59 protein-coding genes (2 of these 59 cut by a window edge) are annotated in these 55,657 nt (G+C 59.7%); 36 read left to right on the top strand and 23 right to left on the bottom strand.

What is annotated here, in order from left to right; genetic code table 11:
* Positions 1-403 carry the final stretch of a DUF7844 domain-containing protein gene (locus ACA069_RS00550; protein ID WP_497615848.1) on the top strand. 1,559 nt of this gene lie to the left of the window's left edge, so only the last 403 of its 1,962 coding nucleotides appear in the window; its start codon lies beyond the left edge, outside the window; its stop codon occupies positions 401-403.
* Between the two features lie 171 nt (positions 404-574).
* Here the strand turns inward: ACA069_RS00550 and ACA069_RS00545 are convergent, their stop codons facing one another.
* The 3 genes from ACA069_RS00545 to trpB all read right to left on the bottom strand — a co-directional run bounded on the left by ACA069_RS00545 (position 575) and on the right by trpB (position 3,197).
* Positions 575-1,030, bottom strand: coding sequence for an anti-virulence regulator CigR family protein (locus ACA069_RS00545; RefSeq protein WP_497615846.1), 456 nt, complete (start codon positions 1,028-1,030; stop codon positions 575-577).
* Between the two features lie 122 nt (positions 1,031-1,152).
* The gene (gene trpA / locus ACA069_RS00540; RefSeq protein ID WP_187680752.1) at positions 1,153-1,965 is read right to left on the bottom strand and encodes a tryptophan synthase subunit alpha; all 813 of its coding nucleotides are present in this window, start codon (positions 1,963-1,965) and stop codon (positions 1,153-1,155) included.
* Positions 1,965-3,197: a tryptophan synthase subunit beta gene (trpB, locus tag ACA069_RS00535; RefSeq protein WP_497615844.1), complete on the bottom strand. Its 1,233-nt coding sequence runs from the start codon at positions 3,195-3,197 to the stop codon at positions 1,965-1,967. Before trpB ends, trpA begins: the two co-directional genes overlap by 1 nt.
* A gap of 113 nt (positions 3,198-3,310) precedes the next feature.
* On the opposite strand from trpB, the gene ACA069_RS00530 reads away from it, so the two are divergent.
* Positions 3,311-4,228 carry a LysR family transcriptional regulator gene (locus tag ACA069_RS00530; protein WP_497615842.1) on the top strand — a complete coding sequence of 306 codons (918 nt, stop codon included), beginning with the start codon at positions 3,311-3,313 and terminating at the stop codon, positions 4,226-4,228.
* Here ACA069_RS00530 and ACA069_RS00525 read toward each other — a convergent pair.
* On the bottom strand, positions 4,201-4,527 hold the full coding sequence (locus tag ACA069_RS00525; protein WP_042556998.1) for an ElaB/YgaM/YqjD family protein: 327 nt from the start codon (positions 4,525-4,527) through the stop codon (positions 4,201-4,203). The two genes, ACA069_RS00530 and ACA069_RS00525, sit on opposite strands and share 28 nt — an antisense overlap.
* Positions 4,528-4,683: 156 nt before the next feature.
* On the opposite strand from ACA069_RS00525, the gene ACA069_RS00520 reads away from it, so the two are divergent.
* Entirely contained in the window at positions 4,684-4,899 is a 216-nt protein-coding gene (locus tag ACA069_RS00520; protein ID WP_003187305.1) for a dodecin, read from the top strand.
* Positions 4,900-5,027: 128 nt separating this feature from the next.
* On the top strand, positions 5,028-5,252 hold the full coding sequence (locus tag ACA069_RS00515; protein WP_401270763.1) for a DUF1161 domain-containing protein: 225 nt from the start codon (positions 5,028-5,030) through the stop codon (positions 5,250-5,252).
* A 78-nt stretch (positions 5,253-5,330) separates the two neighbouring features.
* On the opposite strand, the gene ACA069_RS00510 is transcribed toward ACA069_RS00515, so the two are convergent.
* The gene (locus tag ACA069_RS00510) at positions 5,331-6,332 is read right to left on the bottom strand and encodes an LLM class flavin-dependent oxidoreductase (protein ID WP_497615839.1); all 1,002 of its coding nucleotides are present in this window, start codon (positions 6,330-6,332) and stop codon (positions 5,331-5,333) included.
* A gap of 241 nt (positions 6,333-6,573) precedes the next feature.
* On the opposite strand from ACA069_RS00510, the gene ACA069_RS00505 reads away from it, so the two are divergent.
* Both ACA069_RS00505 and ACA069_RS00500 read left to right on the top strand, forming a co-directional pair.
* Positions 6,574-7,005: an OsmC family protein gene (locus ACA069_RS00505; RefSeq protein ID WP_401270766.1), complete on the top strand. Its 432-nt coding sequence runs from the start codon at positions 6,574-6,576 to the stop codon at positions 7,003-7,005.
* A 260-nt stretch (positions 7,006-7,265) separates the two neighbouring features.
* Complete coding sequence (locus tag ACA069_RS00500) at positions 7,266-7,523, top strand: DUF1161 domain-containing protein (protein ID WP_489881407.1); 258 nt, start codon at positions 7,266-7,268, stop codon at positions 7,521-7,523.
* Positions 7,524-7,529: 6 nt separating this feature from the next.
* Here the strand turns inward: ACA069_RS00500 and ACA069_RS00495 are convergent, their stop codons facing one another.
* A complete protein-coding gene (locus ACA069_RS00495) occupies positions 7,530-7,949 on the bottom strand; it encodes a PA0061/PA0062 family lipoprotein (protein WP_489881408.1) in 420 nt (139 codons plus the stop codon).
* Positions 7,950-7,989: 40 nt separating this feature from the next.
* Entirely contained in the window at positions 7,990-8,412 is a 423-nt protein-coding gene (locus ACA069_RS00490) for a PA0061/PA0062 family lipoprotein (RefSeq protein ID WP_497615836.1), read from the bottom strand.
* A gap of 58 nt (positions 8,413-8,470) precedes the next feature.
* On the opposite strand from ACA069_RS00490, the gene ACA069_RS00485 reads away from it, so the two are divergent.
* Positions 8,471-9,547, top strand: a complete 1,077-nt coding sequence (locus ACA069_RS00485; protein WP_497615834.1) for an aminopeptidase — start codon at positions 8,471-8,473, stop codon at positions 9,545-9,547.
* 55 nt (positions 9,548-9,602) lie between these two features.
* Here the strand turns inward: ACA069_RS00485 and ACA069_RS00480 are convergent, their stop codons facing one another.
* Both ACA069_RS00480 and ACA069_RS00475 read right to left on the bottom strand, forming a co-directional pair.
* Positions 9,603-10,253 (bottom strand): HAD family hydrolase, encoded by a 651-nt coding sequence (locus ACA069_RS00480; RefSeq protein ID WP_497615832.1) that lies wholly within the window; start codon positions 10,251-10,253, stop codon positions 9,603-9,605.
* Between the two features lie 28 nt (positions 10,254-10,281).
* On the bottom strand, positions 10,282-10,827 hold the full coding sequence (locus tag ACA069_RS00475) for a gamma carbonic anhydrase family protein (RefSeq protein WP_187680741.1): 546 nt from the start codon (positions 10,825-10,827) through the stop codon (positions 10,282-10,284).
* Between the two features lie 89 nt (positions 10,828-10,916).
* Here ACA069_RS00475 and prlC point away from each other — a divergent pair, with 89 nt between their 5' ends.
* The 3 genes from prlC to ACA069_RS00460 all read left to right on the top strand — a co-directional run bounded on the left by prlC (position 10,917) and on the right by ACA069_RS00460 (position 15,397).
* The gene (prlC, locus tag ACA069_RS00470) at positions 10,917-12,968 is read left to right on the top strand and encodes an oligopeptidase A (protein WP_497615829.1); all 2,052 of its coding nucleotides are present in this window, start codon (positions 10,917-10,919) and stop codon (positions 12,966-12,968) included.
* A complete protein-coding gene (locus ACA069_RS00465) occupies positions 12,965-13,255 on the top strand; it encodes a YheV family putative zinc ribbon protein (RefSeq protein WP_489881412.1) in 291 nt (96 codons plus the stop codon). Before prlC ends, ACA069_RS00465 begins: the two co-directional genes overlap by 4 nt.
* A 111-nt stretch (positions 13,256-13,366) precedes the next feature.
* The gene (locus ACA069_RS00460) at positions 13,367-15,397 is read left to right on the top strand and encodes a M3 family metallopeptidase (RefSeq protein ID WP_497615827.1); all 2,031 of its coding nucleotides are present in this window, start codon (positions 13,367-13,369) and stop codon (positions 15,395-15,397) included.
* A gap of 9 nt (positions 15,398-15,406) precedes the next feature.
* Here ACA069_RS00460 and ACA069_RS00455 read toward each other — a convergent pair whose 3' ends face one another.
* A complete protein-coding gene (locus ACA069_RS00455; RefSeq protein WP_497615825.1) occupies positions 15,407-16,051 on the bottom strand; it encodes a dual specificity protein phosphatase family protein in 645 nt (214 codons plus the stop codon).
* 303 nt (positions 16,052-16,354) lie between these two features.
* Between ACA069_RS00455 and ACA069_RS00450 the strand changes: the two genes are divergently transcribed.
* From ACA069_RS00450 to ACA069_RS00440, 3 genes are read left to right on the top strand one after another with little or no spacing between them, the layout of a single operon-like run.
* Positions 16,355-17,101 carry a gluconate 2-dehydrogenase subunit 3 family protein gene (locus ACA069_RS00450; RefSeq protein WP_187680736.1) on the top strand — a complete coding sequence of 249 codons (747 nt, stop codon included), beginning with the start codon at positions 16,355-16,357 and terminating at the stop codon, positions 17,099-17,101.
* A gap of 3 nt (positions 17,102-17,104) precedes the next feature.
* A complete protein-coding gene (locus ACA069_RS00445) occupies positions 17,105-18,889 on the top strand; it encodes a GMC family oxidoreductase (RefSeq protein WP_497615822.1) in 1,785 nt (594 codons plus the stop codon).
* A 12-nt stretch (positions 18,890-18,901) separates the two neighbouring features.
* Positions 18,902-20,203, top strand: coding sequence for a c-type cytochrome (locus tag ACA069_RS00440; RefSeq protein WP_401270792.1), 1,302 nt, complete (start codon positions 18,902-18,904; stop codon positions 20,201-20,203).
* 53 nt (positions 20,204-20,256) lie between these two features.
* On the opposite strand, the gene ACA069_RS00435 is transcribed toward ACA069_RS00440, so the two are convergent.
* On the bottom strand, positions 20,257-20,532 hold the full coding sequence (locus ACA069_RS00435) for a hypothetical protein (RefSeq protein ID WP_489881416.1): 276 nt from the start codon (positions 20,530-20,532) through the stop codon (positions 20,257-20,259).
* A 252-nt stretch (positions 20,533-20,784) separates the two neighbouring features.
* Between ACA069_RS00435 and ACA069_RS00430 the strand changes: the two genes are divergently transcribed.
* From ACA069_RS00430 to ACA069_RS00415, 4 genes are all read left to right on the top strand, one after another.
* Entirely contained in the window at positions 20,785-21,330 is a 546-nt protein-coding gene (locus ACA069_RS00430) for a hypothetical protein (RefSeq protein ID WP_497615819.1), read from the top strand.
* 101 nt (positions 21,331-21,431) lie between these two features.
* Positions 21,432-22,484, top strand: coding sequence for a PA0069 family radical SAM protein (locus tag ACA069_RS00425; protein ID WP_401270799.1), 1,053 nt, complete (start codon positions 21,432-21,434; stop codon positions 22,482-22,484).
* A gap of 237 nt (positions 22,485-22,721) precedes the next feature.
* Positions 22,722-23,450, top strand: coding sequence for a carbonic anhydrase (locus tag ACA069_RS00420; RefSeq protein ID WP_187680730.1), 729 nt, complete (start codon positions 22,722-22,724; stop codon positions 23,448-23,450).
* A 90-nt stretch (positions 23,451-23,540) separates the two neighbouring features.
* Positions 23,541-25,067: a SulP family inorganic anion transporter gene (locus ACA069_RS00415; RefSeq protein WP_401270802.1), complete on the top strand. Its 1,527-nt coding sequence runs from the start codon at positions 23,541-23,543 to the stop codon at positions 25,065-25,067.
* 72 nt (positions 25,068-25,139) lie between these two features.
* Here ACA069_RS00415 and ACA069_RS00410 read toward each other — a convergent pair whose 3' ends face one another.
* Positions 25,140-25,790: a hypothetical protein gene (locus ACA069_RS00410; RefSeq protein ID WP_401270804.1), complete on the bottom strand. Its 651-nt coding sequence runs from the start codon at positions 25,788-25,790 to the stop codon at positions 25,140-25,142.
* A 369-nt stretch (positions 25,791-26,159) separates the two neighbouring features.
* Between ACA069_RS00410 and coxB the strand changes: the two genes are divergently transcribed.
* From coxB to ACA069_RS00390, 4 genes are all read left to right on the top strand, one after another.
* Positions 26,160-27,287: a cytochrome c oxidase subunit II gene (coxB, locus tag ACA069_RS00405; protein WP_489881419.1), complete on the top strand. Its 1,128-nt coding sequence runs from the start codon at positions 26,160-26,162 to the stop codon at positions 27,285-27,287.
* Between the two features lie 82 nt (positions 27,288-27,369).
* Complete coding sequence (ctaD, locus tag ACA069_RS00400; protein WP_042556974.1) at positions 27,370-28,956, top strand: cytochrome c oxidase subunit I; 1,587 nt, start codon at positions 27,370-27,372, stop codon at positions 28,954-28,956.
* A 45-nt stretch (positions 28,957-29,001) separates the two neighbouring features.
* Positions 29,002-29,553 carry a cytochrome c oxidase assembly protein gene (locus ACA069_RS00395; RefSeq protein WP_095190261.1) on the top strand — a complete coding sequence of 184 codons (552 nt, stop codon included), beginning with the start codon at positions 29,002-29,004 and terminating at the stop codon, positions 29,551-29,553.
* A 25-nt stretch (positions 29,554-29,578) separates the two neighbouring features.
* Entirely contained in the window at positions 29,579-30,466 is an 888-nt protein-coding gene (locus ACA069_RS00390; protein WP_187680726.1) for a cytochrome c oxidase subunit 3, read from the top strand.
* A gap of 7 nt (positions 30,467-30,473) precedes the next feature.
* Here ACA069_RS00390 and ACA069_RS00385 read toward each other — a convergent pair whose 3' ends face one another.
* Positions 30,474-30,677, bottom strand: coding sequence for a twin transmembrane helix small protein (locus ACA069_RS00385; protein ID WP_003220344.1), 204 nt, complete (start codon positions 30,675-30,677; stop codon positions 30,474-30,476).
* A gap of 70 nt (positions 30,678-30,747) precedes the next feature.
* Between ACA069_RS00385 and ACA069_RS00380 the strand changes: the two genes are divergently transcribed.
* From ACA069_RS00380 to ACA069_RS00360, 5 genes are read left to right on the top strand one after another with little or no spacing between them, the layout of a single operon-like run.
* Positions 30,748-31,488 (top strand): SURF1 family protein, encoded by a 741-nt coding sequence (locus tag ACA069_RS00380; protein WP_497615815.1) that lies wholly within the window; start codon positions 30,748-30,750, stop codon positions 31,486-31,488.
* Positions 31,454-32,047, top strand: a complete 594-nt coding sequence (locus tag ACA069_RS00375) for a PA_0111/PP_0108 family redox-active disulfide protein (protein WP_401268309.1) — start codon at positions 31,454-31,456, stop codon at positions 32,045-32,047. The genes ACA069_RS00380 and ACA069_RS00375 overlap by 35 nt, the downstream gene beginning before the upstream one ends.
* 10 nt (positions 32,048-32,057) lie before the next feature.
* Positions 32,058-33,137 carry a COX15/CtaA family protein gene (locus ACA069_RS00370; protein ID WP_401268306.1) on the top strand — a complete coding sequence of 360 codons (1,080 nt, stop codon included), beginning with the start codon at positions 32,058-32,060 and terminating at the stop codon, positions 33,135-33,137.
* On the top strand, positions 33,125-34,024 hold the full coding sequence (cyoE, locus tag ACA069_RS00365; protein WP_497615812.1) for a heme o synthase: 900 nt from the start codon (positions 33,125-33,127) through the stop codon (positions 34,022-34,024). Before ACA069_RS00370 ends, cyoE begins: the two co-directional genes overlap by 13 nt.
* A complete protein-coding gene (locus ACA069_RS00360) occupies positions 34,021-34,656 on the top strand; it encodes an SCO family protein (RefSeq protein ID WP_497615810.1) in 636 nt (211 codons plus the stop codon). The genes cyoE and ACA069_RS00360 overlap by 4 nt, the downstream gene beginning before the upstream one ends.
* Positions 34,657-34,898: 242 nt before the next feature.
* Here ACA069_RS00360 and ACA069_RS00355 read toward each other — a convergent pair whose 3' ends face one another.
* The 3 genes from ACA069_RS00355 to ACA069_RS00345 all read right to left on the bottom strand — a co-directional run bounded on the left by ACA069_RS00355 (position 34,899) and on the right by ACA069_RS00345 (position 37,427).
* Positions 34,899-35,669 (bottom strand): MetQ/NlpA family ABC transporter substrate-binding protein, encoded by a 771-nt coding sequence (locus ACA069_RS00355; protein WP_489880131.1) that lies wholly within the window; start codon positions 35,667-35,669, stop codon positions 34,899-34,901.
* A 76-nt stretch (positions 35,670-35,745) separates the two neighbouring features.
* A complete protein-coding gene (locus tag ACA069_RS00350) occupies positions 35,746-36,420 on the bottom strand; it encodes a methionine ABC transporter permease (protein ID WP_187677300.1) in 675 nt (224 codons plus the stop codon).
* Entirely contained in the window at positions 36,420-37,427 is a 1,008-nt protein-coding gene (locus ACA069_RS00345; protein WP_497615808.1) for a methionine ABC transporter ATP-binding protein, read from the bottom strand. Before ACA069_RS00345 ends, ACA069_RS00350 begins: the two co-directional genes overlap by 1 nt.
* A gap of 259 nt (positions 37,428-37,686) precedes the next feature.
* Here ACA069_RS00345 and katE point away from each other — a divergent pair, with 259 nt between their 5' ends.
* Positions 37,687-39,828 carry a catalase HPII gene (gene katE / locus ACA069_RS00340; RefSeq protein WP_489880132.1) on the top strand — a complete coding sequence of 714 codons (2,142 nt, stop codon included), beginning with the start codon at positions 37,687-37,689 and terminating at the stop codon, positions 39,826-39,828.
* A gap of 75 nt (positions 39,829-39,903) precedes the next feature.
* On the opposite strand, the gene ACA069_RS00335 is transcribed toward katE, so the two are convergent.
* From ACA069_RS00335 to ACA069_RS00320, 4 genes are read right to left on the bottom strand one after another with little or no spacing between them, the layout of a single operon-like run.
* A complete protein-coding gene (locus ACA069_RS00335) occupies positions 39,904-40,617 on the bottom strand; it encodes a PA5502 family lipoprotein (protein ID WP_187677297.1) in 714 nt (237 codons plus the stop codon).
* A gap of 37 nt (positions 40,618-40,654) precedes the next feature.
* Positions 40,655-41,443, bottom strand: a complete 789-nt coding sequence (gene znuB / locus ACA069_RS00330) for a zinc ABC transporter permease subunit ZnuB (RefSeq protein ID WP_041073699.1) — start codon at positions 41,441-41,443, stop codon at positions 40,655-40,657.
* Entirely contained in the window at positions 41,436-42,221 is a 786-nt protein-coding gene (gene znuC, locus ACA069_RS00325) for a zinc ABC transporter ATP-binding protein ZnuC (RefSeq protein ID WP_187677296.1), read from the bottom strand. Before znuC ends, znuB begins: the two co-directional genes overlap by 8 nt.
* Positions 42,221-42,703: a Fur family transcriptional regulator gene (locus ACA069_RS00320; protein WP_007911760.1), complete on the bottom strand. Its 483-nt coding sequence runs from the start codon at positions 42,701-42,703 to the stop codon at positions 42,221-42,223. Before ACA069_RS00320 ends, znuC begins: the two co-directional genes overlap by 1 nt.
* Before the next feature lie 66 nt (positions 42,704-42,769).
* Here ACA069_RS00320 and ACA069_RS00315 point away from each other — a divergent pair, with 66 nt between their 5' ends.
* Positions 42,770-43,690, top strand: a complete 921-nt coding sequence (locus ACA069_RS00315; protein ID WP_187677295.1) for a zinc ABC transporter substrate-binding protein — start codon at positions 42,770-42,772, stop codon at positions 43,688-43,690.
* A gap of 90 nt (positions 43,691-43,780) precedes the next feature.
* Here ACA069_RS00315 and ACA069_RS00310 read toward each other — a convergent pair whose 3' ends face one another.
* Together ACA069_RS00310 and ACA069_RS00305 are read right to left on the bottom strand one after the other, a co-directional pair.
* Positions 43,781-44,734: a homoserine kinase gene (locus tag ACA069_RS00310; RefSeq protein ID WP_497615804.1), complete on the bottom strand. Its 954-nt coding sequence runs from the start codon at positions 44,732-44,734 to the stop codon at positions 43,781-43,783.
* Between the two features lie 60 nt (positions 44,735-44,794).
* On the bottom strand, positions 44,795-45,085 hold the full coding sequence (locus ACA069_RS00305; protein WP_187677293.1) for a DUF2782 domain-containing protein: 291 nt from the start codon (positions 45,083-45,085) through the stop codon (positions 44,795-44,797).
* Between the two features lie 74 nt (positions 45,086-45,159).
* Here ACA069_RS00305 and polA point away from each other — a divergent pair, with 74 nt between their 5' ends.
* Positions 45,160-47,964, top strand: coding sequence for a DNA polymerase I (polA, locus tag ACA069_RS00300; protein WP_497615801.1), 2,805 nt, complete (start codon positions 45,160-45,162; stop codon positions 47,962-47,964).
* A 283-nt stretch (positions 47,965-48,247) separates the two neighbouring features.
* On the opposite strand, the gene yihA is transcribed toward polA, so the two are convergent.
* Positions 48,248-48,904, bottom strand: a complete 657-nt coding sequence (gene yihA, locus ACA069_RS00295) for a ribosome biogenesis GTP-binding protein YihA/YsxC (protein WP_401268283.1) — start codon at positions 48,902-48,904, stop codon at positions 48,248-48,250.
* A gap of 217 nt (positions 48,905-49,121) precedes the next feature.
* On the opposite strand from yihA, the gene ACA069_RS00290 reads away from it, so the two are divergent.
* The 7 genes from ACA069_RS00290 to ACA069_RS00260 all read left to right on the top strand — a co-directional run.
* Positions 49,122-49,394: a c-type cytochrome gene (locus ACA069_RS00290; RefSeq protein ID WP_187677290.1), complete on the top strand. Its 273-nt coding sequence runs from the start codon at positions 49,122-49,124 to the stop codon at positions 49,392-49,394.
* Between the two features lie 32 nt (positions 49,395-49,426).
* Entirely contained in the window at positions 49,427-50,038 is a 612-nt protein-coding gene (locus ACA069_RS00285) for a c-type cytochrome (RefSeq protein ID WP_497615798.1), read from the top strand.
* A gap of 200 nt (positions 50,039-50,238) precedes the next feature.
* Positions 50,239-50,880, top strand: a complete 642-nt coding sequence (locus tag ACA069_RS00280) for a thiol:disulfide interchange protein DsbA/DsbL (RefSeq protein ID WP_401268280.1) — start codon at positions 50,239-50,241, stop codon at positions 50,878-50,880.
* 14 nt (positions 50,881-50,894) lie between these two features.
* Positions 50,895-51,773 carry an endonuclease/exonuclease/phosphatase family protein gene (locus ACA069_RS00275; protein WP_497615796.1) on the top strand — a complete coding sequence of 293 codons (879 nt, stop codon included), beginning with the start codon at positions 50,895-50,897 and terminating at the stop codon, positions 51,771-51,773.
* A complete protein-coding gene (locus tag ACA069_RS00270) occupies positions 51,770-53,842 on the top strand; it encodes a GGDEF domain-containing protein (RefSeq protein ID WP_497615794.1) in 2,073 nt (690 codons plus the stop codon). The genes ACA069_RS00275 and ACA069_RS00270 overlap by 4 nt, the downstream gene beginning before the upstream one ends.
* A 101-nt stretch (positions 53,843-53,943) precedes the next feature.
* Positions 53,944-54,726 carry an N-acetylmuramoyl-L-alanine amidase gene (locus ACA069_RS00265; RefSeq protein WP_187677285.1) on the top strand — a complete coding sequence of 261 codons (783 nt, stop codon included), beginning with the start codon at positions 53,944-53,946 and terminating at the stop codon, positions 54,724-54,726.
* Between the two features lie 73 nt (positions 54,727-54,799).
* Positions 54,800-55,657, top strand: partial view of an EAL domain-containing protein gene (locus ACA069_RS00260; RefSeq protein WP_187677284.1) — the 5' portion only. It continues 759 nt past the right edge of the window; only the first 858 of its 1,617 coding nucleotides appear in the window; its start codon is at positions 54,800-54,802; its stop codon lies beyond the right edge, outside the window.

The raw sequence follows: 55,657 nt of genomic DNA, 5'->3' as shown, positions 1-55,657 counted from the left end.
GCTCGAGCAAGCGAGTTATCGCCGACAGTTGCTGCTGGCACAGGATGAGGTCAAGCAGCGTTACCTCGGTGCGCGCGAGCTGGAAAACGGCGGGATGGACAAGGCCAACGCGACCTTGCAGGAAATCCTCGCCAACAGCGGCTTCCTCAGTCGTCCAGCTGAACTGCTTGATTCCAAGGGTTACGGTCTGCCGCAACCGAGCGAATTCAGCCGACTGGAAGCGGAAAGCAGCCAACGGCAGAAAAAGCTGTTGGCACTATCCGGCGATCTGGACACGGAGGTGCGCAAGCTGCTGGAGCCCAAGCGCGCTGCCGAGATTGCCGCCAGTGAGACCAACGTGAAACAGATTGGCGAGCATTTGCGCAAACTGCACAAAGCCTCCGGTGGACTGGAACTGCCCTGATACAAGGGTGGGCCCCAAATCCTTGTGGTGAGGGGATTTATCCCCGACCGGCTGCGCAGCAGTCGCTATCCCGGCGAGCGGGTTATGTCTGAATAACCGCGCTTGCAGGGTTTGGGACTGCTACGCAGCCCATCGGGGATAAATCCCCTCGCCACAGGTGATCTCTTCAGATCAGTACAAAACCCCATCCAGGATTTCATAAACGATCCCGGTGCCCACCGCGATCAGCACGATATCACCGCCAGCCCGGCGCCATTCATAGCCCGGATAGACCGGCAAACGACCTAACGCACGACCATCCAGACGCTCGCCGTAATAGCCGTGCGGCAACGGCCGGCCACGCTCCAGATGGATGCCCGGCGGTGGCGGTGCTCCGCGCACGAAGTAGCCGTGATTGTCGCGGATGGTCTGGCGCACCGGGCCGAAGTCGCGCGGTGGCGGACCACCACGGTGGTCGCTCTGCGGGCCACGGTGACCGTCCCCGCGATTGTCCCCGCGGTTATCGTAGTGACCCTGTTGTGAGCCGCCGCGGTCATGATCATCGCGCTGATCGGCAGTGGCCAGCAGCGGAGTCGCGCTGATCATCAGCACCCCCAATCCGGCAACCAGACGTTTCGGCATTTTCATTCGGTCTTTCCTCACTGCACTGACAGCAAAAAGGGCTTCAGAACGTAGTCCTGAAGCCCTCGATCTTGCTCATTTAGTCTGTGCCGCGAGGTGCTAATTCCTCTGTATCAGGAACTTTACCTTCAGCTGACGCGGGCCTTACGCACGCCTTCGGACAAGGCCGAGCAAAGGCTCAACACACCGTCGATGGCCTGATCCGGCGTGGTCGCGTTGGCGATGTGATCGATCAGAGCCGAACCCACCACCACACCGTCGGCCAAGCGTGCGATGGACGCCGCTTGCTCCGGTGTGCGGATACCAAAACCGATGCTGATCGGCAGATCGGTATGACGGCGCAGGCGAGTAACCGCTTCTTCGACGTGCTCCAGGGTCGCAGCACCTGCACCGGTCACACCGGCCACTGATACGTAGTAAACAAAACCGGAACTGCCGTTGAGCACCTTCGGCAGACGTGCGTCGTCGGTGGTCGGCGTGGTCAGGCGAATGAAATCCAGACCGGCAGCCTGGGCCGGGTCGCACAGTTCTTCGTTGTGCTCTGGCGGCATGTCGACCACGATCAGGCCATCAACGCCGGCCTCTTTCGCGTCGGCAATAAAGCTCGGCACGCCATACATGTGGATCGGGTTGAAGTAGCCCATCAGCACCAGCGGGGTATCGCTGTTGTCTTCACGGAATTCGCGAACCATTTGCAGGGTTTTCGCCAGGTTCTGCTTGGCGCCCAGCGCACGGATGTTCGCCAGTTGAATCGCCGGGCCGTCGGCCATCGGGTCGGTGAACGGCATGCCCAACTCGATCACGTCGGCACCGGCTTTCGGCAAGCCCTTGAGGATCGCCAGCGAAGTGTCGTAGTCCGGATCACCGGCAGTGACGAAGGTCACCAGCGCGGCACGATTCTGCTCTTTGAGTTCGGCAAAACGGGTTTGCAGGCGGCTCATCAGTGTTTCTCCTGCTTCGACTGTTCCATGTGGTGCATCACGGTCTGCATGTCTTTGTCGCCACGGCCGGAGAGGTTGACCACCATCAGGTGATCCTTCGGCAGTTTCGGTGCGCGTTTGAAAACCTCAGCCAGGGCGTGGGCGCTTTCCAGTGCCGGAATGATCCCTTCCAGGCGGCAGCATTTGTGGAACGCTTCGAGGGCTTCGTCGTCAGTTACTGAGGTGTACTGGACGCGGCCGATGTCATGCAACCAGGCGTGTTCAGGGCCGATGCCCGGGTAGTCAAGACCAGCGGAAATCGAGTGGGCGTCGATGATCTGGCCATCGTCGTCCTGCAAGAGGAAGGTGCGGTTGCCGTGCAACACACCCGGCACACCGCCGTTGAGGCTGGCCGCGTGCTTACCGGTTTCGATACCGTAACCGGCGGCTTCAACGCCGATGATTTCAACGCTCTTGTCGTCGAGGAACGGGTGGAACAGGCCCATGGCGTTGGAACCACCGCCGATGCACGCCACCAGGCTGTCCGGCAGACGACCTTCCTGAGCTTGCAACTGGTCACGGGTTTCCTTGCCGATCACGGCCTGGAAGTCGCGAACCATTGCCGGATACGGGTGCGGGCCAGCTACGGTGCCGATCAGGTAGAAAGTGCTGTCGACGTTGGTTACCCAGTCACGCAGCGCTTCGTTCATCGCATCTTTCAGGGTGCCGGTGCCGGCAACCACCGGGATCACTTCGGCGCCCAGCAACTTCATGCGGAACACGTTGGCTTGCTGACGCTCGATGTCGGTGGTGCCCATGTAGATCACGCAATCGAGACCGAAACGCGCAGCCACGGTGGCGGTCGCCACGCCGTGCATGCCGGCGCCGGTTTCAGCGATGATGCGTTTTTTGCCCATGCGCCGTGCCAGCAGAATCTGACCGATGCAGTTGTTGATCTTGTGCGCGCCGGTATGGTTCAGCTCTTCGCGCTTGAGGTAGATCTTGGCGCCACCGCAGAATTCGGTCAGGCGCTCGGCGAAGTACAGCGGGCTCGGACGTCCGACATAGTCACGCTGGAAGTAGGCCAATTCTTCTTTGAATGCCAGATCTTCCTGGGCCGTTTCGTATTCGCGGGCCAGATCGAGGATCAACGGCATCAGGGTTTCAGCCACGTAGCGGCCACCGAACGAACCGAACAGGCCGTTGGCGTCAGGGCCGTTACGCAGATCGGAGTTGTGCGAAGTCTGGGTCATGATTTGCTCCAGGTGAATTCGGTCAAAAGACAATGACGCCTACTCTACCCCTGACCTTCTAGACTGAAAACCGATAAGATCGCCGCAACCTGTCAGGAAAACTCACAGATACCATGAGCCACGACCTTCCCCCGTTGAACGCTTTGCGCGCCTTTGAAGCCACCGCGCGGCTGAACAGCGTCAGTCAGGCTGCCGAGCAGCTGCACGTTACCCACGGTGCAGTAAGTCGCCAGCTCAAAGTGCTGGAAGAACACCTTGGCGTCAGCCTGTTCATCAAGGATGGGCGCGGCTTGAAACTCACAGATGCCGGTGTGCGCTTACGCGATGCCAGCGGCGAAGCGTTCGACCGGTTGCGCAGTGTTTGTGCGGAGCTGACGCAAACCACCGCCAATGCGCCGTTCGTGCTCGGCTGCTCTGGAAGCTTGCTGGCGCGCTGGTTTATTCCGCGATTGGGGCGTTTGAATGCCGATCTGCCGGACTTGCGCCTGCACCTCTCGGCCGGTGAAGGCGATCTCGATCCGAGGCGTCCGGGGCTGGATGCGCTGCTGCTGTTCGCTGAACCGCCATGGCCGGCGGATATGCAGGTGTATGAACTGGCTGCCGAACGCATTGGCCCAGTGCTGAGCCCGCTGTTCAGCGGCTATCAACGCCTGCAAACGGCATCTGCCGAGGCCTTGCTTGATGAGCCGCTGCTGCACACGACATCCCGTCCGCAAGCCTGGCCAAGCTGGGCACAGCAAAACCACCTCGACGCAAAAGCGTTGAAGCTCGGGCAAGGTTTTGAGCATTTGTATTATCTGTTGGAGGCAGCAGTTGCGGGACTTGGCGTGGCAATCGCGCCGGAGCCGCTGGTTACCGAGGATTTGAAGGCGGGTCGCCTGGTTGCGCCGTGGGGCTTCTGTGAAACCCCGGCGCAACTGGCGTTGTGGCTACCCAAGCGCGCCGCAGATGGGCGCGCCCGGCAACTGGCGCAATGGCTCAAGAATGAGCTGCGCCAGAGCGATCACTCGCCGCGCTTGAACAGCAAGTAAGCCGCGAGCAGACCCAGTGCACCGACCGCCACACCGGCAGTCGTCCATGGATGTTCCTGAGCGTAATCGCGGGTGGCGATCCCGGTCTCACGGGTTTTCACTTTGACTTCTTCATAGGCATCGCTGAGCAGGTGACGCGAATGTTTCAGCGCACTTTCAGCATTGCTTTTCAGCGCCTTGAGGGTTTTGCGCGACTCGTCGGAAGCATCGTCTTTGAGGCCTTCCAACGACTTGAGCAGACTCTCGATCTCCGCTTCCATGCTTTGCAATGAGGCTTTACGTAAAGAGGTGTTGGCCATGGTGGCTCTCCTGCATTGGTGATGAGTGGCGTGTGTTGATTGGGACTTCAGCGGTTTGAGAAAGTGCAGAAAATCTGAACTTCGCCTGCGCGGCAGCGCCGAAATCAACAGAGCAATTCACCGCTAGTCTCAATTCCACACGCCAAGGAGATCGCCATGAGTGACCATCACACGTACAAGAAAGTCGAACTGGTCGGTTCGTCCGCCACCAGCATCGAAGACGCCATCAACAACGCGTTGGCTGAAGCCAACAAGAGCATCAAGCACCTTGAATGGTTTGAAGTGACCGAGACCCGTGGCCACATCAAGGACGGCAAGGCAGCGCACTTTCAAGTGACTTTGAAAGTCGGGTTCCGCATCGCCAGTAGCTGAGTTTGGTCTACGCTTCTGAACTTGCGCGCTGGCCGAGTGCCATAGGAATGGCAAAGCGCTACAGGGTGGGCGCATCGGGTGGATGACCCGATGCCCGCCTCCTTTAATCCGACCAGGGAGTGCAACCGATGAAGAAGTTCATATTGGCAGTAGGTTTGTTGAGCCTTGCGGGTGGTGCGTTTGCTGCCGGCAAGCCTTGTGAAGAGTTGAAAAGCGAGATTGCGGCGAAGCTGGATGCCAAGAGCGTTTCCGGGTATTCGCTGGAGATTGTTGATAAAGGCGCAGCGGCTGGCGACAAGGTTGTTGGCACCTGCGAGGGCGGCACCAAGGAAATCGTCTACAAGCGCGGTTGATAGTGCCTGAAATGCAAAAGCCGACGTGAATGCGTCGGCTTTTTTGTGGCTGATGATTTTTCCAATTCAGGGGTTGAGTCAGCCCTTCATCACCTGCGCCAGCAACTCGTAGGAATGCACGCGATCAGCGTGTTCATACAAATCGCTGGTGAATATCAGCTCATCCGCCTGAGTCTGTTCAACCAGCACCTCCAGCTTGGCGCGGATCTTCTGCGGACTGCCGACCATCGCCAGACCGAGGAAGTCACCTACCGCCTCACGCTCATGGGGCAGCCACAGGCCGTCCATGGTTTTCACGGGCGGACGTTGCACCAGGCTTTGCCCACGCATCAACGCGAGAATGCGCTGGTACACCGAGGTCGCCAGGTAATCCGCTTGTTCATCGGTATCGGCCGCCACCAGCGGCACACCGAGCATCACATACGGCTTGTCCAACACCGCCGACGGCTTGAAGTGATTGCGATAGACACGGATTGCCTCGTGCATGAAGCGCGGTGCGAAGTGTGAGGCGAAGGCGTAAGGCAAACCGCGTTCACCGGCCAGTTGGGCACTGAACAGGCTGGAACCGAGCAGCCAGATCGGCACATTGGTGCCGGTGCCGGGCATCGCGATTACCCGCTGATCCGGGGTGCGCGGGCCGAGAAAGCGCGCCAGCTCGGCAACGTCCTCGGGGAAATCATCGGCACTGCCGGAACGCTCACGGCGCAGGGCGCGGGCGGTCACCTGATCGGAACCCGGCGCGCGGCCCAGACCGAGGTCGATCCGCCCCGGATACAGGCTTTCAAGGGTGCCGAACTGCTCGGCGATCACCAGCGGCGCGTGGTTGGGCAGCATGACTCCGCCGGAGCCGACACGAATCGTCGACGTACCACCGGCCAGATAACCCAGCAGCACCGAAGTCGCGGAACTGGCGATGCCATCCATGTTGTGATGCTCAGCTACCCAGAACCGCGTGTAGCCGAATTTCTCGACATGCTGCGCCAGGTCCAGCGAGTTGCGCAGTGACTGCGCCGGGCTGCCGTTTTCGCGCACTGGCACCAGATCGAGGGTGGAAAATTTTACGTCTGAGAGTTGCTTCATAAACCTGCTTCTCCGAGTGAGGAGGCAGGTTTTTCTTGCGAACGAAAACCTGCCGAATCCATAAGCGTGTTTTGTGCAATGTGGGCATATACCCGAATTTCAATAGCACAGGCGAAATTTCCTACTAAAAAAGTCAACCATTCAGATGAGCTGAACTTTGTTCCGGCGTCTATCCTCAGAAGCCTTGTAAGCAAAAACCACGACGGCGCGGCGTTCCGCACCAGATCTTGAGGAGGCAGACATGGCTATTGTTAAGAAAGCATCCGCACATTGGGCAGGTGATCTGAAAACCGGCATCGGCTCGATCTCCACTGAAACCGGCGTCCTCAGAGAAGCTCCCTACGGCTTCAAGGCCCGCTTCGAGGGCGGCAAAGGCACCAACCCCGAAGAACTGATCGGCGCTGCGCATGCCGGCTGTTTCTCCATGGCGTTTTCGATGATTCTCGGCGATGCAGGCCTGACAGCCGACAGCATCGACACCAACGCCGAAGTCACGCTTGATCAGGTTGACGGTGGTTTCGCCATCACGGCGGTGAAACTCATCCTCAAGGCAAAAATCCCGGGGGCGACTCAGGCGCAGTTTGAAGAACTGAGCAACAAGGCCAAGGAAGGGTGCCCGGTGTCCAAGGTTTTGAATGCCAAGATCACCCTTGAGGCTTCGCTGGTCGGCTGAGTCATCGCTGACCGGGTCTGACGCTATCGCGAGCAGGCTCACTCCTACATTTGATCTCCAGCGGGCACATTGATTGTGAACAACCGAGATTCCCTGTAGGAGTGAGCCTGCTCGCAATAGCCATCTAAGCGTCACCAAAAATCTGAAACCGAAAACACGAGTTGTGAGCGAAGTCAGAACCCGCTCTGGCAAAGCGTGGTCGAATAAGTGACAGCAGCTTCAGCGCACGCCCGTGCGCGCTGCCTCAAGGAGCTACATTGATGAAACGTATTGGCTTGGCGATCCTCTGCAGTGCACTGGCCACATCGGTTCTTGCCGCGCCCGACGCGCCGGGCGCCATCAAACACTGCGAAGAACTCAAGAACGAAATCGAAGTCAAGATTCAAGCGAATGCCGTACCCTCCTACACCTTGGAAATAGTTTCCAAAGTAGAAGCGGACAAGCACGACGTAGCTATGGTCGTGGGTACCTGCGACAACGGCACAAAAGCGATCATCTATCAGAAAAACGATCGCTGATATCGCTCAGGGCACGCAGTTGACCTGCCGTTCCTCGGCAACGATCTGCCCCTGGCGGTTTAGCAACCGGGCGCTTGGCGTAAAGGCCAATGACCGGGCTTCGAGCCGATAACGTTGCCCTGCCTGGAAATGATCGTAGCGCAGGGTCATGTAGCAAAGGCGCTCCTGCGGATCAGTGTCCATGCCCTGACCACCGCCGAATATCTCGAAATCAAAACGCACCGTCAGCTCATGACTACCCGGCGCGACTTGAAAGAAGCGGCCATCCTGCAAGCGCACATTGTCCAGCCGTTCGGCCATCAGCACCTTGCCGCCCGGCGTGGGCATGGCGAAGTCGACCCAGGCTTTGCCGGGGTCCGCCGCCGGCATCGGGCTCTGGCAACCGGCAACCACACTTGCAGCGAGCAACAGCGTCAACCTGCGCATGATCAATGTCCTTTGGATTGGGCAACCAGCATAACGCCGATCAGGTCTTCTGACAGCCTGCCGGCGTGCCCTGCCCCACGACCTTGCGCTGCTCGTCATACAGCTTGGCCCATGGGCGGAATCCGATACTGCCGGCCTGCAACTGATAACGCTGGCCAGCGTTGAAATCCTTGAATTTGACGCTCAACTGGCAATCGCGCCATAGCGGCTCGGCATCGGGGCCGATATTGGTCGCGTCAACCGGAAACTGATAACGCACCTTCAGTTCATGGCTGCCCGGCTGCACCTCGAAGTAACGTTTGTCGACGGCAGCCTTGCTGTCGACCTGCAGCGCTTGCAGCGCCGTGTCCTGTTGCCTGGCATTCAGATCGATCCAGGCTTGCGAAGGGTCTGGATCGGGCATTCCGAATCCGGCACAACCGGCCAGCGTCAGCAGGCCTCCTGTCAGCATCAACATGCGCATAGCGAAGCTCCAATGGGCGGGATAGTCTTGCGGGCAGACTTTCCAGGGGTTTCTTATTTTGATCAGGCCGCTTCCAAGCCATCGGTTACTTGATCGCGTTTTTCGGATTTTGTTTCCGGGTGTGATGCTTTTGTTGCTCAACGGTTGTTCCAGCGTCAGCTATTACAGCCAGTTGGCCGGTGGTCAGTTGCAATTACTGGGGGCGCGGGAACCGGTGGCAGAGGTGATTGCCGACCCGAATCGCGATGCGAAACTGCGCACGCGTCTGGCCCAGTCGCAAAAGGCCCGGGCCTTCGCCAGCGAGCACCTGCATCTACCGGATAACCAGAGCTATCGCTTGTACGCGGACATTGGCCGGCCGTTTGTGGTGTGGAACGTATTCGCCACCCAGGAATTTTCCCTGACCCCGCAAAACCATTGCTTCCCGATTGCCGGGTGCGTGGCTTATCGCGGCTACTACAGCCAAAGCGCGGCGCGGGGCGAAGCGGCGATTCAGCGCCTGCAAGGCATGGACGTGTCGATGGGTGGCGTCGAGGCCTATTCGACGCTGGGCTGGTTCAACGATCCGATCCTCAACTCGATGATGGGCTGGGGCGACGAACGCCTGGCCACGCTGATCTTTCATGAATTGGCCCATCAACGCGTCTATGTGAAGGACGACACTGAGTTCAACGAGTCCTTCGCCACGTTTGTCGAGCAGGAAGGCACGCGGCAGTGGCGCGCGTTTCGTGGGTTGCCTCCGGATACCGATTCCAAGCTCAAGCAGCGTGATCAGTTCATCGAGTTGGTGCTGAATACGCGTTCACGCCTGGAAAAACTCTATGCCCAGCCGCTGCCCGTCGAGCAGATGCGTGAGCGCAAAGCGGCAGAGTTCGAGCAGTTTCGCCGGGATTATCGGCTGATGCGAGACGGCCAGTGGGCCGGGGACAAACGTTATGACGCTTGGGTCAATGCGCCGCTGAACAATGCGCGGCTGTTGCCGTTTGGGCTGTATGACCAATGGGTGCCGGCGTTTGCTGCTTTGTTCAGGCAGGTTGGGGGGGATTGGCTGAGGTTTTATGCTGAGGTCGAGCGGTTAGGGGGGCTCCCTGTCGCGGAGCGCAAAGCGGCATTGAAAGCGCTCGCAGAGCGCTAAGTCCGTCAGTGACCGAACTGGCCTCATCGCTGGCTTGCCAGCGATGGCGTACTGATTAGCGCCGCATAAATGCCTGATGCAACTCGGCCAGCGTTTCAAAGTGGAAGGTAGGCGCTTCGGCATTCAACTCTTCAAAACTGCCAAACCCATACCCCACCGCCGCTGCATCCAGCCCGTTGCTGCGCGCGCCGATCAGGTCATGCTTGCGATCGCCAATCATCAGCGTATTCGCCGGATCCAGCCCTTCCTCGGCCACCAGATGAGCAATCAGTTCAACCTTGTTGGTCCGTGTGCCATCCAGCTCACTGCCGTAAATCATCTTGAAGTGCCGCGCAAAGTCGAAGTGCCGGGCAATCTCACGGGCAAACACCCACGGCTTGGACGTCGCGATATACAACTGCCGCCCCTGCCCGCTGAGGGTTTCCAGCAACGGCGTAACACCCTCGAACACTTGGTTCTCATACAGACCGGTGACCCTGAAGCGCTCACGATAGAAATTCACCGCCTCCCACGCCTTGGCCTCGTCAAACCCATAAAACTGCATGAACGCCTGCAACAGCGGTGGGCCGATGAAATGTTCCAGTTTGGTCAGATCCGGCTCGTCGATGCCGAGTTTGCCCAAGGCGAACTGGATGGAACGGGTGATGCCCTCACGCGGGTCAGTCAGGGTGCCATCGAGGTCGAACAGTACGGTCTGGTAATGCATGAGAAATCCTGAGCAGGTGTAAGTCGATTCAGAGCTGGTCGTAGCCTTCGGCCAGGTGCAGGTCCTTGAGCTTCACGTAGTTCGCCGCGCTGTAGGTGAAGAAGGCGTTTTCCTTTTCGGTCAGCGCACGGACCTGTTTCACCGGGCTGCCCACGTACAGAAAACCGCTTTCCAGGCGTTTGCCCGGCGGCACCAGGCTGCCGGCGCCGATGATCACATCGTCCTCGACCACCGCGCCGTCCATGACGATGCTGCCCATGCCGATCAGCACGCGACTGCCAACCGTGCAGCCATGGAGCATGACTTTATGGGCGATGGTCACGTCGTCGCCGATCAACAGCGGGAAGCCGTCCGGGTTGAACGGGCCGGCGTGGGTGATGTGCAACACGCAGCCGTCCTGCACGCTGGTACGCGCACCGATGCGGATGCGGTGCATGTCGCCACGAATGACTGTCAGCGGCCAGACGGAGCTGTCTTCGCCGATTTCGACGTCGCCGATCACCACCGCCGAAGCGTCGACAAACGCGCCTTTGCGCAACTGCGGGGTGTGATTCTGGTACTTGCGAAGGGGCACGATTAGTTCTCTCTCTGTCGCCGATAGCTGCGGTGAGTGTCGATTGTAATTAAGATGGGCGCATGTTTCTTCCAGCCAAGGTGCCAACCGTGAGCGTGAACAACCCTCTTCTGCAGTCCTACGACCTGCCGCCGTTCTCCACGATCCGTGCCGAGCACGTGCTGCCAGCGATCGAAACCATCCTCGCCGACAACCGCGCCGCCATCGCCGATATCCTCAAAACCCAACGCCAGAACCCTACCTGGGCCGGCCTGGTGCTGGCGATGGACGAACTCAATGACCGTCTCGGTGCCGCATGGAGCCCAGTCAGCCACCTCAACGCCGTGTGCAACAGTGCCGAACTGCGTGAAGCCTACGAGTCGTGCCTGCCGGCCCTGAGCGCCTACTCCACCGAGATGGGCCAGAACCGCGAACTGTTCCAGGCTTATGAAGCACTGGCCAACAGTCCGGAAGCCGCCGGTTTCGATGTGGCGCAAAAAACCATTCTGGAACACGCCCTGCGCGATTTCCGTCTGTCGGGTATCGACCTGCCGGAAGCCGAACAGAAACGCTACGCCGAAGTGCAAAGCAAGCTGTCCGAACTGGGCAGCCGTTTCTCTAACCAACTGCTCGACGCTACCCAGGCCTGGACCAAGCACGTCACCGACGAAGCCGCCCTCGCCGGCCTGACCGATTCGGCCAAGGCGCAAATGGCCGCCGCTGCACAGGCCAAAGGCCTTGATGGTTGGCTGATCAGCCTGGAATTCCCGAGCTACTACGCGGTGATGACCTACGCTCAAGACCGTGCGCTGCGCGAAGAAGTCTACGCCGCCTACTGCACCCGCGCCTCGGATCAAGGCCCGAATGCCGGTCAGAACGACAACAGCCCGGTGATGGAAGAGATCCTCGACCTGCGTCAGGAACTGGCCAAGCTGTTGGGCTTCACCAGTTTCTCCGAGCTGAGCCTGGCGACCAAAATGGCCGAGTCCAGCGATCAGGTGCTGAGTTTCCTGCGTGATCTGGCCAAGCGCAGCAAACCGTTCGCCGCGCAGGACCTGCAACAGCTGCGCGCTTACGCCGCCGAACAGGGCTGCGCCGATCTGCAAAGCTGGGACAGCGGTTTCTACGGTGAAAAACTCCGCGAACAACGCTACAGCGTCGCCCAGGAAACCCTGCGCGCCTACTTCCCGATCGACAAAGTGCTGGGCGGTTTGTTCGCCATCGTCCAGCGTCTGTACGGCATCGAAATCGCCGAGCAGAAAGGCTTCGACACCTGGCACCCGGATGTCCGCCTGTTCGAAATCAAGGAAAACGGCCAGCACGTCGGCCGCTTCTTCTTCGACCTGTATGCCCGCGCCAACAAGCGTGGCGGTGCGTGGATGGACGGCGCCCGCGACCGCCGCCGCACTGCCGAAGGCGTGCTGCAAAGTCCGGTGGCCAATCTGGTGTGCAACTTCACCCCGGCCGACAGTGGCAAGCCTGCGCTGCTGACCCACGACGAAGTCACCACCCTGTTCCACGAATTCGGTCACGGCCTGCATCACCTGCTGACCCGCGTTGATCACGTCGGTGTTTCGGGCATCAACGGCGTGGCGTGGGACGCGGTCGAGCTGCCGAGCCAGTTCATGGAAAACTGGTGCTGGGAGCCGGAAGGTCTGGCGTTGATTTCCGGCCACTACGAAACCGGCGAGCCGCTGCCCCAGGATCTGCTGGAAAAAATGCTCGCGGCGAAGAACTTCCAGTCCGGCCTGATGATGGTGCGTCAGCTGGAATTCTCGCTGTTCGACTTCGAACTGCACGCCACACACGGCGATGGCCGCAGCGTGTTGCAGGTGCTCGAAGGCGTGCGAGACGAGGTTTCGGTGATGCGTCCACCCGCCTACAACCGCTTCCCGAACAGCTTCGCGCACATCTTTGCCGGCGGTTACGCAGCGGGTTACTACAGCTACAAGTGGGCGGAAGTGCTGTCGGCCGATGCGTTTTCGAAGTTCGAAGAGGACGGCGTGCTCAACGCTGAAACCGGTCGCGCGTTCCGCGAAGCGATTCTGGCTCGCGGCGGTTCGCAGGCGCCGATGGTGTTGTTCGTCGACTTCCGTGGTCGCGAGCCGTCGATTGACGCACTCTTGCGCCACAGCGGCCTCAGTGAGGACGCGGCAGCATGAGCGAGGGGCCTGTGATTACCAAAAGACGCTTTATCGCCGGGGCGGTCTGCCCGGCGTGCAGCGAGCCGGACAAGCTGATGATGTGGAACGAGGACACCGTGCCGCACCGCGAATGCGTGGCCTGCGGTTACTCCGACACGCTGAACGAGCAAGGGCTGTCGGTTCCAAAAGAGCTGGGCACGCGGGTCAACACCAGCGCGCTCAAGCCACCGCCGGACAAGAAGGTTCAGGCGGTGCAGTTCTTCCCCAACCCCAAGCTTGCGAAAAAGCCTGACCCGCAACAATGAGTCACTGCCACCTTCCGTCGCTAAGCGGTTGAAGGTGGTAACTATCTACCGCCCATCTCCCGCTCTTCCTCTTTAGGCTGGCCCATTCAGCCACGCCTCAAGGAAGACGCCATGCCTGACACCAATCCGCTGTTACAAAACTGGACTCTGCCCCCGTGGTCGGCGATTCGCGCCGAGCATCTGCTCCCGGCCATCAACGTGATCGTTGCCGAAAACCGCCAGATCATTGCGCAGGTGATCGCCAGCCAGACCGAACATCCTGGCTGGGACGATCTGGTGGTTGCCATTGATGAGGCCGATGCTCGTCTGGATGAAGCCATAGGCGTCATTGAAACCCTCTCGACCGTAAAACCCGACGATATCGACTGGCTCAGGGACAGCGCGTTGTGCAGCCTTGTCGCGGCCCAGTACACGGCCGACAAGGCCGCTAACCTGGCGCTCTACCGTGTTTATCAACGTCTGGCGAAGAGTTCGGTGGCGGCGAGTTTCGATGGTCAGCGCAAAGCCTCGTTGGCGAAGGTTCTGCGCAAATTCCGCTTGTCCGGTATCGAACTACCGCCTGCACAGCAGCAGAAACTCACCCGCCTGAACCGCGACATCAAAAGTATGGAGCAACTGTTTAAAAGCAATCTGGAGCTGGCAAACGCCGCATGGAGCAAGCGCATCGACGACGTCACGCAGCTTGAAGGCTTGTCTGCCGCGGCAAAGGCGCGTCTGGCCCTCAATGCCAAACAGGCAGGACACGACGGCTGGCTGCTCACGCTGGATCAAAACACCTACCGGCAAATCCTGACCCATGCACAGGACCGGGCGCTGCGGGAGGCGTATTTCACTGCCTGGCTTTCCCGGGCGTCCGACCAGGGCCCCCGGGCGGACAAACTCGATAACGATCCGGTGCTGACCGTACTGGTCGCCTTGCGTCACGAGAAAGCCCGGGTATTGGGTTTCGAGAATTACGTCCAGTTACGCCTCGAAAATCGCATGGCATCGTCTCCTGAGCAGGTCGCTGCCTTTTTGCGTCAGCAAGTGGCTTTGAATAAACCGGCATTGCTGCGCGATACCCAGGCCCTGAAAGCGTTCGCACACACGCTGGGGATTGCGCACGTACAGGCGTGGGATGAAGACTTTCTTGCCGAGCAACTGCGCGTTCAGCAATTGAACGGTGCGCTGAAAGGCTTGCGGCAATACTTCCCGCTTGATGGCACCTTGCGTCGGCTCTGTCAGTTCAGCGAGCGCCTGTTCGGGATCCGCATCGTCGAACAGACGACGTTCAGCCACTGGCACGACGATGTAAGGCTCTTTGAGGTCAGCGAGCACGGGCAGGTGATCGGGTATATCTACTTTGATCCCTATCACCGTGAAGAGGACGCCGACTACGCGTTCACCACTGTCCTGCGCATTCGCCGAATCAATGCCGAGGGGCGGCCATCGCTGCCGATCGCCCGTCTTTATAGCAACTTCACGGCTGCCACCGACGAGCATCCCTGCCTGCTCTCTCACGAAAATCTGCGGGTGCTGTTCCACGAATTCGGCCACTGTCTGCAGCATGTTCTGACGCGATCGCCCCATCGCAACCTGGCGGGTATTTCCCAATTGGGGCGCGATACCGCCGAATTCGCCGGGCAGTTGTTCGAACACTTTTGCCTGTCGCCCTCGTTTCTGTTGTGGCTGGCGGCTCATTACCAGAGTGGCGAACAGCTGACTGAGGCTCGGGTCAACACCGCGCTGGCGGCCATTGGTGCCCACACCAGTCGCACCACCGCAATGTTACTGATGACGGCACTGTTCGATCTGCAATTACATTGCAGTCACGGCGATAGCCGCAGCATCGAACAAGTGTTCAAGGATGTGCAGCGTGAAGTTCCTCACCTGCAACTGTCGGGATATCACCGTTTCGCCAATGGTTTTGACTACCTGGTGACCGGTTATGAGGCATCGGTCTATGCCTACAAGTGGTCTGGCGTATTGGCCACCGAAGTGTTCGAACGGTTTCAGCGTGATGGGGTGTTCGACCCGCAAACGGGTCGGGATTTTCGCGATGCGTTCTTCGCCCCCGGCGACTCACGCTCGTTACTGAAAGCGCTGGAAACCTTTCTCGACCGGCCGATCAACGCAGCGCTATTTGCGGCCACGACCGATTGAGTGGGTCGATCATTTCAAATTGACCGTCTGGAACCAGCTCTTCATCGAACAAGTTGCGAACGCGCTGGTACTGCAATCGCCGTTAGCCAGCGCGGTGCGCAACTTGTCGACATCGGCCTGCATCACGTAACGCACGCTGTCGCGAAAGTGCCCGCTCTCACCAAACCCGCCTTGGGTCATCTCGCTCAAGGCGTCCTCTTTGCTCCAGCCCTGCACCACCACGCGGTACATCGCGGCCATCAGGCCGGTGCGATCGGAGCCGTGTTTGCAATGCATCAACACCGGGCCATTGGCTTCGGCGCTCTCGATGGCGCGCAAGGTCTTGAGCACGTCGCTGTCGTCGACGTGGTTGGTGCGATACGGCAACTGCACCTGATTGATGCCCGGCTCGGACAGCCAATTGGTATCGGCCTCCGGCAGAAAGTTGATCACAGTGGCCAACTTGAGATTCTTCAGCAACGGCACCACACCGCCATCAGGCAATGCGCTGCGGTAGAGGGTTGGCGACATCTGGAACAGGTTGTATTGCACTTCAACCGGTTGCGCCCACTCAGGCGGACGGGGGGTCGGACTGTCAGCCGCCCGGGCGGGGATCAAGTGCAGCAGGGCAACAAGCGATAAACACAAAGCAGGGAAAAGGCGCATTCGGGGCATGCTGGGTTGACCGTATCGAGATGGTTCAGTGATAGCACGCAGCTTCGCAGCCTGCCGGTCAAAGCCCCGTGAGCCGGCTGTCAAAGAATCGTGAACCCGCGCTGTTACAGCGGACCGGCAAGCAAAATTTCAGTCTTTTTACGCTGAATCGATTCAACCGGATGCTTAGCCTGCTACCATTTGTCACATCATGTTGCAGATGCGCCCCCCTTTTCCGGGTCAACCGGCCACGTCGCGACGACAAATCCTGAAACCGTTCTCAGAAACGGCTGACAACCATCAATGCCTGATGAGGTGCCCCCCATGTCTGATGCAGATCGAGACAACCCGCGGCGTGAGTTTTTGCGCAAATCCCTGACCCTGATTCCAGTGGTGACCCTGGCGGGTACCGGTCTGGGCAGCAGCGTGCTGCAAGCAGCGCCTGAAGCCGCACCGGCCAAACCTGCCGCGCAACCGGCTCGCGGCGACGCAGGCGTTTATCAGCCGAGCTATTTCACCGCAGAAGAATGGGCATTTATCAATGCTGCCGTGGCGCAATTGATTCCCAACGATGCCCAAGGCCCGGGTGCGCTTGAAGCCGGCGTGCCGGAATACATCGATCGTCAAATGAACACGCCGTATGCCGCTGGTGCCCTTTGGTACATGCAGGGTCCGTTCAATGCCGACGCAGCACCGGAGATGGGCTGGCAGAGCAAACTGGTGCCAAAAGAGATCTATCGCCTCGGCATCGCCGCCACGGATCAGTGGACCAAATCCCTCAACGGTAAAACATTTGCCGAGCAAGACAGCGCTACCCGAGACGATTTGCTCAAGCAACTCGAAGCCGGAAAACCGCCGTTCGATAGCGTCCCGGCGAAGATTTTCTTCAATCTGCTGCTGCAAAACACCAAGGAAGGGTTCTTCTGCGATCCGATCCACGGCGGCAATAAAGGCATGGTCGGCTGGACCATGATCGGCTTCCCCGGCGCCCGCGCCGATTTCATGGATTGGGTGGAACGCAACGAGCAATACCCCTTCCCGGCAGTTTCGATTCGCGGCGAGAGGGCTTAAGGCATGGCGACGGTAATGAAGAAGGTCGATGCAGTCATCGTCGGGTTCGGCTGGACCGGCGCGATCATGGCCAAGGAGCTGACCGAAGCGGGTCTTAACGTGCTGGCGCTGGAGCGCGGGCCGATGCAGGACACCTACCCCGACGGCAACTATCCGCAGGTGATCGACGAACTCACCTACAGCGTGCGCAAAAAACTTTTCCAGGACATTTCCAAAGAGACCGTCACCATTCGCCATAGCGTCAACGACATTGCCCTGCCGAACCGCCAATTGGGCGCGTTCCTGCCGGGCAACGGCGTCGGCGGTGCAGGGCTGCACTGGTCGGGCGTGCACTTTCGCGTCGACCCGATCGAGTTGCGTATGCGCAGCCACTACGAAGAACGCTACGGCAAAAGCTTCATCCCCAAGGACATGACCATCCAGGACTTCGGTGTCAGCTATGAAGAACTGGAGCCGTTCTTCGATTACGCCGAAAAAGTCTTCGGCACCTCGGGTCAGGCATGGACTGTGAAGGGTCAGTTGGTGGGCGAAGGCAAGGGCGGTAATCCCTATGCCCCTGATCGTTCGAACCACTTCCCATTGGAAGCGCAGAAAAACACCGTTTCCGCACAGCTGTTCGGTAAAGCGGCCACAGAGGTTGGTTACAAACCCTACAACCTGCCTTCGGCGAATACTTCAGGGCCGTACACCAATCCCTACGGCGCACAGATGGGCCCGTGCAACTTCTGCGGATTTTGCAGCGGTTACGTTTGCTACATGTATTCCAAGGCTTCGCCAAACGTGAACATTCTGCCGGCGCTCAAGCCTTTGCCGAATTTCGAGCTGCGGCCCAACTCGCATGTATTGCGGGTCAACCTCGACAGCAGCAAAACCAAAGCCACCGGCGTGACTTACATCGACGGTCAGGGCCGCGAGATCGAGCAACCGGCGGATCTGGTGATTCTCGGCGCCTTCCAGTTGCACAACGTGCGGTTGATGCTGCTCTCCGGGATCGGCAAGCCCTACGACCCGATCAGCGGCGAAGGTGTGGTCGGGCGTAACTTCGCCTACCAGAACATGGCGACCATAAAAGCGTTCTTCGACAAAGACACCCACACCAACAACTTCATCGGTGCCGGTGGCAACGGTGTGGCGCTGGATGACTTCAACGCCGACAACTTCGACCACGGCCCGCACGGCTTCGTCGGTGGCTCGCCGATGTGGGTCAACCAGGCTGGCAGCCGGCCGATTGCCGGCACCTCCAACCCACCGGGCACTCCGGCCTGGGGCAGTGCGTGGAAACGCGCGACCGCCGATTACTACACCCATCAGGTATCGATGGACGCTCACGGCGCGCATCAATCCTACAGAGGCAACTACCTCGATCTCGATCCGGTGTACCGCGATGCCTACGGCTTGCCGCTGCTGCGGATGACGTTCGACTGGCAGGAAAACGACATCAAGATGAACCGCTTCATGGTCGAGAAAATGGGCAAAGTCGCCGAAGCAATGAGCCCGAAAGCCATTGCGGTGATCGGCAAGAAAGTCGGCGACCACTTCAACACCGCGTCGTACCAGACCACCCACCTCAACGGTGGCGCGATCATGGGCACCGACCCGAAAACCAGCGCTCTGAACCGCTACTTGCAGAGCTGGGACGTGCACAACGTGTTCGTGCCGGGGGCATCGGCGTTCCCGCAAGGCCTGGGTTACAACCCTACAGGTTTGGTTGCCGCGCTGACTTACTGGTCGGCGAAAGCGATCCGTGAGCAATACCTGAAAAACCCCGGCCCGCTGGTTCAGGCTTAAGGAGCGATGACCATGAAGAGTTTTGTTATCGCGACCCTGGCCCTGCTGGGCAGCGCTACTTTGCAAGCGGCCGAAGTTGATCAGTCCTTGATCAAACAGGGCGAATACCTCGCCCGCGCCGGCGACTGTGTGGCTTGTCACACCGCGAAGGACGGCAAGCCTTTCGCCGGTGGACTGCCGATGGAAACCCCGATTGGCACGATCTACTCGACCAACATCACCCCGGATAAAACCGGCGTCGGTGATTACAGCTTCGAGGACTTCGATCAGGCCGTGCGTCACGGCGTCGCCAAAAACGGTAGTACGTTGTACCCGGCGATGCCGTATCCGTCCTACGCCCGTGTCAGCGAAGGCGACATGAAAGCGTTGTACGCGTACTTCATGCGAGGCGTTGAACCGGTGGCGCAGGAGAACAAGGCCAGCGACATCCCGTGGCCGTTGAGCATGCGCTGGCCGTTGATGGGCTGGCGCTGGATGTTTGCGCCGAAGGTCGAGGACTACAAGGCCACGTCAGAAGATCCGGTCATTGATCGTGGGGCTTATCTGGTGGAAGGCCTCGGACATTGCGGCGCCTGTCATACGCCACGTGCCCTGACCATGCAGGAAAAATCCTTGAGTGCAGCGGATGGTAAAAACTTCCTGGCCGGCAGCGCGCCGCTGGAAGGCTGGATCGCCAAGAGTCTGCGCGGTGACCACAAGGACGGCCTGGGTAGCTGGAGCGAAGAGCAACTGGTGCAATTCCTCAAGACCGGTCGCAGCGACCGTAGCGCAGTGTTCGGCGGCATGAGCGATGTGGTCACCCACAGCATGCAATACATGACCGACGCCGACCTGACCGCGATTGCCCGCTATCTCAAGTCGTTGCCAGCGACTGATCCGAACGATCAGCCGCACCAGTACGACGAAAAAGTCGCCAAGGCCCTGTGGAACGGTGACGACAGTCAGCGCGGCGCAGCGGTGTACATCGACAACTGCGCGGCGTGCCACCGCACGGACGGCCACGGCTATACGCGGGTATTCCCGGCGCTGGCAGGCAATCCGGTGCTGCAATCAGATGACCCGACTTCGTTGATTCACATTGTGCTCAAGGGCGGGACTTTGCCAGCGACGCACACGGCGCCTTCGACCTTCACCATGCCCGCGTATGCATGGCGCCTGTCGGATCAGGAAGTCGCAGATGTGGTGAGTTTTATTCGCGGCAGTTGGGGTAACAAGGGCGCCCCAGTGAAAGCAGCCGATGTTGCCAATCTGCGCAAGAACGATATGCAGACCACTTCCGGCGATGACCTGGGGCAAGTCACTTCGCATAACTGACGCTTGAATACCGCTGACATGGCACGAAGGCTTGTGCTGTGTCAGCGGGGCATTCAACGCTTGGACTGAAAGCCCTTGAATTGCGCAAAGGCATCCGCCAACTGCAAGTAAAGCTTCTTGTCGTGTTTATCGATGTCGCCATCGCCGTCAGCATCGACGACGTCTTCGGAAATCAAGTCATAACGACCGTTACCTTCCGACGAAGAAGCGAACAACGAGTAGTCGTAATCCATCATTTCGGTGGCGTCTTCATCGTAGTGATAGAACGCGACCTCCGGATTTCCATCTCGGTCCATATCCGCGATTTCGAGCAATATCCTGATCGTCATAAATAAAATCTCTGTCCGTTGATTAAGCCAGGATCACCGGCAAAGTTGCCGCGCGCTCCTCAGGCTAAATCCAAAGCATGAACACATCTACTGTCATACCTCACAGGGTGTATAAGCAGACAGTGCTGACTGTCTTGCTGTCGATATATACACCCTGTCAACTATGACAGTAGACATTTATTGACTGCAGTTCTAATTTCAAAGGCGTGACTACTACACTTTTAATATTGACTATGGCAGGGAGCGGACATTATGAATTACGCAGTGTTATATGAGTTCAAGGATATCAAGGGAGATCATCACGCCGAAGCGATCATCTCCCGATACAACGATGGATATGCGCCGGGCCGTAAACCCAACGTAGTTGTCACAGTTGAATACAACACGGTCAGTAAAAAATATGAAACCGTCGAAGGGTATGACGATGTCGAGGGAGATGGCGACCTTGATGAAGATGACCAGTCTTATTACACCCTCGCCGCTGATATTGCCTCTGCTATTGCAGGTTTAAGCAAGCAGGATGAGGGCCGTCGCTATAAGAGCATGCTGGTGTCTTTCGATAATAACGGCAGCCCGGCTGCACCGCCCGATGTCAAAATTGGACTGTTCAATGTTTCAAATAGCGGTTTGAGCCAGCCTGACTTTACCGTCACAGCGACAGATTATAGAAACGGCCTGTATAACAAGGTTTCAAATACTGTAGATGCCAACGGCGATAACCGCATTGATCTTAACGATCAACTTGCATTCAAGAGGATCGCAAATTCTTTTGCCTCAATGAAAGGGTTCAAAGCCTGAACTGACTGACAACTCTATTATCTTGCTTATCGCCCGACGGCACTGGCGGGTTACCCATTTCCACGATACTGTACGGACATACAGCATCGTGGAATTTCATTATGGCCATCCCTGACCGTGGTCGCGGCACCGCCAGCAACCCGCACAACCGCTTCGCACCGAGCCGCTCGGTTGCCGAAGACGACGGCTGGTATCAGGAAGTGCCCGAGACCCAGGGCACCGAGGTGATGATCGAAACGGCGAAGACGATCATCACCCGCAACACCTCGCCGGATCTGCCGTTCGACCGCTCTATCAACCCCTATCGCGGCTGCGAGCACGGCTGCATCTATTGTTACGCGCGGCCCAGCCACGCCTATTGGGACATGTCGCCGGGGCTCGATTTCGAAACGAAGCTGATCGCCAAGACCAACGCTGCCCAAGTGCTGGAAGAACAGCTCGGGAAAAAAGGCTATCAATGCGCGCCGATCAATCTCGGTTCCAACACCGATCCGTATCAGCCGATCGAACGCGAACACAAGATCACCCGCCAGATCCTCGAAGTGCTGCTGCGTTATCGGCACCCGGTGACCATTGTCACCAAGGGCTCGTTGATCCTGCGCGACCTCGACTTGCTCACCGAACTGGCGCAACAGCGGCTGGTGGCGGTGATGATCAGCCTGACCACACTGGACGATGAACTGAAGCGAATCCTCGAACCCCGCGCCGCTGCGCCCAAGGCGCGCTTGCGGGCAATCCGGGTGATGCGTGAAGCGGGAGTTCCGGTGGGAGTGCTGTGTTCACCGATGATTCCGATGATCAACGACAGCGAGATCGAAAGCCTGCTGACTGAGGCCCAAGCCGCCGGCGCGCAAAGTGCGGCCTACATGATGCTGCGCCTGCCGCTGGAAGTGGCGCCGCTGTTCGAGGAATGGCTGCAAGCGCATTATCCGCAACGCGCAGCGCATGTGTTGAGCCTGGTTCGACAAAGCCGTGGCGGCGAGCTCTACGACAGCCGTTTCGGCGCGAGGATGCGAGGTGAAGGGCCGTTTGCAGATCTGCTGGCGCAGAGGTTTGCCAAAGCCATCAAGCGTCTGGGCCTCAATCATCGCGAGAGCTACAACCTCGATTGCACAGCCTTCTGTCCGCCGGGTCGCCAGATGTCGTTGATTTAGCGACAATTGGCCTATGGTTGAGTGGTCGGAACCCTTCCGTCGAAACTGCCAGTCACGTTTTTTGTGACCTGGAACACACGTTCTAGAGCGCTTGATTCAGTTTGAGTTAAGTTTCGACGGCTACCTTGTTCATCGAGTGACTGACGGGTCGGGATGACTCGGATGTTTTAAACAGCCACTGGCTTCATACCGGAATACCGGGGCATGACTCCCTGAATCCGCCTAAGAGGATGAATCATGAGTGACAAGGATAAACAGCCGTTGGCTGCGTCGGCGCAAGCCCCTGTGGCGGAATCCGCCGATGCAGCGCTGCGTCAGATCGTAGACGGCTTTTTGCATTTTCATCATGAGGTCTTCCCGCAGCAGGAAGAACTCTTCAAGAAACTCGCCACGGCCCAGTCGCCAAAAGCGATGTTCATCACCTGCGCCGACTCGCGCATCGTGCCCGAACTGATCACCCAGAGTTCGCCCGGCGATCTGTTCGTGACCCGTAACGTCGGCAACGTTGTACCGCCCTACGGCCAGATGAACGGCGGCGTTTCCACTGCGATCGAATACGCGGTGCTGGCGCTCGGCGTGCAGCACATCATCATCTGCGGCCACTCGGATTGCGGCGCCATGCGCGCGGTGCTCAACCCCGACAGCCTGGAAAAAATGCCGACGGTCAAAGCCTGGTTGCGCCACGCCGAAGTGGCCAAAACCATGGTGCATGAAAACTGTAACTGCGCCGACGAAAAAGAAAGCATGCCGATCCTCACTGAGGAAAACGTCATCGCCCAATTGCAGCACTTGCGTACCCATCCTTCGGTAGCCTCGCGCATGGCGAACGGTCATCTGTTCATCCATGGCTGGGTCTACAACATCGAAACCAGCGAAATCAAAGCTTACGACGCGGATCAGGGCTGCTTCCTGCCGCTCGACGGCAGCCATCCGATTCCGGTGGCGACGCCCAAAGCGCGCTTCTAAATCTTCCTAACAATCTGTGTGGTTTGATGCCGGCCGCTGTTTCAGCGGCCCGGCCTCGCCACGCCTGAAGAAAGCTTCGGGAGAGTCATCATGCGTGCTGCTCAATTAAAAGCGGTGTTGCCACGGGAGCTGCTCGCTTCGGTGGTTGTATTTCTGGTCGCCCTGCCGCTGTGCATGGGCATTGCGATTGCGTCAGGGTTGCCGCCAGCCAAAGGTCTGATCACCGGGATCATCGGCGGTCTGGTAGTCGGTTGGCTGGCGGGTTCGCCGTTGCAGGTCAGCGGGCCGGCAGCGGGTCTGGCAGTGTTGGTGTTTGAACTGGTGCGCCAGCACGGCATCGAGATGCTCGGGCCGATTCTGCTGCTGGCCGGTTTCCTGCAACTGGTGGCCGGGCGACTGAAGCTCGGTTGCTGGTTTCGGGTCACAGCGCCAGCGGTGGTCTACGGCATGCTGGCCGGGATCGGCGTGTTGATTGTGCTCTCACAAATCCATGTGATGCTCGACGCCTCACCAAAGCCCTCTGGGCTGGATAACCTCACAGCGTTCCCCGCTGCGGTGGCGCAAGCCTTGCCGTCGTTTGGCTGGCAGGCCGGTCTGCTCGGGCTGGCGACTATTGCGGTGATGTGGCTGTGGGAGAAATTCCGTCCGCATTCCCTGCGCTTTATTCCCGGCGCATTGCTGGGTGTGGGTCTGGCGACGGGTGCCAGTCTGATGCTGGCGTTGCAGGTTAAACGCGTCGAGGTGCCGGCCAATCTGGCAGAAGCCATCGATTGGCTGAAACCGGCGGATCTGCTCAGTCTGGCGGACCCGACGCTGCTGATCGCTGCGTTTGCCGTGGCGTTTATCGCCAGCGCCGAAACCCTGTTGTCGGCGGCGGCGGTGGATCGCATGCACAGCGGCGTGCGTTCGGACTTCGACCGTGAACTGTCGGCACAAGGCGTCGGCAACATGCTTTGCGGCCTGGTCGGCGCGTTGCCGATGACCGGGGTAATCGTGCGCAGTTCGGCCAACGTCCAGGCCGGTGCGACCACGCGCTATTCGACAATCTTCCATGGCCTGTGGCTGCTGGCGTTCGTGCTGTTGCTGTCGAGCGTGCTGCAAAGCATTCCGGTGGCGAGTTTGGCGGGTGTGCTGGTGTATACCGGTTTCAAACTGGTGGATCTCAAGGCGTTTCGCGGGCTGGGTCGTTATGGCCGGATGCCGATGTTCACTTACGCCGCGACGGCGCTGGCGATCATCTTCACCGACCTGTTGACCGGCGTGCTGATCGGCTTCGGCCTGACCTTGCTGAAACTGGCGTTCAAGGCTTCGCGCTTGAAGATCAGCTTGATCGATCTGCCGCAGGACGGCGAGATGGAGTTGCGTCTGGTGGGGGCGGCGACGTTCCTCAAGGTGCCGGCGCTGACGCAGGTGCTGAACACGATTCCTATGGGCACCACGGTGCATGTGCCGCTCAATAACCTGAGCTACATCGACCATTCGTGTCTGGAGTTGCTGGAAGAGTGGGGCCGGGCGAATGCGGCGAAGGGGTCGAAGCTGTTGATTGAGTCGCGTGGGTTAAAGCGCAGGCTTGAGGGGCGTATTCGGACTACCACCGGGATCGGCGCGGCCGGCTAAATCTTCCCGCCTGAACACAACACCTGTGGGAGCTGGCTTGCCAGCTCCCACAGGTGTTGAGGTGTTTCTGGGTTAAGCAGCCGGTTGATCCAGCTCCAGACCCACTCCCAATCGACGGCCCATGCACGGCCAGCGTTTCCACGCCGCACCGGTGTCGGGGCTGCTGAGTTTTTCGCGGTAGGCCTCTACCGACTCCAGCGCAAAACTCTCTTCGTTGAGCATCTCGTCGATGGCGTGATGCACCGCTTCGTCCAGTTGGTTGGCAAACTCCTCACCGATCAATTGGTGAGCAATCAGATTGGCGACCGTCATGTCCAAGGGGATCAGTGGCTGGCCGAAATGCTTGATGTACAGGTCGTTGACCTCTTCGACAAAACGGTGCGCCAGGTAGGCTTCGTCCAGCAGGCTGTCCAGGCCAACGTGCCCGGCCATGATTACCGGCGGCTGGAGGAAATACTGCTCGGCGATTTTCAGCACCGGTTTGATCTGCGATTCGATTCCCGCTTCCCTGGCGACTTCATTGGCTGCATCCAGCAGGTCTGGCACTTCATCGATGTAGGCGGCGACAAAACGCGTCAGCACGCCTTTGGCGTCGGCTTCCGGCAATTGGATCGCCGGGTGTAAATGAGGCAGCTTGCTTTCCAGCTGACGGGTCAGCAGGCCGGTGTCTTTCTCGTGCTGTTGGGCGGTTTGGATCTGCTCGCGCAATGCGGCGGTGTTCATGAAAACTCCAGGGAACAAGGCAATGAAATAGGGAAGACATAAGTTAGCTGGCTTACGAAAAATGCTAAGACGCATTTGTCATAATTATTTCATCCTTGATGCGCCTGCGTTATATCGATTTACCACCTCTCGTCTGCATCCTTCTCCATTCGTGCCCTTGAACGCAAGTCTCGGCTGTTTCAGTTCATTTACGTCCTCACATTGCAATTTCCAGTCGCTGTCTATACTCGCCATTGAATGGAGTTAGCTGATGACGCCCGACTGCACCCGCAGCAAGGCCCGGCGATTCAAGTTCGTAGTCTGATGCAGCCGCTCCCTTGCCGCAGGCGAAAGCCGGCGGGATAACAAGAACGATAAGGGGAACCCGCAATGATGCGACATCCACACGTCTGGATGGGCCTCCTGTTGTGGTCGATTTTCAGCCAGGCCAATGCGGCCTGGACTGTGAATATGGCGCCTGGAGCGACTGAAATCAGTCACGCAGTATTCGACCTGCACATGACCATTTTCTGGATCTGTGTGGTGATCGGGATCATCGTCTTCGGCGCCATGTTCTGGTCGATGATGGTGCACCGCCGTTCAACCGGGCAGGTCGCCGCAAAATTCCACGAAAGCACCACCGTCGAAATTCTCTGGACCGTCGTCCCGCTGCTGATTCTGGTGGCGATGGCCGTTCCGGCGACCGCCACCCTGATCAAGATGTACGACGCCAGTGAGCCGGATATCGATATCCAGGTCACCGGCTATCAGTGGAAGTGGCACTACAAATACCTGGGCCAGGACGTCGAGTTCTTCAGCAACCTGGCCACGCCCGCCGAGCAGATCCACAACAAGGAAGCCAAGGGCGAACACTACCTGCTTGAGGTCGACAAGCCGCTGGTGCTGCCGACCGGCGCCAAGGTGCGCTTCCTCGTGACCTCCGCCGACGTCATCCACTCGTGGTGGGTGCCGGCGTTTGCGGTCAAGCGCGATGCGATCCCCGGGTTCGTCAACGAAGCCTGGACCCGTGTCGACAAACCCGGCATCTACCGTGGCCAGTGCGCCGAACTGTGCGGCAAGGATCACGGCTTCATGCCGATTGTGGTCGAGGTCAAGGAGAAGGCCGATTACGAAACATGGCTGGCCGAACGCAAGGCCGAAGCCGCCCAGCTCAAAGAGCTGACCAGCAAGGAATGGACTCTCGACGAGCTCAAAGAGCGCGGCGACAAGGTCTATCACACCGCTTGCGTCGCCTGTCACCAAGCCGAAGGCCAAGGCCTGCCGCCGATGTTCCCGGCGCTCAAGGGCTCGAAAATCGCCACCGGACCGATCAAGGATCACCTGAACATTGTCCTCCACGGCAAGCCCGGCACCGCCATGGCGGCGTTCGGCAAACAGTTGTCGGAAGTCGATATCGCAGCGGTCGTGACCTATGAACGTAACGCCTGGGGCAACAACAAGGGCGACATGGTCACGCCAAAAGAAGTGCTGGAGCTGAAACAGGCGGAAAGCAAATGAGCCGGTCTATTGCGTACTTCGTGAACCAGTCGGGGCTCCGTACCCCGGCCTGCCCAGCCCACTCACTTGAAGGAGACCGGCCATGAGCGCTGTCATCGATGACCACGGTCATGCCGACCACGCCCACGGTCCCGCCAAAGGCCTGATGCGCTGGGTGCTGACCACCAACCACAAGGACATCGGCACGCTGTACCTGTGGTTTGCATTCTGCATGTTCCTGCTCGGCGGCTCGTTCGCCATGGTGATCCGCGCCGAGTTGTTCCAGCCCGGTTTGCAGATCGTCGAGCCGGCGTTCTTCAACCAGATGACCACCATGCACGGTCTGGTGATGGTGTTCGGTGCGGTGATGCCGGCGTTCGTCGGCCTCGCCAACTGGATGATCCCGTTGATGATCGGCGCGCCGGACATGGCCCTGCCGCGCATGAACAACTTCAGCTTCTGGCTGCTGCCGGCGGCGTTCCTGCTGTTGGTCTCGACCCTGTTCAGCCCCGGTGGCGGGCCGAATTTCGGCTGGACGTTCTACGCGCCGTTGTCGACGACTTATGCGCCGGAAAGCGTGACGTTCTTCATCTTCGCCATCCACTTGATGGGGATCAGCTCGATCATGGGCGCGATCAACGTGGTCGCGACCATCCTCAACCTGCGCGCCCCCGGCATGACGTTGATGAAAATGCCGCTGTTCGTCTGGACCTGGCTGATCACTGCTTTCCTGCTGATAGCGGTGATGCCGGTGCTGGCCGGGTGCGTGACGATGATGCTGATGGACATCCACTTCGGCACCAGTTTCTTCAGTGCCGCCGGTGGCGGTGACCCGGTGTTGTTCCAGCATGTGTTCTGGTTCTTCGGCCACCCCGAGGTGTACATCATGATCCTGCCGGCGTTCGGCGCCGTCAGCTCGATCATCCCGACCTTCTCGCGCAAACCGCTGTTCGGCTACACCTCGATGGTCTACGCCACGGCGAGCATTGCGTTCCTGTCGTTCATTGTCTGGGCGCACCACATGTTCGTGGTCGGCATTCCGTTGGTGGGCGAGTTGTTCTTCATGTACGCCACGCTACTGATCGCCGTGCCCACCGGGGTCAAGGTGTTCAACTGGGCGAGCACCATGTGGCAAGGCTCGCTGACCTTCGAGACGCCGATGCTGTTTGCCGTGGCATTCGTGATCCTGTTCTCCATCGGTGGCTTCTCCGGGCTGATGCTGGCCATCGCCCCGGCGGACTTCCAGTATCAGGACACCTACTTCGTCGTTGCGCACTTCCACTATGTGCTGGTGCCGGGGGCAATCTTCGGGATCTTCGCCTCGGCCTATTACTGGCTGCCGAAGTGGACCGGCCACATGTACGACGAAACCCTCGGCAAGCTGCATTTCTGGCTGTCGTTCATCGGCATGAACATGGCCTTCTTCCCGATGCACTTCGTGGGCCTTGCGGGGATGCCGCGGCGGATTCCGGACTACAACCTGCAGTTCGCCGACTTCAATATGGTCTCCTCGATCGGCGCGTTCATGTTCGGCGCCACGCAGATCTTCTTCCTGTTCATCGTGATCAAGACCATCCGAGGCGGCGAGCCGGCACCGGCCAAACCGTGGGATGGCGCCGAAGGTCTGGAATGGAGCGTGCCGTCACCGGCGCCGTATCACACCTTTACTACGCCGCCGGAAGTGAAATGAACAATTTCTGCCCTGCACAAATGACTGTGGGAGAGGCTGAAAATCATGGCTGACTCGATCTCGCTGAAAAAACTCGTCACCCGCCTGCTCGCGGTGGTAGTGGCGATGTTTGTCTTCGGGTTTGCCCTGGTGCCGATCTACGACGTGATGTGCAAAGCCTTCGGCATCAATGGCAAGACCGGTGGGCAGTACGAGGGCGAGCAGGTGGTCGACACCTCCCGCCAGGTGCGCGTGCAGTTTTTGTCGACCAACACCGCTGACATGCCGTGGGACTTCTACCCAAAGCACGACGAGCTGACGGCCAACCCCGGCGCGGTGAACGAGATGATCTTCATCGCCCGCAACCCCACCGACAAACCGATGAGTGCGCAAGCCGTGCCGAGCATCGCGCCAAGCAATGCGGCGGCGTATTTCCACAAGACCGAATGCTTTTGCTTTACCCAGCAGGTGCTGCAGCCCGGTCAGCAGATCGAGATGCCGGTGCGTTTCATTGTTGACCGCGACATGCCCAAGGATGTGAAGCACCTGACGCTGTCCTACACGCTGTTCGATATCACCGCCCGACATCCACCGGTGGCTGTAAACACTGGCGGTTGAGCGTGCCCGATAAGGAGAACAATAAATGGCAACTCATGAGCACTATTACGTTCCGGCCCAGAGCAAATGGCCGATCATCGCCACGATCGGCATGCTCGTCACCGTGTACGGCCTGGCCGTCTGGTTCAACGATCTGAAGGCAGCGCGCCCGGAATCCCACGGCCCGCTGATCTTTTTCATCGGCGGCCTGCTGGTGGCGTACATGCTGTTCGGCTGGTTCGGCACGGTGATCAAGGAAAGTCGCGCGGGACTCTACAGCGCGCAGCTTGATCGCTCGTTCCGCTGGGGCATGAGCTGGTTCATCTTTTCCGAAGTGATGTTCTTCGTCGCCTTCTTCGGTGCGCTGTTTTACGTGCGGCACATTTCCGGCCCGGCACTCGGAGGTGAAGGCCCAAAAGGGGTCGCGCACATGCTTTGGCCAAATTTTCAGTTCACCTGGCCGCTGCTGAACACGCCGGATCCGAAACTGTTCCCGCCGGCCAAAGACGTTATCAGCCCGTGGGGTCTGCCGCTGATCAACACGATTCTGCTGGTCAGCTCCAGCGTGACCATCACCATTGCCCACCATGCGCTGAAGAAAGGCCATCGCGGCGCGCTGAAAATCTGGCTGGCGATCACCGTGCTGCTGGGCTGCGCATTCCTCGGCTTCCAGGCCGAAGAATACATTCACGCTTATAAGGAGCTGGGCCTGACCCTGGGTTCGGGCATCTACGGCGCGACGTTCTTCATGCTCACCGGTTTCCACGGCGCCCACGTGACCATCGGCACGATCATTCTGTTTGTGATGCTGATGCGGATCATGAAGGGCCACTTCGACAACGAGCATCAGTTCGGCTTTGAAGCGGCGAGCTGGTATTGGCACTTCGTCGACGTAGTGTGGATCGGCTTGTTCATCTTCGTTTACGTGCTCTGAACCTGGATCACCAAGGCGCGTGCGACACCAGTTGGCCGCTGTAAAAGCCCCAGGCGATCAAGCCGACGGTGGCAGCGGCCAATGCCACCCGAACACTCAAGGCGATGACCAGACGATTCGAGCTGCTGTCGTCCTTGACCAGGAAAAACAGGCCGCTGAACAGGCTGATCACCGTGGCAATCAGCAGCAGAACGATGGCTGCTTTGAGCATGGGAAGACTCCGGGGGACAGGCGATGCACTTGAGTATAGCGATCGCGATGCCTGACTTTATGGCGATGCCATGAAGCGCTTTCGCCCGGGCGTCGTACCGACGGTTGTCGTGGCATTGTTGCTGCCGCTGTTGGTGTCGTTGGGCTTCTGGCAATTGAGCCGGGGGGCGGAGAAAACCGCCCTGCTCGCCAGTTACGCCGAGCGCCGCGCCGCTGAACCGATGGCCAGCAGCGAGTTGCTCAATAGTGCTGAGCCGGCCTATCGCCGCGTGCGTCTTTCCGGCCAGTTCGACGCCGCTCACAGCCTGCTGCTCGACAACAGCCAGCGCAACGGCAAGGTCGGCGTCGAGTTGCTGCAACCGTTTCAGGATCAACGCACCGGCCTGTGGCTGCTGGTCAATCGCGGCTGGCTGCCGTGGCCGGATCGACGCGTGCCGCCGCAATTCACCACACCGTCCGAGGCGCTGAATATCGATGCCTGGGTCTACGTCGCCCCCGGCGCGACCTTCCAGCTTCACGCCGACCCGGCCAGCAGCACTTGGCCGCAAACCATCACCGCCGTCGATCCGGCCAAGTTGTGGAAATCCCTCGAGCGCGACGGCTTCGCCTACGAAGTACGCGCCGAACCCGGCCCGGCGAGCTATCAGGCCGACTGGCCGGTGGTAGCGATGGGGCCGGAAAAACACCTCGGTTACGCCGTGCAGTGGTTCGCCATGGCCACCGCCCTGCTCGGTCTCTACGTCTACTTAGGCTTGCACAACGCAAAGGAGAAACACCATGGGAACGGCCATGAATCCACCCAGCATGTCTGAAGCCAAAGCCCCGGCCAGTCGGCGTCGCGGACGTCTGCAGTTGCTGCTGATCGTGCTCGGCGTGGTCGGCCCGATGATCCTCGCCACCGGCATGTACAAATTGCAGTTCTGGGTGCCGGAAGGCCGCAGTTATCACGGCGAACTGATCGGCAACGGGCAGACACGCGCCGAGCTGGGTGTGCAGGCGGATGAGGAGCGCTGGCAGATGCTGGTGACCGCGCCGAAGGATTGCGCGGTGGATTGCCAGCAGTTGGTGTATCTGGCGCGGCAGATCCAGATCGGCCTCGGCCGCGAAGCCGGGCGCGCCAGCCACGCCCTCGCCGCTGCGCAACCTTTGAGCGCCGACTACCAAGCCAAACTCACCCGCGAATATCCGCAGTTGCAACGCTATCCGCTGGACGCCGCCACGTTCAGCAAGACAACGGGCGACCAGACCACGCCGCAACTGTGGATCATCGACCCCCACGGCAACCTCGTGCTGCGTTACGACCCGAATGTGAAGGGCAAGGATCTGCTCAACGACCTGCGCCACCTGCTGAAACTGTCGAACATCGGATAAGGGCATCGTCATGGCCAAACCTGGATTTCGCCTCGCGCTGTTTGCCACCTTGCTGGCACTGATTGTGGTGCTGCTCGGCGCCTACACCCGCCTGACCCACGCCGGCCTCGGTTGCCCGGACTGGCCGGGCTGCTACGGGTTTATCAGCGTGCCGAAAAGCGAAGCCCAACTGGCCCATGCCGAGCTGCATTTCCCCGACGCGCCGGTGGAGACGCACAAGGGCTGGAACGAGATGATCCACCGCTACTTCGCCGGCGCCCTCGGCCTGCTCATTTCGGTGTTGGCCGGGCGCGCGTGGGTCAATCGTCGCCATCCCGGGCAGCCATTGAAGCTGCCGCTGTTTCTGCTGGCGGTGGTGTTCGCCCAAGCGGCGTTTGGCATGTGGACGGTGACGCTCAAGCTCTGGCCGCAAGTGGTCACCGGGCATTTGCTTGGCGGCTTTGCGACCTTGAGCCTGTTGTTTCTGCTGACGTTGAGATTGTCCGGCGTGCTGCCGGCGCTGACCGTGCCCAAACGCTTGCAGTACTGGGCGACGGCGGGACTGCTGCTGGTGATCGGCCAGATCGCTCTAGGTGGCTGGGTCAGTTCCAACTACGCCGCGGTGGCCTGCATCGATTTCCCCACCTGCCACGGCCAATGGCTGCCGCCCGCCGACTTTGCCAACGGCTTTCACCTGACCCAACACATCGGCCCCAATTACCTCGGCGGACAACTCGACAGCGATGCCCGCACAGCGATTCACCTGACCCACCGCATCGGCGCATTGCTGGTGACGCTGGTGCTGCTCGGTCTGGCCTGGCAACTGAAAGTGGTCGGCATGACCCGGCTGGCCGGTTTGGTGCTGATTGCCCTCGGCGCACAAATCACTCTCGGCATCAGCAACGTGATTTTCCATCTGCCGCTGCCGGTTGCCGTGGCGCACAACGCTGGCGGCGCGGCGCTGCTGCTGACCCTGGTGCTGGTCAATTATCACGCGCGCACCAGCCTGGTCCGGGTCAGACAACCAGTACTCGCGCGCTGGCGCTTCAGCCCGCGTAAACACTCCGCCGCGCCCATAACAATAAAAGGAGAAACGCCATGGCGATTCTGATCGGCGAACGCCCCACTCAGGCGATCTGGCGTGACTATCTGGAGCTGACCAAACCGAAAGTCGTGGTGCTGATGCTCATCACCTCGCTGGTCGGCATGTTCCTCGCGACCCGCGCCGGGGTGCCGTGGACGGTGCTGGTGTTCGGCAATCTGGGCATCGCGCTGTGTGCCGGTGGCGCGGCGGCGGTCAACCATGTGGTGGATCGGCGCATCGATGCAGTCATGGCGCGCACCCATAAGCGGCCGCTGGCAGAGGGCCGGGTTTCGCCTGCTGCGGCGTTGACCTTTGCGCTCGCGCTGGCGTTGCTCGGTCAGGCCTTGCTGCTGACCTTCACCAATCCGCTGACCGCGTGGCTGACCCTAGCCTCCCTGCTCGGCTACGCAGTGATCTACACCGGTTTCCTCAAGCGAGCGACGCCGCAGAACATCGTCATCGGCGGACTCGCCGGCGCCGCGCCGCCGCTGCTCGGCTGGACCGCCGCCACCGGCCATGTCAGCGCCGAACCGTTGCTGCTGGTGCTGATCATCTTCGCCTGGACCCCGCCGCACTTCTGGGCGCTGGCGATCCATCGCAAGGAGGAATATGCCAAGGCCGACATCCCGATGTTGCCGGTCACCCACGGCGAGCACTACACCAAAGTGCATATTCTGCTGTACACCTTCGCGCTGCTGGCGGTGAGCCTGCTGCCGTACGTGATCCACATGAGCGGCGTGCTGTATCTGGTTTGCGCTCTGGTGCTGGGCGCAAGGTTTCTGCAATGGGCCGTGGTGCTGTACCGTGGCACTCGGCCGCACGCGGCGATCAACACCTTCAAGTACTCTATTTGGTACTTGTTCCTGTTGTTCATCGCCCTGCTCGTAGACCACTACTTACTGTTGAACCTATGACTCGAACCCAGAAAACCGTCTTCATCCTCGTCGCCGTGATCGCGCTGATCCTCGGCCTGACCGTCAACAAAGTGCTGAGCGGCAAGGGCCAGGGCGACCCCACCGCGCTGATCGACGCTGGCATCATCCTGCTGCCGCAGAGCCGCACCCTGCCAAACGTGACGATGACTGATCAGGACGGCAAACCGGTCGCCATCGACGAGTTGAAAGGCAAGTGGAGCCTGCTGTTCTTCGGCTACACCTTCTGCCCGGACATCTGCCCGACCACCCTCGCGCAACTGCGCCAGATCAAAAGCGAGTTGCCGAAGGATGCTGTGGATAAGTTGCAGATCGTGCTGGTCAGCGTCGACCCGAACCGGGACAACCCGAAGCAGTTGAAGCAATATCTGGGCTATTTTGATCCGCAGTTCATCGGCCTGACGCCGACCTCGATTGAAGAGCTGCAGAAGGTGGCCAATGCGGTGAGTATTCCGTTTATTCCGGCGGATACCAGCAAGCCGAATTACACGGTTGACCACAGTGGGAATCTGGCGGTGATCGGGCCGGACGGGACGCAGCGTGGGTTTATTCGTGCACCGCTGAACAACGCCAAACTGGTGGCGCAGTTGCCGGTGATGCTTAACCGCAAGTAAGTCACCACAGCAAGCACCGGGAAACCTTTGTGGCGAGGGGATTTATCCCCGATGGGCTGCGCAGCGGCCCCAAACACGGCATTCGCGCACTCACTGATGCACTGCATTCAGGGGTACTGGGACGGCTGCGCCGTCCATCGGGGATAAATCCCCTCGCCACAAATGCGGTGCTACGAGAGCGGTATTTCAGGCAAAAAAAGGGGACGCACATGGCGTCCCCTTCTTCGTTAAAGCAACCAGAATCAGAACGCCGGCAATACCGCACCTTTGTACTTCTCGGTGATGAATTGCTTCACTTCCGGGCTGTGCAGGGCAGCGGCCAGTTTCTTCATCGCGTCGCTGTCCTTGTTGTCCGCACGGGACACCAGGATGTTCACGTATGGCGAGTCGTTACCTTCAATCACCAGCGCATCCTTGGACGGATCGAGCTTGGCTTCCAGCGCGTAGTTGGTGTTGATCAGCGCCAGATCGACTTGGGTCAGCACGCGCGGGATGGTCGCGGCTTCCAGTTCACGGATTTTCAGGTCTTTCGGGTTCTGCGCGATGTCTTTGACGGTCGACAGAATGTTGTTCGGCTCCTTCAGGGTGATCACGCCAGCCTTGGCCAGCAGCAACAGCGCACGGCCGCCGTTGGTGGCGTCGTTCGGGATCACCACGTTGGCACCGCTTGGCAGGTCTTTCAGATCCTTGATCTTGCTGGAATAGGCGCCCAGTGGCTCCAGGTGCACGCCGGTCACGGCAACCAGGCTGGTGCCCTTGGCCTTGTTGAACTCATCGAGGTACGGCTGATGCTGGAAGAAGTTGGCGTCCAGACGCTTTTCGGCAACCTGTACGTTCGGCTGAATGTAGTCGGTGAAGACCTTGACCTTCAGATCCACGCCTTCTTTGGCCAGTGCCGGCTTCACGAACTCGAGGATTTCCGCGTGCGGCACCGGGGTGGCGGCAACGGTCAGGGTTTCGGCGTGGGCCGAAAACGCAGCAACAGCAGCGAAAGCAGCGATCAGTTTTTTCATTCAGCTAACTCCTTTTTGGGCGCCTGTCAGGCGCCTGCCAGCGAATGGCCGGCTCATTCTTGAATATCAAACCGGTTTATTTACGCGAGAAATGCACGACCAGTCTGTCACCTACCATTTGCAGCACTTGCACCAGAATCAACAGCAGCACCACGGTGACGATCATCACGTCAGTCTGGAAACGCTGGTAGCCGAAGCGGATCGCCAAGTCACCCAGACCACCGGCGCCGACCACACCGGCCATCGCCGTGTAGGACACCAGTGTAATCGCCGTCACCGTAATCGCCGCGAAGATGCCCGGACGGGCTTCCGGCAGCAACGCGTTCATGATGATTTGCCGGGTGGTCGCGCCCATCGACTGGGTCGCTTCGATGATGCCGCGATCGACTTCACGCAGCGCAGTCTCGACCAGACGCGCGAAGAACGGCGTGGCACCCACCACCAGCGGCGGAATCGCACCGGCCACGCCCAGCGACGTGCCGGTGATCAGCACGGTGAACGGGATCATCACGATCAACAGAATAATGAACGGCAGCGACCGCAGGATGTTCACCGCCAGCGACATGAACGCGTAGAGGGCGCGGTTTTCCAGCAACTGGCGCGGACTGCAGAGAAACAGCAGCACGCCCAGCGGCAGGCCAAGCAAAACGGTAAACAACAGCGAGCCACCGAGCATCAGCATGGTGTCGCCCGTCGCCAGCCAGATTTCAAACCAGTCGATGTTTTCGAAGAACGTCTTGAGCAGTTCCATTAACGGAGCACCTCCATGTGAACGTCAGCGGCGGTGAAGCGGGCGAACGCCGCTTCCATGTCGCCACCGGTGACGGCGAGGGTCAATTGCCCGTACGGAATGTCTTTGATGCGGTCGATGCGACCAGCAAGGATGCTGTAGTCGACACCGGTTTCCCGGGCGACGGTACCGAGCAACGGCGCGTAGGTCGCTTCGCCCTGGAAAGTCAGACGCACGATACGACCCGGCACGTGAGCGAAGTCATCGCGCTGTTCGCTTTCGTCGATCTGCTCGCTCTCCTGGACGAAACGCTTGGTGGTCGGGTGCTTCGGATGCAGGAACACATCGGCCACCGAACCTTGCTCGACGATCACGCCGGCATCCATCACGCCCACCTGATCGCACACACGGCGGATCACATCCATCTCGTGGGTGATCAGGACGATGGTCAGTTTCAGCTCGCGGTTGATCTCGGCCAGCAGTTGCAAGACCGAAGCGGTGGTCTGCGGGTCGAGGGCGCTGGTGGCTTCGTCACACAGCAGAATCTTTGGCTTGGTCGCCAGGGCGCGGGCGATGCCGACGCGCTGCTTCTGGCCACCGGACAACTGCGCCGGGTATTTCTTGGCGTGGTCGGACAGACCGACGCGCGCCAGCAACTCGGCGACGCGCTTGTCGATTTCGCTGCTCGACAGCTCGCCGGCCAGGGTCAGCGGCAACGCAACGTTGTCAGCCACAGTCTTGGACGCGAGCAGGTTGAAGTGCTGGAAGATCATCCCGACTTGCTGGCGGAAACGGCGCAGGCCGTTGGCATCCAGCGCGGTGACTTCTTCGCCGTCGACGATGATTTTGCCGCCACTGGATTCTTCCAGGCGATTGATCAGACGCAGCAGGGTACTTTTTCCCGCACCGGAATGGCCGATCAGGCCGAAAACCTGACCGTTCTCGATCGAGAAGTTGGTCGGGTGCAGGGCGGGGATGTCCTTACCGGCGACGCGGTAAGTCTTGTGGACGTTTTGAAACTCGATCACGTAGCGAACCTTGTGGGGCGCGTTAGAAAAGGATCAGCGGTTAGCCGGGCGCGCATTTTAGCCTGTCCGTATAGAGGTTCTTAGCATTTATTTCTCAATTAACCTTCGATTTGGCAATAACAAGATCAAAGGTCATAAAAAAGGAACGCCGGTTCCTTCTCGTCAGTCACTAGTTAAGCGACTTGAAACCCTGGGTAACCGTGCCCGGAAACGCTCAAGAGTCCCCGTTGAAAGGGGTCAAACGAGGAGTTTACGTCTGATGAGTACCAAGAAACCTGCCTCCGGCAAAAGTGAACTGGCTGGAACCGACACCCCGGATCGCGCCAACACCAATAGCAAACTCGACAGTCTGGAGAAATTTCGCTCCGACGCCACCGGCCAGGCCCTGCGCACCAACCAGGGCGTGAAAATCGCCGACAATCAGAACACCCTCAAGGCCGGCCCCCGCGGGCCTTCGCTGCTGGAAGACTTCATCATGCGTGAAAAGATCACGCACTTTGACCATGAGCGAATCCCGGAGCGCATCGTCCACGCCCGTGGCACCGGCGCCCATGGTTTCTTCCAGGCTTACGAGAATCATGCGGCGCTGACCAAGGCCGGATTCCTCCAGGATCCGGGGAAAAAGACCCCGGTGTTCGTGCGCTTTTCCACCGTGCAGGGGCCACGCGGCTCCGGCGACACGGTGCGTGACGTGCGCGGCTTCGCCGTAAAGTTCTTCACCGACGAAGGCAACTTCGATCTGGTCGGCAACAACATGCCGGTGTTCTTCATTCAGGATGCGATCAAGTTTCCCGATTTCGTCCATGCGGTAAAACCCGAGCCGCACAATGAAATCCCTACCGGCGGATCGGCCCACGACACGTTCTGGGACTTCGTTTCGCTGGTGCCGGAATCGGCGCACATGGTCATCTGGGCGATGTCCGACCGGGCGATCCCGAAAAGCCTGCGCAGCATGCAAGGCTTCGGTGTGCACACCTTCCGCCTAGTCAATGCCGAGGGCAAATCACGCTTCGTCAAATTCCACTGGCGCCCTACCGCCGGCACTTGCTCGCTGGTGTGGGACGAGGCTCAGAAGCTCGCCGGTAAAGACACCGACTACCACCGTCGCGATCTCTGGGAAGCCATCGAGATGGGCGACTACCCGGAATGGGAGTTGGGCGTGCAAATCATCGAAGAAGAAAACGAGCACGACTTCGATTTCGATATCCTCGACCCGACCAAGCTGATCCCTGAAGAAATCGTGCCGATCACGCCGCTGGGCAAAATGACCCTCAACCGCAATCCCGACAATTACTTTGCCGAGACTGAACAGGTTGCGTTCTGCCCGGGCCATATCGTCCCGGGGATCGACTTCTCCAATGACCCATTGTTGCAAGGTCGACTGTTTTCCTACACCGATACGCAAATCAGCCGACTCGGCGGGCCGAACTTCCATGAGTTGCCAATCAACCGCCCGGTCGCACCGTTCCATAACGGCCAGCGCGATGCTCAGCACCGTACGGTGATCGACAAGGGCCGTGCGTCCTACGAGCCGAACTCGATTGATGGCGGCTGGCCGAAAGAAACCCCGCCGGCCGCGCAGGACGGCGGTTTCGAGACATACCCGGAACGCATCGACGCCGCCAAGATTCGCCAGCGCAGCGAGTCGTTCAGTGACCACTTCTCCCAGGCACGGCTGTTCTTCAACAGCATGAGCGCGCACGAGAAAGAACACATCATCGCCGCCTACAGCTTTGAGCTGGGCAAGGTAGAACGAGAGTTCATCCGCGCGCGGGAAGTGAACGAGATTCTGGCCAATATCGATCTGGAACTGGCCAAACGCGTGGCGGACAACCTGGGCCTGCCGGCGCCCACCAAAGGCACGGTCGAGGTACGCAAAACGTCCTTTGATCATTCGCCGTCGCTTAGTCAGGCCAATCTGTTGCCGGAAAACATCAAGACGCGAAAAGTCGCGATTCTTGCTGCCAACGGCGTCGATGGTGCGGCGATTGATGCGATGAAGAAAGCTTTGGCCGCTGAAGGGGCGCACGCCAAGTTGCTCGGCCCGACGTCGGCACCAGTGAAGACCGCCGATGGCAAAAGCCTGCCGGTGGATGCGTCGATGGAAGGCATGCCTTCGGTGATCTTCGATGCGGTGTTCGTGCCAGGTGGCGCGGCGTCGATCAAGGCGTTGAGCGGTGATGGTGTGGCGTTGCATTACCTGCTGGAGGCGTACAAGCATCTGAAGGCGATTGCCTTGCAGGGTGAAGCGAAGCAAATGCTGGATGTGTTGAAGCTGGAGGCGGATGCCGGGTTGCTGGAGGGCAAGGATGTCGCGGCGCTGACCAAGCCGTTCTTTGCCGCGATCGGGCAACACCGGGTTTGGGCGCGGGAGCCTAAGGCCAAAGCCGTTCCGGCCTAAAGGACGCTTTCGCGAGCAGGCTGACTCCCACAAGTTCACGCTGTACCTGTGGGAGCGAGCCTGCTCGCGAAGCTTTTAGGGTTTACGCGGACTCAAAACCATCTGCGCCGGCACAGTGCGCAAAATCTGCTTCTCGATCTTCAGATCAAAATCCGGATTCAATTTCTTCACCCGCTTGGTCAGCAAATTGGCCAGCCATGGGTAATCATCGGTGCGGGGTGCCTGGATGCTCACGGCACACTCGTAATTCACTACATCAGCGGCGATCGCATCCAGTTGCCGACGAAGTTTATGGCTATCGGTGATGTTCAACGCAACGGTGGTGCTTTCGGCGGTCGGATCGATCACCTTGGCTTTTGGCTTGGCTTCTGCCGCCAGCAGTGCGGCTTCGGCCTTCTCAAGCTCAGCCTTGCGCGCTTCGGTAATGGCACCATTCACACCACCGGTCAGCGCCGGGGCCTTTGGCATCAACACGCGCGCACGGCTCAACGCGGTGGCAGCAGCGTTTACATCACCCTTCTGCAGGACGATCTGGCTGCGGCGCAAATACGCTTCGGCCAATTGCCGCTGATATTGCTCAAGGGATTGATCGTTGGGGGTTTCGGCCTGCAAGGCGGCCAATTGATCTTCGGCCGTGGCCAGTTCGCTGCTGGCCAGGCTTTGCTCCAGCTGTGCGATGGCCGTAGCCCGCGCATCGGGGACTTCGGCCACCGGCGGCGTGCTTTGGCAGGCGCCCAGCAGCACTGAAAATGCGACAAGGAGCAGATAACGGGAGGCGAACGGCTTCATTCCTGCGACTCTCTAATTGCGCAAAAAGCGAGCAAGTCTACACCCCTCGACGGGGCAGAACAAAACTCAGCAGAAACAGTGCGGCCGCCGTCACAACGATTGACGGCCCGGCCGGGGTGTCCTTGAACCACGACAACGCCAGTCCGCCACACACGGCGAGCATGCCCAGCAGGCTCGCGCCCAGTGCCATCTGCTCCGGCGACCGGGCGTGACGCTGTGCCGCAGCCGCCGGGATGATCAACAGCGACGTAATCAGCAACACACCGACGATTTTCATCGCCACGGCGATCACCACTGCAATCAACAGCATCAGCGCCATGCGCAGACCGGCGACCGGCAGGCCTTCGACCTTGGCCAGCTCTTCATGCACGGTGATCGCCAGCAATGGCCGCCACAGCGTCACCAGCAACACCAGCACCGCCGCGCTGCCGCCGAGGATCCACGCCAGATCAGTCGGGCTGATCGCCAGCAGGTCGCCGAACAGATAGGCCATCAGGTCGATCCGCACTTCATGCATGAAGCTTAGTACTACAAGTCCGAGAGAGAGGGTGCTTGGTGCGAGAATTCCCAAAAGCGTGTCAGACGCTAGCGGCTGACGCTGTTGCAAGGTCACCAGCAGCACCGCCAGCAGCAGACAGCCGACCGTGACCGCGACCGTAGGACTGACATCCAGCAGAAAACCCAGCGCCACACCGAGCAATGCGGCGTGAGACAAGGTATCGCCGAAATAGGCCATGCGCCGCCAGACCACAAACGAGCCGAGCGGCCCTGCAACCACCGCCAGCGCCAAACCTGCAAGCAGGGCATACAACAGAAAATCAGCCATGCTTGCAGTTGTCTCCATGAACATGGGGTTGGCCCGCAACAGGGCCTTTGACCACCGAACCGTGCAGGTCGTGGGCGTGGTCATGATGGTGGTGATAAATCGCCAGGCTCTGGGCGTTCTTGCCGAACAGTTCGACGAAAGCCGGGTCGCCGCTGACTTGCTCGGGATGCCCGGAGCAGCAAACGTGGCGATTGAGACAGACCACCTGATCGGTAGTGCTCATCACCAGATGCAGATCGTGAGAGACCATCAACACGCCGCAACCGTGGCGGTCGCGCAGACGGGTGATCAGGCTGTACAACTCGGCTTGGCCCGCGACGTCTACGCCCTGTACCGGCTCGTCGAGCACCAGCAATTCCGGTTCGCGCAGCAGCGCCCGGGCCAGTAGCACGCGCTGCATTTCACCGCCGGAAACGCTCTGCACCGGGCTGTCGATGACGTGCTCGGCGCCGACTTCTTTCAATGCAGCCAGCGCACGCGGACGATCAACGCCCGGCACCAGCCGCAGAAAGCGCAGCACCGAGAGCGGTAAGGTCGGATCGACATGAAGTTTTTGCGGCATGTAGCCGACGCGCAGTTTCGGTTTGCGCCAGACGCTGCCGCTGTCCGGTTTCAACAGCCCGAGTACGGCGCGCACCAGCGTGGTCTTGCCGGCGCCGTTGGGGCCGATCAGGGTGACGATCTGCCCCGGCTCGACGCTCAGCTCGATGTTGTCCAGCACGGTCTGTCCGGCAAACGTGACGGCGACCTGCTCCAGACGGATCAGCGCGTTGCTCATCAAGCCCCCTGGCAACCAGAGCAGAGGCCGACCACTTCGACGGTCTGCGCCTCAACGATGAAGCCGACATCCTTGGCGCTGTTGATGATCGCGTCACTGATCACTTTTTGTTCAAGCTCAATGGCAGCATGGCAATCGCGGCAGATCAGGAACTGGCCTTGATGCGCGTGTTCCGGATGAACACAGCCGACGAAGGCGTTGAGCGAGGAGATGCGATGCACCAGGCCGTTTTCCAGGAGGAAATCCAGCGCGCGGTAGACGGTCGGCGGCGCGGCGCGGCGACCGTCCTGCTCGCTGAGTACGGCGAGGATGTCGTAGGCACCCAGCGGCTTGTGGCTCTGCCACACCAGTTCCAGCACCCGGCGGCGCAACGCGGTCAGGCGCAAACCTTTCTGGGCGCACAAGGTATCGGCCTCGGACAAAGCGCTGTGTACGCAATGAGAGTGGTCGTGGGGACGGCTGGCAATCGGTGTAATAGGCATGGGCGGCGACGAGTTTTGATAGAGACGTTATTATGTTACCCGTTCTCGCCTCCTTGAGTGGTCATCGTGTCCCGACTTTTTTCTGTTTTTGTGGCTTTTGTCGCCAGTTTTCTGCTGATCGGTTCAGCCCAGGCCGAGGTCAAAGTCCTCACCAGCATCAAACCGCTACAGCTTATTGCCGCTGCCGTGCAGGACGGCGTAGCGATTCCCGAAGTGCTGCTGCCGCCGGGTGCCTCACCGCATAACTACGCGCTGCGCCCATCCGACGTACGGAAGGTGCAATCGGTTGATCTGCTCTACTGGATCGGCCCGGACATGGAAGGTTTCCTGCCGCGCGTGCTGAAGGGTCGTACGCTGCCGAGCGTCGCCGTGCAGGATCTGCCGGGCCTGAAATTGCGCCACTTCGCAGAAGACAGCCATTCCCACGCTGAAGAGGCTGACGATCATGATCACGATCACCGCCCGGGCACGCTGGACGCACATCTGTGGCTATCGCCGGTCAACGCGCGGGTAATTGCCGACAAAATGGCCGCTGACCTGAGCGCCGCCGACCCAGCGAATGCCGAGCGCTACCAGAGCAACGCCAAGGCTTTCGACGAACGCCTGGATGCGTTGGATCTGCGCCTGAAGAAACGACTGACCAGTGTCGAAGGCAAACCGTACTTCGTGTTTCACGAGGCTTTCGATTACTTCGAAGAGGCTTACGGCCTGAACCACACCGGAGTGTTCAGCGTGGCCGCAGAGGTGCAACCGGGCGCGCAGCATGTGGCGGCGATGCGTAAGCGTTTGCAGGAAGTGGGTAAGACTTGCGTGTTCAGCGAACCGCCGCTGCGCCCGCGTCTGGCGGAAACCCTGGTGGCCGGGTTGCCAGTGAAATTGGCAGAGCTGGATGCGCTGGGCGGTTACACCCCGGCGACCGCTCAGGGTTATGAACAAGTGCTGGAAAAGCTGGGTAACGATCTGGCGGGGTGCCTGGAGTCGTTGTAACTCCAGCATCGGTGTTGCCCCATTCGCGAGCAGGCTCGCTCCCACATGGATCACTAAAATCCTGTGGGAGCGAGCCTGCTCGCGAAGCTTTTAAAGGGCGAAAGGCAACGGCGTATTAACCTGCTGCCGCTGCGCCAACCGCTGCTCAAACTCCTTCGGTTCGTGAATCAGCACGTCCTGCCCGGCAAACTGCTCAGCCGCGATCAACCGCGACAGCCAGAACCGCACACAAGCCACGCGCAGCATGGTCGGCCACAACTCTGCTTCTACCGCCGTGAACGGACGCAGCGCCGCATAGGCACCGAGGAATGCCCGGGCACGCGGGCCGTCGATCAAGCCGTCATCGTCCGAGCACCAGTCGTTCAAGGCAATCGCCACGTCATAGAGCATCGGCCCCGAGCAGGCGTTGTAGAAGTCGATCAGCCCGGTCAGGTGCGTACCTTCGAACATCGCGTTGTCACGGAACAAGTCGGCGTGGATGTTGGCCCGTGGCAGTGCGAGAATTTTCTCTTTCTGCTGAGTGATTTCATCCAGCGCTTTTTGCAGCAACGCGCGCGGCTCATCGCTCAGGTGCGAGAGAAACTCCGTGCCCTCCTCCAGCATCCAGTCCAGGCCACGATCGGTCTTGCGCTTGATCATGTGCTCGCCCTGGGTCGCCAGATGCAGATGCGCCTGCAACTCGCCAACCTGCGCGCAATGCTGGGCGTTAGCGACCTTGATGTGCTTGCCGGCCAAACGTGGCTGCAGCACCGCCGGTTTGCCTTTCAGTTCACGCAACGCCACGCCGTCGGTGGTGCGCAGTGCATAAGGCACAGGCAGATCAGCCTCGTGCAAGACGTCGAGCAGGTCGATGAAGAACGGCATTTCCTGCACGGGACCGCGTTCGACCAGGGTCAGGACGAACTCGCCCTGCTCCAGACTGATAAAGAAATTGGTGTTTTCGCTGCCGGCGGCGATCCCCTGGAAATCAAGCAGACGGCCAAGCCCGTAAGGGGCGAGAAAAGTTTCCAGCTCGGGCCGAGCCAGGGGAGTGAACACAGACATGGTTAAAAACTGCTCAGTTCGGGCGCCGCTATAAAAGCGGCGCCGATTAAAATTAAGAGACTACTTCCATTCGAAAATCTTCCACGACGGAATCAGCATATCTGGCTGATCCGAACGGATGAAATTGGCATCCGTCCCGTCGGCACGCACCAGAAAATAAGGCGGCGCGCCCTTTACCGTGACCTTGATCGCATACAGGAAACCGTTTTGCCGGTACTCCTGAATCGTCTTGTCGCCTTCCGTGCGAATGGTGACTTCCGGATCCCCCGTTGGCGCATCATCCGCCGCCATCGCGGCCAATGGTGAGGCAGCAATCAAACTGACCAGCAGCAAGCGATTTAACGTACGCATGATAACCTTGTCCCTTTGTCGTCAACGGTCCCGCTATTCTAGCGCCGGGCCCGCCGAAAAGGTTGATTCTGCTCATGAGCCAAGCCCCCCTCGTCCTGGTGGACGGTTCGTCTTACCTGTACCGCGCTTTCCACGCCCTGCCTCCTTTGACCACCTCCAAAGGCCTGCCGACCGGCGCGGTCAAGGGCGTGCTGAACATGCTCAAGAGTCTGCGCAAGCAGTACCCGGACAGCCCGTTCGCCGTGGTTTTCGACGCCAAGGGCGGGACATTTCGCGATGAGATGTACGCCGAATACAAGGCCAACCGCCCAAGCATGCCCGACGACATGCGCGTACAGATCGAGCCACTGCACCAGAGCGTGATCGCCCTCGGCTTCCCGCTGCTGTGCGTGGAAGGCGTCGAGGCCGACGATGTGATCGGCACACTGGCGCGCAGCAGCGCGGCTGCTGATCGCCCGGTGATCATCTCCACCGGCGACAAGGACATGGCGCAATTGGTCGACGGCCACATTACCTTGGTCAACACCATGTCCGGTAGCTCGATGGACGTGGAGGGCGTGAAGGAGAAATTCGGCGTCGCACCCGAGCAGATCATCGATTATCTGGCCCTGATGGGCGACTCTTCCGACAACATCCCGGGTGTTCCCGGCATCGGCCCGAAGACCGCGTCCGGCCTGTTGGTCGGCGTCAACGGCGGCCTGACCGAGTTGTACGCGAATCTCGACATCGTCCCGACCCTGCCGATTCGCGGCGCCAAGACCCTGCCGGCCAAGCTCGAAGAGCACAAGGAGATGGCGTTCCTCTCCTACCAATTGGCGACCATCAAGGTCGACGTGCCGCTCGACGTAGAACTCGACGATCTGCAAATGGGCGCGGAAGACCCGGCCAAGCTCTACGAGTTGTACACCCTGCTGGAATTCAAAAGCTGGATCAATGATCTGGATCGCGACGCCAAGCGCCTGGAACTGAGCGCTGCCGCCGCGCCTGCACCAGCAGGCGACCTGTTCAGCGCGCCAGAAGCCGAAGCGCCAGCCGCCCCCGCTGAAGCCGCCTATGAAACCATCCTCGATCAGGCCCGCTTCGACGTCTGGCTGGAAAAGCTCAAGAACGCCAAGTTGTTCGCCTTCGACACCGAAACCACCGGCATCGACGCGCAGCAGGCGCAACTGGTCGGTCTGTCGTTCGCCGTGCAGGCCAACGAAGCAGCCTACATTCCGCTGACTCACTCCTACATCGGCGTGCCGGAGCAACTGGATCGCGACACCGTGCTGCGCGCGCTCAAGCCGATTCTGGAAGACCCGACCAAGCTCAAGGTCGGCCAGCACGCCAAGTTCGACATGAACATTCTGGCCAACTGCGCCATCGGCGGCGATCAGAACGAAGGCATCACCGTGCGCGGCATCGCTTTCGACACCATGCTTGAGTCCTACGTGCTCAACTCCACCGCCACCCGCCACGACATGGACAGCCTCGCGCAGAAGTACCTGGATCACACCACCGTGAGTTTCCAGGACATTGCCGGCAAAGGCGCCAAGCAGCTGACTTTCGACCAGATCGCTCTGGAACAGGCCGGGCCATATGCCGCTGAAGATGCCGACATCACTTTGCGTCTGCATCAAACCCTGTTCGAAAAACTCAGCGCGATCCCGAGCCTGGCCAGCGTGCTCACCGACATCGAAATCCCGCTGGTGCCAGTGCTGGCGCGGATAGAGCGTCAGGGCGCGTTCGTCGACGCCGAGCTGCTGGGCATCCAGAGCATCGAACTGGGCAACAAGATGGTGGCACTGGAGCGCGAAGCGTTCGAGATCGCCGGCGAAGAATTCAACCTTGGCTCGCCCAAGCAACTGGGCGTGATTCTCTACGAGAAACTTGGCCTGCCGGTTTTGAAAAAAACTGCCAAGGGCCAGCCGTCCACCGCCGAAGAAGTGCTGGCGAAACTGGCCGAAGACGATCATCGCTTGCCAAAAGTGCTGATGGAGCACCGGTCGATGAGCAAGCTGAAAAGCACTTACACCGATCGCCTGCCGGAGCAGATCAACCCGCGTACCGGGCGCATTCACACCTCGTATCATCAGGCCGTGGCATCGACTGGTCGCTTGTCCTCCAGCGATCCAAACCTGCAGAACATTCCGGTGCGTACCGCTGAAGGTCGGCGCATCCGTCAGGCCTTCGTCGCGCCAAAGGGTTACAAACTGCTGGCGGCGGACTATTCGCAGATCGAACTGCGGATCATGGCGCACCTGTCCAAGGACGAAGGCCTGATGAATGCCTTCCGCAACAATCTGGATGTACACACTGCGACCGCCGCTGAAGTGTTCAAGGTCGAACTCAACGAGGTGACCTCCGACCAGCGCCGTGGCGCCAAGGCGATCAACTTCGGCCTGATCTATGGCATGGGCGCGCAGAAGCTCGGCAAGGACATCGGCGTCGACACCAAAACGGCCAAGGCCTACATCGATACCTACTTCGCTCGTTACCCGGGCGTGCGCGAGTACATGGATCGCACCCGCGCCCAGGCGGCGGATCAGGGCTACGTAGAAACGTTCTTCGGTCGTCGCCTGTACCTGCCGGAGATCAACTCCAACAAGCCGCAGGAACGCGCCGCCGCCGAACGCACGGCGATCAACGCGCCGATGCAGGGCACCGCAGCAGACATCATCAAGAAAGCCATGGTGGCGGTGGATAACTGGCTGGCGACGTCCGGGCTGGACGCCAAAGTCATCCTGCAGGTGCACGATGAACTGGTGCTGGAGGTTCGCGAGGATCTGGTCGAGCAGGTCAGCGTCGAGATTCGTCAGCACATGAGCGAAGCAGCCAAGCTGGATGTGCCGCTGCTGGTGGAAGTCGGCGTGGGCAACAACTGGGATGAGGCTCACTGAGCCATTTGAAGGTGATTTTGCCGCGGCGTGGCGTCGCGGCAAAAACCTCGAAAAGCGCTTAGTCAGAAAAGCTCTTGGGGTTATTCCAAAGCTTTTTGAAAAAAATCTGAACTAATCTTGCAGACGACTACTCAGAGTTACTGAATGGCTGGTGAAGCCCTTCGATGCTCCTATGTTGTGTTAAGTGTTGGCAGATATCTGAACCCCGCCCTAGCGGTTCGGAACTTGAACCCCGGAACTTCTCCCTCCCCATATGAAGTCCGGGGCTTTTTTTGCCTGCGATTTACTCAGCAGGCAGCTCTCCAGGCAATTCTGATCCCTTGTCAGCCAGTTCCATCCAGCCAGCCAATACAGTGTAGGCGTCTTCCAGCCCCATGCGTTTCGGCGCGGAGAACAGCTGGATCGTCACCAGATCACCCCACCCCTTGCGAATTTCCGACTGCACTTTGAGCAGCGTGTTCTTGGCTGCGCCATAAGTCAGCTTGTCCGCTTTGGTCAGCAGGATGTGCATCGGCATGCCGGCCGCAACGGCCCAGTCGAGCATCAGCAGGTCGAAGTCGGTCATTGGATGACGGATGTCCATCATCAGAATCAACCCCTTCAAACTCTCGCGGCCACCGAGGTAAGCCTCAAGGTGACGCTGCCAGTGCATCTTCAGCGGGATCGGTACTTTTGCATAACCGTAGCCCGGCAGGTCGACCAGACGCCGATCATCGTCTAGCTTGAAGAAGTTCAACAGCTGTGTGCGACCCGGGGTTTTCGAGGTCCGCGCCAGGCTGGCGTGAGTCAGGGTGTTCAGGGCGCTGGATTTGCCGGCGTTGGAACGACCGGCGAAGGCCACTTCAAAGCCTTCGTCGTCGGGACACTGATCGACTTTGGCCGCACTGAGCATAAACGTGGACTGTTGGCACAGGCCGAGGATGGGATTTTTGAGCTGCATGGGATTTCCGATGTGGGCGGCGCCGGGAATGGGCGCGGAACGCGGTGTCGCTTCCGTTTCAGTGACGCCAGTATATAATGCCGCAGATTTTGTGTGTGCTTTGTCCCAGCGAAGGATGAAGTACACGAGAGCGACAGACCTTGATTGCGCATTAGAACGCAAAACGCTCTCAACCCTGAAAAGGTCGTTTCAATGGCTGCTGGCTACCGGAGTCTTGATGCCGCTTTACAGCGCACAGGCTACACAGGATCCGGAAGCCGTGTACAACCGTGTTTGTAGTGCCTGTCATTCCGGCCAACTGCCCATGGCGCCCGAAAGAGGCGATGAGGCAGCCTGGACGCCGAGGTTGGCGAAGGGTATGGGGACGCTGGTACGACACGTGACCCAGGGTTTCAAGGCGATGCCGCCGCGTGGTTTGTGCATGGACTGCAGTGCCGAGGATTACCAGGCCATCATCCTTTGGATGAGCGCGAGTAAGCCCGGTCCATAACTCTTAACCCTTAGCCGTAGTTGGATTAGCTGATGAACAAATTGATCGTGAGTCTGCTGTTGACCGTGGGAATCTCAGGTTTCGCCCATGCTGCAGGTGATGCAGCAGCCGGCCAGGCAAAAGTTGCCGTATGCGGAGCCTGTCATGGCCCGGACGGGAACAGCATGGCGCCAAGTTTTCCAAAACTGGCCGGCCAGGGTGAACGCTACCTGACCAAGCAACTGCACGATATCAAGTCGGGCAAACGCGTCGTTCTGGAAATGACCGGGCTGTTGACCAACCTGAGCGATCAGGATCTGGCTGACATGGCCGCGTACTTCGCCAGCCAGAAAGGCAGCGTCGGCGCCGCCGATCCGAAGCTGGTCGCACGCGGTGAAGCGCTGTTCCGGGGCGGCAACCTGACCAAGGGTCTGCCAGCCTGTACAGGTTGCCATTCGCCGAACGGTACCGGTAACGCCGCCGCCGGTTTCCCGCATCTGGGTGGCCAACACGCTCAATACATCGCCAAACAGCTGACCGATTTCCGCAAGGAAGAAGGCGGCCGCACCAACGACGGCGACACCATGACCATGCAGACCATCGCCAAACGCCTGAGCGACGAAGACATTGCAGCGGTCTCCAGTTACATTCAAGGTCTGCACTAAGGGCCCCGGATCAAGCGTTTCAGGCGATGGACATCTCTTGCAACGTTAACGCTCGATTAATCCGTCGCAGCAAGTATAAAAAGGGTGGCTTTGGCCGCCCTTTTTTGTGGCCGCTGCCGTTACACTACAGAACTCATGCCCGCCAGGACCTGTCTGAAAACAGGTCGCGCGAGGCGACCAAAATTGTCCAGGAGTAAAGCATGCGTAATCTGATCATCAGCGCCGCCCTCGTCGCTGCCAGCCTGTTCGGCGTGACCGCCCAGGCCGCTGAAGCCCCTGCCGCACCTTATGTTGAACTGGCTAACCCGGTGCCAGTGGCAGAGCCTGGCAAGATCGAAGTGGTCGAGCTGTTCTGGTACGGCTGCCCGCACTGCTACGCCTTTGAGCCGGTGATCAACCCATGGGTCGAAAAACTGCCTAAAGATGTGAATTTCGTGCGCATTCCTGCCATGTTCGGCGGCCCTTGGGACGCTCACGGCCAGATGTTCCTGACGCTGGAAGCGATGGGTGTGGAGCACAAGGTTCACGCTGCTGTGTTCGAAGCCATCCAGAAACAACACAAAAAGCTGGTTACTCCAGAAGAGATGGCTGACTTCCTCGCCACCCAAGGCGTCGACAAGGACAAGTTCCTGGCCACGTTCAACTCTTTCGCCATCAAGGGCCAGATTGTAAAAGCCAAAGAACTCGCCAAGAAGTATGAAATCACTGGCGTTCCAACCATGATCGTCAACGGCAAGTACCGCTTCGATATCGGCTCCGCCGGCGGTGCCGAACAGGCTCTGAAACTGGCCGACCAACTGGTCGCCAAAGAGCGCGCGACCAACAAGGCTGCTGCCAACTAAGCGCGGCAACCGCCATGCGCCGCTGGAAGACCGAACGCACCGTTGGCCTGCATGATCCGCAGGTCAACGAGCATCACCTGGCGTCTACGGGCCTGCCAGCAGACCAGCGTCTGCGCTTGCTCAGCTTCAACATCCAGGTCGGTATCAGCACCGAGCGTTATCGACATTACCTGACGCGCAGCTGGCAGCATTTGCTGCCGCACACCGGGCGCTCAGGCAATTTGCAGAAGATTGGCGACCTGCTCGGCGACTTCGATCTGGTCGCCCTGCAGGAAGCCGACGGCGGCAGCCTGCGCTCAGGCTATGTCAATCAAGTCGAACACCTGGCTCATCTCGGAGCCTTCCCCTACTGGTATCAACAACTCAATCGCAACCTCGGTCGACTGGCCCAGCACAGCAACGGCGTGCTCAGTCGTCTGCGCCCGTGGGCGATTGAAGATCACCCGCTGCCCGGCCCGAAAGGTCGCGGGGCAATTCTGCTGCGCTTCGGCGAAGGACCGGAAGCACTGGTGGTGGTGATGATGCACCTGGCCCTCGGCGCACGAGTGCGCAGCCTGCAACTGGCTTACATTCGTGACCTGATCAGTGGCTATAAACATCAAGTGTTGATGGGCGACATGAACACCCATGCCAGCGATCTACTACAGCATTCTCCGTTACGCGATCTCGGCTTGCTGGCCCCGCAAGTGGAAGCGACATTCCCCAGCTGGCGCCCTCAGCGCTGCCTTGATCATATTTTGCTCAGCCCGACCCTGACCCTGGAAAAGGTCGAAGTGCTGGCCCAACCCATTTCCGATCACCTGCCGGTCGCGGTAGAGATTCGTCTGCCGGGTTCGCTCACGGCCGATGCATTGCCCGCGTTGAGCCCTGCCCCTCGCGGAACCCCTGAATGAGCGACGACGCCCAGCGCTGGAAAGAGAAGTACCTCAAAAGCATCGAACAACAAGACAAGCTCGAACGTCGCTGGGCCGCACGGCTCGACTTGCTGCGCCGAGGCCTGGTGCGCAGCACGCTGGCGGCCGAAGGCACCGACCGAGTGGTTGATCAATGCATGAAAGAGATGCGCGACGTAGTGCGCACCGACGACATGGACGCCGGCCTCGCCGCCCTGTTGCCACGCCTGGAAAAAGCCGTGCTCGATTCCGAGCAGCGCCGCGAGACCCGCATTGATCAGGTCAGCACTGCGCTGACTTCGCTGGTGGCACAATTGCAGGCGTTGCCACTGCCGCGGGAGGTCGCCCAGCCACTGAAGAAGTTTGCCAAGCAACTGGATGGGCGCGTCGGACAAGCGCGGGAAATGCCGCTACTGCTGAGTGAACTGAGCGGTTTGCAGGGCAAGGCGTTGAGTCAGTTGGAGACGCCGGCAGAGCCAGGACGCCCGGGGTTGTTGCAGCGGCTGTTTGGCACTCGTGAAAGTGAGGAGGCGACGACTCCGGTTGCTCCTGCGCCTGAGCCGGCCGCCCCCGTCGAGCAACCGCACGCCGCGCCTGAACCTGAATCCGAACCGGTGCAAGCCGCCCCAGCCCCCATCGCTGCGCCAACAGTGGTCGCTCCGGCGATCAAAGAAGCTGCGCCCGTTGCAGCCATCGAGGCGACAACCGCTGCGGCTCCGCTTCAAGCCGAACCCGACGTGGTCGCTTTCGTTCCGCCCAAGGTCTTCTCCGAATCGGTCATCGCTCCGACGGAAGCAGAAGCCATCGAGCCAGCGGTTACAGCACCAGCCCCCGTTCCGGCTCCGGCTCCAGTGCCACCCGCGGCCTTCAACCCCGACGAGTTGATTCATCCTGGCGATCCAGCACCGCTGATCCTCGACAGCCTGCCCCTGCCCGAACCTATTGCTCAGGCACTGGCTGCCATCGACCCGGAGCAAGCCGAGCACGACATTCTTTTCGCCTTGCCGGATTCCCCGGAGCCGTCCTATAGCTCCGTGGCCAAACACATCGAGGACACGCTGATCGGTCTGCTCGACGACCTGACGCTGCCAGAACGCCACCGTCCGCAAGCCGAGGCCATGCGCGAACGGCTGAAACACGGCTTGAACTGGTACGAACTGATCCCGATCCTCGACGATCTCGCAACATTGATGCTGGCCATCACCGACAGCGGCCAGCACGAATTCGAAGCCTACTTGCAGCAACTCAACGAACGCCTCGAAGCGTTTCAGAGCAACCTGCAAGCCGCCAGCGAAGGCCATGCCGACAACAGCTCGGCAGCGCGGGCGATGGACACGCAGATCCGCGAGCAAGTCGACGGTTTGCAGACCAGCGTGCAGGAAGCAGCGGATCTGGATGACCTCAAGCAGGTGCTGGAGAACCATCTGGAAGGCTTGCTCGGCACCATGGATCAACACCAGAAACAGCGCGACGCCCGTGAGCAGGAAGTGGCGGCGCGGCTCAAAGGTCTGTCCGAACGCGTGGCGCACATGGAGCAAGAGGCACAGGGCTTCCGCGAGCACCTTGAAGAACAGCGCCAGAAAGCCCTCATCGACCCGCTCACCGGCCTGCCAAACCGCGCGGCCTGGAGCGAACGGCTTGAGCATGAGATCAAGCAGTGGCAGCAACACGGCAACACCCTGAGCCTGGCGATGCTCGACCTTGATCACTTCAAGCGGATCAATGACAACTATGGCCACCTGGCTGGCGACAAAGTGCTGAAGATCATCGCAACCGTGCTGCGCAAACGCCTGCGCGGGTCAGATTTCATTGCCCGTTTCGGCGGCGAAGAGTTCGTCCTGCTGCTACCGGCGACCCCGCCAGCGGTCGGAGCGAAACTGCTGGAAACCCTGCGTGCAGCGATCGAAGCCTGCCCGTTCCACTTCAAAGGCGAACGGGTGACGATCACGATTTCCATGGGACTGGCGACGTTCAGATCGGGAGAACACAGTGATCTGGTGTTGAAAAGAGCCGATCAGGCGCTTTATCGCGCAAAAAATGCAGGGCGCAATCGCGTCGAGCTAGGCTGAGCAAATTGTTCCATTTTGTTTAAATCCGCCCGCTGACCGTCTTCACGCAAGGCAGTACGTTACACTGTTGCATTACTGTCTTGTGTGTACTGCCTTCTGCCATGAAATTCTTTGCCCTCCTCGCGTCTCTTCTTGTTCTGGCCGGTTGCGCCAGCGGCCCGCGTTATGACACCAGCCATCCTTCAGTCAATTACGACAGCCGCATCCAGTTCGTGGTCGTGCATTACACCTCGACTTCGCTGGAGCGTTCGCTGCAACTGTTGACCCATGGTGAAGTCAGCAGCCATTACCTGATCGGCGACGACAAGAGCGCCACCGTCTACAAGTTGATGGACGAAAACCAGCGCGCCTGGCATGCCGGTGAAAGCCAGTGGCAGGGCCGCACGTGGCTGAACTCAAGCTCGATCGGCATCGAAATCGTCAACCCCGGCTTCAAGGACACCCCGACCGGGCGCCTTTGGTATCCGTACAGCGAGGCGCAGATTCAATCGCTGATCGTCCTGCTCAAGGACATCAGCAAGCGCAACGGCATCAGCCCACGGCACATCATTGGTCACAGCGACATCGCTCCATTGCGCAAGCTTGATCCGGGCCCGCTGTTCCCGTGGAAGCGTCTCGCCGCCGAAGGCTTGGGCATATGGCCCAACGAGCAAGCCGTGGCACGCCAGCAAGCGCTGTTCAACAATAGCGAACTGCCGAGTATCAGTTGGTTCCAGGGGCAATTGGCGCGTCTTGGTTACGACACGCCGCAGACCGGCGAACTGGACGTCGCAACGCGCCACGTCCTCGCGGCCTTCCAGATGCACTTCCGCCCTTCGCGCTTCGACGGCACGCCGGACGCACAAACGGCTGCGCTGCTGCTGGTACTCAATCAGACAAAATAATGACGCCCGCCCGACGGTCAGGGCGAAATTGCAATCAGCAGCTATAACTCATTGGTAATTCTTCGGATATTCCATGATGGTTGCTACCCGAGAGACGCTGCGTAGCTGGTTTTATCGCCCCTGGTTTTTGGCGATGATCGCGGCTGTCCTCAGTACCAGCCTGTTGATCGCCGGCGGGATGTTCTTGGCGATGCGTCAGGTCGAGCAAAGTGAAAGCCAGGAAATGAACGCCCAGGGCGAGCGTTTCCTCGCCCGTCTCGAGCAGCTGTTCGGCCAATTGCGCGAAAGTCTTGATGATCTCGAAGCCCAGCCTTTGCGCAGTTGCGATGACGAAATGATCGCCACGCTGCAGCAGGTCACCTTTAACTATCGCTTTGTCTATGAAGCGGCCTACATGGACGCCTCGCGGATCTGTTCCAACCGCCCTCGCCAGGAAGGCTTGTCGGTGGTCCGCGCACCGGACATCAGAGGCCCGACCTACAGCTATTGGCTGAACACCACCACCGAACCCGATGAGAACCGCGCCGCGCTGATGCTCGGCCGCGGCAATTTTCGCGTGGCCACCTCGCGCGGGCATTTGACCGACATGGTCGACCTGTCACCCGGCAGCAGCCTGTTAGTGGTGCTGGATCATGGCACCCGCGCGATTCCGGTGCTGGGCAAGGCGCAGGCATGGCCACCGACCGAACACTGGCCGCCGAAAAGCCAGGACGCCTTGCAAGTCACCCAGACGCGACTGATCTATCGCATGCCCACCGCCACCCCGGAATACCAACTGGTACTGATCACGCCGCGCACCGGCATGCACATTCCCGCTATCTGGTGGTGGATGATTCCGGCCTGTCTGTTGCTCGGTGCGTTCGTCGGCTTCTTCGTGTTTTTACTGGTGCGCCAGCGTCAGTCATTGGACGCCGAGCTGCACGGCGCCATC

Source organism: Pseudomonas sp. LBUM1652 (genome assembly GCF_059716105.1).
The sequence above is the reverse complement of the archived record's forward strand: the minus strand, read 5'-3'. Positions and strand labels throughout refer to the sequence as shown.

Coding starts and splice junctions, on each gene's coding strand:
- ACA069_RS00545 (WP_497615846.1), bottom strand. CDS start 1,030: ATGAAAATGCCGAAACGTCTGGTTGCCGGATTGGGGGTGCTGATGATC.
- trpA (WP_187680752.1), bottom strand. CDS start 1,965: ATGAGCCGCCTGCAAACCCGTTTTGCCGAACTCAAAGAGCAGAATCGT.
- trpB (WP_497615844.1), bottom strand. CDS start 3,197: ATGACCCAGACTTCGCACAACTCCGATCTGCGTAACGGCCCTGACGCC.
- ACA069_RS00530 (WP_497615842.1), top strand. CDS start 3,311: ATGAGCCACGACCTTCCCCCGTTGAACGCTTTGCGCGCCTTTGAAGCC.
- ACA069_RS00525 (WP_042556998.1), bottom strand. CDS start 4,527: ATGGCCAACACCTCTTTACGTAAAGCCTCATTGCAAAGCATGGAAGCG.
- ACA069_RS00520 (WP_003187305.1), top strand. CDS start 4,684: ATGAGTGACCATCACACGTACAAGAAAGTCGAACTGGTCGGTTCGTCC.
- ACA069_RS00515 (WP_401270763.1), top strand. CDS start 5,028: ATGAAGAAGTTCATATTGGCAGTAGGTTTGTTGAGCCTTGCGGGTGGT.
- ACA069_RS00510 (WP_497615839.1), bottom strand. CDS start 6,332: ATGAAGCAACTCTCAGACGTAAAATTTTCCACCCTCGATCTGGTGCCA.
- ACA069_RS00505 (WP_401270766.1), top strand. CDS start 6,574: ATGGCTATTGTTAAGAAAGCATCCGCACATTGGGCAGGTGATCTGAAA.
- ACA069_RS00500 (WP_489881407.1), top strand. CDS start 7,266: ATGAAACGTATTGGCTTGGCGATCCTCTGCAGTGCACTGGCCACATCG.
- ACA069_RS00495 (WP_489881408.1), bottom strand. CDS start 7,949: ATGCGCAGGTTGACGCTGTTGCTCGCTGCAAGTGTGGTTGCCGGTTGC.
- ACA069_RS00490 (WP_497615836.1), bottom strand. CDS start 8,412: ATGCGCATGTTGATGCTGACAGGAGGCCTGCTGACGCTGGCCGGTTGT.
- ACA069_RS00480 (WP_497615832.1), bottom strand. CDS start 10,253: ATGCATTACCAGACCGTACTGTTCGACCTCGATGGCACCCTGACTGAC.
- ACA069_RS00465 (WP_489881412.1), top strand. CDS start 12,965: ATGAGCGAGGGGCCTGTGATTACCAAAAGACGCTTTATCGCCGGGGCG.
- ACA069_RS00460 (WP_497615827.1), top strand. CDS start 13,367: ATGCCTGACACCAATCCGCTGTTACAAAACTGGACTCTGCCCCCGTGG.
- ACA069_RS00455 (WP_497615825.1), bottom strand. CDS start 16,051: ATGCCCCGAATGCGCCTTTTCCCTGCTTTGTGTTTATCGCTTGTTGCC.
- ACA069_RS00450 (WP_187680736.1), top strand. CDS start 16,355: ATGTCTGATGCAGATCGAGACAACCCGCGGCGTGAGTTTTTGCGCAAA.
- ACA069_RS00445 (WP_497615822.1), top strand. CDS start 17,105: ATGGCGACGGTAATGAAGAAGGTCGATGCAGTCATCGTCGGGTTCGGC.
- ACA069_RS00440 (WP_401270792.1), top strand. CDS start 18,902: ATGAAGAGTTTTGTTATCGCGACCCTGGCCCTGCTGGGCAGCGCTACT.
- ACA069_RS00435 (WP_489881416.1), bottom strand. CDS start 20,532: ATGACGATCAGGATATTGCTCGAAATCGCGGATATGGACCGAGATGGA.
- ACA069_RS00430 (WP_497615819.1), top strand. CDS start 20,785: ATGAATTACGCAGTGTTATATGAGTTCAAGGATATCAAGGGAGATCAT.
- ACA069_RS00425 (WP_401270799.1), top strand. CDS start 21,432: ATGGCCATCCCTGACCGTGGTCGCGGCACCGCCAGCAACCCGCACAAC.
- ACA069_RS00420 (WP_187680730.1), top strand. CDS start 22,722: ATGAGTGACAAGGATAAACAGCCGTTGGCTGCGTCGGCGCAAGCCCCT.
- ACA069_RS00415 (WP_401270802.1), top strand. CDS start 23,541: ATGCGTGCTGCTCAATTAAAAGCGGTGTTGCCACGGGAGCTGCTCGCT.
- ACA069_RS00410 (WP_401270804.1), bottom strand. CDS start 25,790: ATGAACACCGCCGCATTGCGCGAGCAGATCCAAACCGCCCAACAGCAC.
- coxB (WP_489881419.1), top strand. CDS start 26,160: ATGATGCGACATCCACACGTCTGGATGGGCCTCCTGTTGTGGTCGATT.
- ctaD (WP_042556974.1), top strand. CDS start 27,370: ATGAGCGCTGTCATCGATGACCACGGTCATGCCGACCACGCCCACGGT.
- ACA069_RS00395 (WP_095190261.1), top strand. CDS start 29,002: ATGGCTGACTCGATCTCGCTGAAAAAACTCGTCACCCGCCTGCTCGCG.
- ACA069_RS00390 (WP_187680726.1), top strand. CDS start 29,579: ATGGCAACTCATGAGCACTATTACGTTCCGGCCCAGAGCAAATGGCCG.
- ACA069_RS00385 (WP_003220344.1), bottom strand. CDS start 30,677: ATGCTCAAAGCAGCCATCGTTCTGCTGCTGATTGCCACGGTGATCAGC.
- ACA069_RS00380 (WP_497615815.1), top strand. CDS start 30,748: ATGAAGCGCTTTCGCCCGGGCGTCGTACCGACGGTTGTCGTGGCATTG.
- ACA069_RS00375 (WP_401268309.1), top strand. CDS start 31,454: ATGGGAACGGCCATGAATCCACCCAGCATGTCTGAAGCCAAAGCCCCG.
- ACA069_RS00370 (WP_401268306.1), top strand. CDS start 32,058: ATGGCCAAACCTGGATTTCGCCTCGCGCTGTTTGCCACCTTGCTGGCA.
- cyoE (WP_497615812.1), top strand. CDS start 33,125: ATGGCGATTCTGATCGGCGAACGCCCCACTCAGGCGATCTGGCGTGAC.
- ACA069_RS00360 (WP_497615810.1), top strand. CDS start 34,021: ATGACTCGAACCCAGAAAACCGTCTTCATCCTCGTCGCCGTGATCGCG.
- ACA069_RS00355 (WP_489880131.1), bottom strand. CDS start 35,669: ATGAAAAAACTGATCGCTGCTTTCGCTGCTGTTGCTGCGTTTTCGGCC.
- ACA069_RS00350 (WP_187677300.1), bottom strand. CDS start 36,420: ATGGAACTGCTCAAGACGTTCTTCGAAAACATCGACTGGTTTGAAATC.
- katE (WP_489880132.1), top strand. CDS start 37,687: ATGAGTACCAAGAAACCTGCCTCCGGCAAAAGTGAACTGGCTGGAACC.
- ACA069_RS00335 (WP_187677297.1), bottom strand. CDS start 40,617: ATGAAGCCGTTCGCCTCCCGTTATCTGCTCCTTGTCGCATTTTCAGTG.
- znuB (WP_041073699.1), bottom strand. CDS start 41,443: ATGGCTGATTTTCTGTTGTATGCCCTGCTTGCAGGTTTGGCGCTGGCG.
- znuC (WP_187677296.1), bottom strand. CDS start 42,221: ATGAGCAACGCGCTGATCCGTCTGGAGCAGGTCGCCGTCACGTTTGCC.
- ACA069_RS00320 (WP_007911760.1), bottom strand. CDS start 42,703: ATGCCTATTACACCGATTGCCAGCCGTCCCCACGACCACTCTCATTGC.
- ACA069_RS00310 (WP_497615804.1), bottom strand. CDS start 44,734: ATGTCTGTGTTCACTCCCCTGGCTCGGCCCGAGCTGGAAACTTTTCTC.
- ACA069_RS00305 (WP_187677293.1), bottom strand. CDS start 45,085: ATGCGTACGTTAAATCGCTTGCTGCTGGTCAGTTTGATTGCTGCCTCA.
- polA (WP_497615801.1), top strand. CDS start 45,160: ATGAGCCAAGCCCCCCTCGTCCTGGTGGACGGTTCGTCTTACCTGTAC.
- yihA (WP_401268283.1), bottom strand. CDS start 48,904: ATGCAGCTCAAAAATCCCATCCTCGGCCTGTGCCAACAGTCCACGTTT.
- ACA069_RS00290 (WP_187677290.1), top strand. CDS start 49,122: ATGCCGCTTTACAGCGCACAGGCTACACAGGATCCGGAAGCCGTGTAC.
- ACA069_RS00285 (WP_497615798.1), top strand. CDS start 49,427: ATGAACAAATTGATCGTGAGTCTGCTGTTGACCGTGGGAATCTCAGGT.
- ACA069_RS00280 (WP_401268280.1), top strand. CDS start 50,239: ATGCGTAATCTGATCATCAGCGCCGCCCTCGTCGCTGCCAGCCTGTTC.
- ACA069_RS00275 (WP_497615796.1), top strand. CDS start 50,895: ATGCGCCGCTGGAAGACCGAACGCACCGTTGGCCTGCATGATCCGCAG.
- ACA069_RS00270 (WP_497615794.1), top strand. CDS start 51,770: ATGAGCGACGACGCCCAGCGCTGGAAAGAGAAGTACCTCAAAAGCATC.
- ACA069_RS00265 (WP_187677285.1), top strand. CDS start 53,944: ATGAAATTCTTTGCCCTCCTCGCGTCTCTTCTTGTTCTGGCCGGTTGC.